At 68.6% G+C, this 56499-nt stretch carries 57 protein-coding genes (1 of these 57 running past the window's edge); 25 read left to right on the forward strand and 32 right to left on the reverse strand.

What is annotated here, in order from left to right; all coding sequences use genetic code 11:
• Positions 1–93: 93 nt before the first annotated feature.
• The 5 genes from BM362_RS33210 to BM362_RS33230 all read right to left on the reverse strand — a co-directional run bounded on the left by BM362_RS33210 (position 94) and on the right by BM362_RS33230 (position 4389).
• Positions 94–891: a VOC family protein gene (locus tag BM362_RS33210; protein ID WP_093575874.1), complete on the reverse strand. Its 798-nt coding sequence runs from the start codon at positions 889–891 to the stop codon at positions 94–96.
• Positions 892–975: 84 nt separating this feature from the next.
• Entirely contained in the window at positions 976–1560 is a 585-nt protein-coding gene (locus BM362_RS33215; RefSeq protein WP_067589741.1) for a class F sortase, read from the reverse strand.
• A 58-nt stretch (positions 1561–1618) separates the two neighbouring features.
• Positions 1619–2257, reverse strand: a complete 639-nt coding sequence (locus BM362_RS33220; protein ID WP_167545547.1) for a hypothetical protein — start codon at positions 2255–2257, stop codon at positions 1619–1621.
• A gap of 198 nt (positions 2258–2455) precedes the next feature.
• Positions 2456–2908: a hypothetical protein gene (locus BM362_RS33225; protein ID WP_093575875.1), complete on the reverse strand. Its 453-nt coding sequence runs from the start codon at positions 2906–2908 to the stop codon at positions 2456–2458.
• Between the two features lie 77 nt (positions 2909–2985).
• The gene (locus BM362_RS33230; RefSeq protein WP_093575876.1) at positions 2986–4389 is read right to left on the reverse strand and encodes an NAD(P)H-quinone dehydrogenase; all 1404 of its coding nucleotides are present in this window, start codon (positions 4387–4389) and stop codon (positions 2986–2988) included.
• 131 nt (positions 4390–4520) lie between these two features.
• On the opposite strand from BM362_RS33230, the gene BM362_RS33235 reads away from it, so the two are divergent.
• The gene (locus BM362_RS33235; protein WP_198545537.1) at positions 4521–4973 is read left to right on the forward strand and encodes a gamma-glutamylcyclotransferase family protein; all 453 of its coding nucleotides are present in this window, start codon (positions 4521–4523) and stop codon (positions 4971–4973) included.
• A 608-nt stretch (positions 4974–5581) separates the two neighbouring features.
• Here the strand turns inward: BM362_RS33235 and BM362_RS33240 are convergent.
• The 5 genes from BM362_RS33240 to BM362_RS33260 form a co-directional block, all read right to left on the reverse strand.
• Positions 5582–6868, reverse strand: a complete 1287-nt coding sequence (locus BM362_RS33240; protein WP_067589726.1) for an amidohydrolase — start codon at positions 6866–6868, stop codon at positions 5582–5584.
• Between the two features lie 190 nt (positions 6869–7058).
• Positions 7059–7373, reverse strand: coding sequence for a hypothetical protein (locus BM362_RS33245; RefSeq protein ID WP_067589723.1), 315 nt, complete (start codon positions 7371–7373; stop codon positions 7059–7061).
• 174 nt (positions 7374–7547) lie between these two features.
• Positions 7548–8540: a methylmalonyl Co-A mutase-associated GTPase MeaB gene (meaB, locus tag BM362_RS33250; protein ID WP_093575877.1), complete on the reverse strand. Its 993-nt coding sequence runs from the start codon at positions 8538–8540 to the stop codon at positions 7548–7550.
• A gap of 3 nt (positions 8541–8543) precedes the next feature.
• Positions 8544–10712 (reverse strand): methylmalonyl-CoA mutase, encoded by a 2169-nt coding sequence (scpA, locus tag BM362_RS33255; RefSeq protein WP_067589718.1) that lies wholly within the window; start codon positions 10710–10712, stop codon positions 8544–8546.
• Complete coding sequence (locus BM362_RS33260) at positions 10709–12574, reverse strand: methylmalonyl-CoA mutase family protein (RefSeq protein ID WP_208865412.1); 1866 nt, start codon at positions 12572–12574, stop codon at positions 10709–10711. The genes scpA and BM362_RS33260 overlap by 4 nt, the downstream gene beginning before the upstream one ends.
• A gap of 124 nt (positions 12575–12698) precedes the next feature.
• Between BM362_RS33260 and BM362_RS33265 the strand changes: the two genes are divergently transcribed.
• Positions 12699–14537: a serine/threonine-protein kinase gene (locus tag BM362_RS33265; protein ID WP_093575878.1), complete on the forward strand. Its 1839-nt coding sequence runs from the start codon at positions 12699–12701 to the stop codon at positions 14535–14537.
• 55 nt (positions 14538–14592) lie between these two features.
• Here the strand turns inward: BM362_RS33265 and BM362_RS33270 are convergent, their stop codons facing one another.
• On the reverse strand, positions 14593–15213 hold the full coding sequence (locus BM362_RS33270) for a MerR family transcriptional regulator (RefSeq protein WP_093575879.1): 621 nt from the start codon (positions 15211–15213) through the stop codon (positions 14593–14595).
• Between the two features lie 107 nt (positions 15214–15320).
• Here BM362_RS33270 and BM362_RS33275 point away from each other — a divergent pair, with 107 nt between their 5' ends.
• From BM362_RS33275 to BM362_RS33285, 3 genes are read left to right on the forward strand one after another with little or no spacing between them, the layout of a single operon-like run.
• Positions 15321–16301 carry a hypothetical protein gene (locus BM362_RS33275; RefSeq protein WP_093575880.1) on the forward strand — a complete coding sequence of 327 codons (981 nt, stop codon included), beginning with the start codon at positions 15321–15323 and terminating at the stop codon, positions 16299–16301.
• A complete protein-coding gene (locus BM362_RS33280) occupies positions 16298–16726 on the forward strand; it encodes an ABA4-like family protein (protein ID WP_093575881.1) in 429 nt (142 codons plus the stop codon). The genes BM362_RS33275 and BM362_RS33280 overlap by 4 nt, the downstream gene beginning before the upstream one ends.
• Positions 16723–17508, forward strand: a complete 786-nt coding sequence (locus tag BM362_RS33285; RefSeq protein WP_067589712.1) for a purine-nucleoside phosphorylase — start codon at positions 16723–16725, stop codon at positions 17506–17508. The genes BM362_RS33280 and BM362_RS33285 overlap by 4 nt, the downstream gene beginning before the upstream one ends.
• Positions 17509–17556: 48 nt before the next feature.
• Here BM362_RS33285 and BM362_RS33290 read toward each other — a convergent pair whose 3' ends face one another.
• Positions 17557–18708, reverse strand: a complete 1152-nt coding sequence (locus BM362_RS33290; RefSeq protein ID WP_093575882.1) for a glycosyltransferase — start codon at positions 18706–18708, stop codon at positions 17557–17559.
• Between the two features lie 57 nt (positions 18709–18765).
• Between BM362_RS33290 and BM362_RS33295 the strand changes: the two genes are divergently transcribed.
• Together BM362_RS33295 and BM362_RS33300 are read left to right on the forward strand one after the other, a co-directional pair.
• Entirely contained in the window at positions 18766–20394 is a 1629-nt protein-coding gene (locus BM362_RS33295; protein ID WP_093575883.1) for a phospho-sugar mutase, read from the forward strand.
• Positions 20395–20404: 10 nt separating this feature from the next.
• On the forward strand, positions 20405–20854 hold the full coding sequence (locus tag BM362_RS33300; RefSeq protein ID WP_067589703.1) for a flavodoxin family protein: 450 nt from the start codon (positions 20405–20407) through the stop codon (positions 20852–20854).
• A 445-nt stretch (positions 20855–21299) separates the two neighbouring features.
• Here the strand turns inward: BM362_RS33300 and hisS are convergent, their stop codons facing one another.
• Both hisS and BM362_RS33310 read right to left on the reverse strand, forming a co-directional pair.
• Complete coding sequence (gene hisS / locus BM362_RS33305; protein ID WP_093575884.1) at positions 21300–22595, reverse strand: histidine--tRNA ligase; 1296 nt, start codon at positions 22593–22595, stop codon at positions 21300–21302.
• A 36-nt stretch (positions 22596–22631) separates the two neighbouring features.
• On the reverse strand, positions 22632–23015 hold the full coding sequence (locus BM362_RS33310) for a hypothetical protein (RefSeq protein WP_067589984.1): 384 nt from the start codon (positions 23013–23015) through the stop codon (positions 22632–22634).
• Between the two features lie 435 nt (positions 23016–23450).
• Here BM362_RS33310 and BM362_RS33315 point away from each other — a divergent pair, with 435 nt between their 5' ends.
• Positions 23451–23813: a hypothetical protein gene (locus tag BM362_RS33315; protein ID WP_067589698.1), complete on the forward strand. Its 363-nt coding sequence runs from the start codon at positions 23451–23453 to the stop codon at positions 23811–23813.
• A 175-nt stretch (positions 23814–23988) separates the two neighbouring features.
• On the opposite strand, the gene BM362_RS33320 is transcribed toward BM362_RS33315, so the two are convergent.
• Complete coding sequence (locus tag BM362_RS33320; RefSeq protein ID WP_093575885.1) at positions 23989–24897, reverse strand: LysR family transcriptional regulator; 909 nt, start codon at positions 24895–24897, stop codon at positions 23989–23991.
• A gap of 51 nt (positions 24898–24948) precedes the next feature.
• Here BM362_RS33320 and BM362_RS33325 point away from each other — a divergent pair, with 51 nt between their 5' ends.
• Together BM362_RS33325 and BM362_RS33330 are read left to right on the forward strand one after the other, a co-directional pair.
• A complete protein-coding gene (locus BM362_RS33325; RefSeq protein ID WP_067589691.1) occupies positions 24949–26772 on the forward strand; it encodes an adenine deaminase C-terminal domain-containing protein in 1824 nt (607 codons plus the stop codon).
• Positions 26773–26795: 23 nt separating this feature from the next.
• Positions 26796–27488: a YczE/YyaS/YitT family protein gene (locus tag BM362_RS33330; protein ID WP_093575886.1), complete on the forward strand. Its 693-nt coding sequence runs from the start codon at positions 26796–26798 to the stop codon at positions 27486–27488.
• On the opposite strand, the gene BM362_RS33335 is transcribed toward BM362_RS33330, so the two are convergent.
• From BM362_RS33335 to BM362_RS33370, 8 genes are all read right to left on the reverse strand, one after another.
• The gene (locus tag BM362_RS33335) at positions 27463–28644 is read right to left on the reverse strand and encodes a sensor histidine kinase (protein WP_093575887.1); all 1182 of its coding nucleotides are present in this window, start codon (positions 28642–28644) and stop codon (positions 27463–27465) included. The two genes, BM362_RS33330 and BM362_RS33335, sit on opposite strands and share 26 nt — an antisense overlap.
• A complete protein-coding gene (locus BM362_RS33340; protein WP_043831817.1) occupies positions 28641–29288 on the reverse strand; it encodes a response regulator transcription factor in 648 nt (215 codons plus the stop codon). Before BM362_RS33340 ends, BM362_RS33335 begins: the two co-directional genes overlap by 4 nt.
• Before the next feature lie 92 nt (positions 29289–29380).
• Positions 29381–30652 (reverse strand): cation:proton antiporter, encoded by a 1272-nt coding sequence (locus BM362_RS33345; protein WP_067589683.1) that lies wholly within the window; start codon positions 30650–30652, stop codon positions 29381–29383.
• Complete coding sequence (locus BM362_RS33350) at positions 30649–31971, reverse strand: cytochrome P450 (RefSeq protein ID WP_093575951.1); 1323 nt, start codon at positions 31969–31971, stop codon at positions 30649–30651. Before BM362_RS33350 ends, BM362_RS33345 begins: the two co-directional genes overlap by 4 nt.
• Entirely contained in the window at positions 31968–32993 is a 1026-nt protein-coding gene (locus tag BM362_RS33355; RefSeq protein ID WP_093575888.1) for an alpha-hydroxy acid oxidase, read from the reverse strand. Before BM362_RS33355 ends, BM362_RS33350 begins: the two co-directional genes overlap by 4 nt.
• Before the next feature lies 1 nt (position 32994).
• A complete protein-coding gene (locus BM362_RS33360) occupies positions 32995–34539 on the reverse strand; it encodes an NAD(P)-binding domain-containing protein (RefSeq protein ID WP_093575889.1) in 1545 nt (514 codons plus the stop codon).
• A 240-nt stretch (positions 34540–34779) separates the two neighbouring features.
• Positions 34780–35760 (reverse strand): aldo/keto reductase, encoded by a 981-nt coding sequence (locus tag BM362_RS33365; RefSeq protein WP_208865413.1) that lies wholly within the window; start codon positions 35758–35760, stop codon positions 34780–34782.
• Complete coding sequence (locus BM362_RS33370; RefSeq protein WP_067589671.1) at positions 35757–36158, reverse strand: MerR family transcriptional regulator; 402 nt, start codon at positions 36156–36158, stop codon at positions 35757–35759. Before BM362_RS33370 ends, BM362_RS33365 begins: the two co-directional genes overlap by 4 nt.
• A 95-nt stretch (positions 36159–36253) precedes the next feature.
• On the opposite strand from BM362_RS33370, the gene BM362_RS33375 reads away from it, so the two are divergent.
• Positions 36254–36844 (forward strand): TetR/AcrR family transcriptional regulator, encoded by a 591-nt coding sequence (locus tag BM362_RS33375; RefSeq protein ID WP_093575890.1) that lies wholly within the window; start codon positions 36254–36256, stop codon positions 36842–36844.
• On the opposite strand, the gene upp is transcribed toward BM362_RS33375, so the two are convergent.
• Complete coding sequence (gene upp / locus BM362_RS33380; protein ID WP_067589665.1) at positions 36837–37460, reverse strand: uracil phosphoribosyltransferase; 624 nt, start codon at positions 37458–37460, stop codon at positions 36837–36839. The genes BM362_RS33375 and upp overlap by 8 nt on opposite strands.
• A 517-nt stretch (positions 37461–37977) precedes the next feature.
• Positions 37978–38421, reverse strand: a complete 444-nt coding sequence (locus BM362_RS49480; RefSeq protein WP_067589662.1) for a protein-tyrosine phosphatase family protein — start codon at positions 38419–38421, stop codon at positions 37978–37980.
• A 104-nt stretch (positions 38422–38525) separates the two neighbouring features.
• Here BM362_RS49480 and BM362_RS33390 point away from each other — a divergent pair, with 104 nt between their 5' ends.
• The 10 genes from BM362_RS33390 to BM362_RS33435 all read left to right on the forward strand — a co-directional run bounded on the left by BM362_RS33390 (position 38526) and on the right by BM362_RS33435 (position 47451).
• The gene (locus BM362_RS33390) at positions 38526–39158 is read left to right on the forward strand and encodes a DUF1707 SHOCT-like domain-containing protein (RefSeq protein WP_093575891.1); all 633 of its coding nucleotides are present in this window, start codon (positions 38526–38528) and stop codon (positions 39156–39158) included.
• A 136-nt stretch (positions 39159–39294) separates the two neighbouring features.
• Positions 39295–40269, forward strand: a complete 975-nt coding sequence (gene deoC, locus BM362_RS33395; protein WP_067589656.1) for a deoxyribose-phosphate aldolase — start codon at positions 39295–39297, stop codon at positions 40267–40269.
• A 1-nt stretch (position 40270) separates the two neighbouring features.
• A complete protein-coding gene (locus BM362_RS33400; protein ID WP_067589653.1) occupies positions 40271–41704 on the forward strand; it encodes an aldehyde dehydrogenase family protein in 1434 nt (477 codons plus the stop codon).
• On the forward strand, positions 41697–42563 hold the full coding sequence (locus BM362_RS33405) for an aldehyde dehydrogenase family protein (protein ID WP_093575892.1): 867 nt from the start codon (positions 41697–41699) through the stop codon (positions 42561–42563). The genes BM362_RS33400 and BM362_RS33405 overlap by 8 nt, the downstream gene beginning before the upstream one ends.
• 367 nt (positions 42564–42930) lie before the next feature.
• Positions 42931–43362: a hypothetical protein gene (locus BM362_RS33410; RefSeq protein ID WP_067589647.1), complete on the forward strand. Its 432-nt coding sequence runs from the start codon at positions 42931–42933 to the stop codon at positions 43360–43362.
• On the forward strand, positions 43359–43985 hold the full coding sequence (locus BM362_RS33415) for a DUF3558 domain-containing protein (RefSeq protein WP_067589644.1): 627 nt from the start codon (positions 43359–43361) through the stop codon (positions 43983–43985). Before BM362_RS33410 ends, BM362_RS33415 begins: the two co-directional genes overlap by 4 nt.
• Complete coding sequence (locus BM362_RS33420; RefSeq protein ID WP_143132575.1) at positions 43982–45319, forward strand: hypothetical protein; 1338 nt, start codon at positions 43982–43984, stop codon at positions 45317–45319. Before BM362_RS33415 ends, BM362_RS33420 begins: the two co-directional genes overlap by 4 nt.
• A gap of 12 nt (positions 45320–45331) precedes the next feature.
• Positions 45332–46084, forward strand: coding sequence for an ESX secretion-associated protein EspG (locus tag BM362_RS33425; RefSeq protein WP_067589638.1), 753 nt, complete (start codon positions 45332–45334; stop codon positions 46082–46084).
• A gap of 138 nt (positions 46085–46222) precedes the next feature.
• Positions 46223–46462, forward strand: coding sequence for a hypothetical protein (locus tag BM362_RS33430; protein WP_067589635.1), 240 nt, complete (start codon positions 46223–46225; stop codon positions 46460–46462).
• A 140-nt stretch (positions 46463–46602) separates the two neighbouring features.
• Positions 46603–47451: a helix-turn-helix domain-containing protein gene (locus tag BM362_RS33435; protein ID WP_067589632.1), complete on the forward strand. Its 849-nt coding sequence runs from the start codon at positions 46603–46605 to the stop codon at positions 47449–47451.
• 11 nt (positions 47452–47462) lie between these two features.
• On the opposite strand, the gene BM362_RS33440 is transcribed toward BM362_RS33435, so the two are convergent.
• Positions 47463–47999 carry a DUF4232 domain-containing protein gene (locus BM362_RS33440; protein WP_067589629.1) on the reverse strand — a complete coding sequence of 179 codons (537 nt, stop codon included), beginning with the start codon at positions 47997–47999 and terminating at the stop codon, positions 47463–47465.
• 141 nt (positions 48000–48140) lie between these two features.
• Positions 48141–48773, reverse strand: a complete 633-nt coding sequence (locus BM362_RS33445; RefSeq protein ID WP_067589628.1) for a TetR/AcrR family transcriptional regulator — start codon at positions 48771–48773, stop codon at positions 48141–48143.
• Between the two features lie 205 nt (positions 48774–48978).
• Between BM362_RS33445 and BM362_RS33450 the strand changes: the two genes are divergently transcribed.
• Genes BM362_RS33450 through BM362_RS33460 form a run of 3 tightly spaced genes read left to right on the forward strand, consistent with a single transcriptional unit; the run spans position 48979 to position 51656 of the window.
• The gene (locus BM362_RS33450; protein WP_093575894.1) at positions 48979–50205 is read left to right on the forward strand and encodes a cytochrome P450; all 1227 of its coding nucleotides are present in this window, start codon (positions 48979–48981) and stop codon (positions 50203–50205) included.
• 10 nt (positions 50206–50215) lie between these two features.
• Positions 50216–51421, forward strand: a complete 1206-nt coding sequence (locus tag BM362_RS33455; RefSeq protein ID WP_093575895.1) for a cytochrome P450 — start codon at positions 50216–50218, stop codon at positions 51419–51421.
• A 40-nt stretch (positions 51422–51461) separates the two neighbouring features.
• Positions 51462–51656 carry a ferredoxin gene (locus tag BM362_RS33460; RefSeq protein WP_037356317.1) on the forward strand — a complete coding sequence of 65 codons (195 nt, stop codon included), beginning with the start codon at positions 51462–51464 and terminating at the stop codon, positions 51654–51656.
• A gap of 7 nt (positions 51657–51663) precedes the next feature.
• On the opposite strand, the gene BM362_RS33465 is transcribed toward BM362_RS33460, so the two are convergent.
• Entirely contained in the window at positions 51664–52425 is a 762-nt protein-coding gene (locus BM362_RS33465) for a class I SAM-dependent methyltransferase (protein ID WP_198545542.1), read from the reverse strand.
• A 93-nt stretch (positions 52426–52518) separates the two neighbouring features.
• Here BM362_RS33465 and BM362_RS33470 point away from each other — a divergent pair, with 93 nt between their 5' ends.
• Positions 52519–53109: a TetR/AcrR family transcriptional regulator gene (locus BM362_RS33470; protein ID WP_067589622.1), complete on the forward strand. Its 591-nt coding sequence runs from the start codon at positions 52519–52521 to the stop codon at positions 53107–53109.
• A 4-nt stretch (positions 53110–53113) separates the two neighbouring features.
• Here BM362_RS33470 and BM362_RS49485 read toward each other — a convergent pair whose 3' ends face one another.
• The 4 genes from BM362_RS49485 to BM362_RS33490 form a co-directional block, all read right to left on the reverse strand.
• The gene (locus BM362_RS49485) at positions 53114–53275 is read right to left on the reverse strand and encodes a hypothetical protein (protein WP_244287366.1); all 162 of its coding nucleotides are present in this window, start codon (positions 53273–53275) and stop codon (positions 53114–53116) included.
• 561 nt (positions 53276–53836) lie between these two features.
• Positions 53837–54919, reverse strand: coding sequence for an ABC transporter ATP-binding protein (locus BM362_RS33480; protein WP_067589619.1), 1083 nt, complete (start codon positions 54917–54919; stop codon positions 53837–53839).
• Positions 54920–54931: 12 nt separating this feature from the next.
• Positions 54932–55720, reverse strand: a complete 789-nt coding sequence (locus BM362_RS33485; protein WP_037716491.1) for a carbohydrate ABC transporter permease — start codon at positions 55718–55720, stop codon at positions 54932–54934.
• Positions 55721–55809: 89 nt separating this feature from the next.
• Positions 55810–56499: the 3' portion of a carbohydrate ABC transporter permease gene (locus BM362_RS33490; protein WP_067589616.1), read on the reverse strand. It continues 243 nt past the right edge of the window; only the last 690 of its 933 coding nucleotides appear in the window; the start codon falls outside the window, past its right edge; the stop codon is at positions 55810–55812.

Consider the following 56499-nt stretch of genomic DNA (forward strand, 5'->3'; position numbering starts at 1 on the left):
GCCAGGTGGCCCCGCTCAGTCCGATGGCGTGCGCCGCCTACCTCGCCTCTCAGCCAGCTCGTCCGAGCCGGTTGCGCGAGGTCCGGACGAACCTCACCCCCACCCGTCCTGAGTTCCGGACTGGGTGTTGGGTGCCATCAGCGAAAACCCCGCCCCCTGGTCGTCCACCGCGATCGCCATCCGGCCGTGCGGCGTGTCCGTCGGCGGGCTCACCACCGTGCCGCCCAGTTCCGGGATCCGCGCTGCCGACTGGTCCGCGTCGGCGGTCCAGAAGTACGTCACCCACCCAGGCGACGCCGGGCTGTCCGCGGACAACTCGCCGAGGCCGCCAACCGGCCTGCCGTCGACGTCCAGTGTCGCGTACGTGAAGCCCGGCCCGGACATGTCGCCGAAGCCATACCCGAACACATCGCCATAGAACTGCTTGGCCGCGGCGAAATCCCGGGTCATGCATTCGTTCCACGCGGGAGCCCCGGGCGTCAGCGTCGCCTGCGTGCCGGAGTGCCGGCCCGGCTGCCACAGGCCGAACGTCGCCCCGGCCGGGTCGGTCGCGATGGCCATCCGGCCTTCGGTCAGGACGTCCGTCGGCGGTGCGATGACCTGTCCGCCCGCCTCGGCGATCGCGGCTGCCGTTTTGTCCGCGTCGGACACTGCCAGGTACGTCGTCCACCTCGGCGGCATGCCTGCCTGCTCCGGCGGGATCTGCCCGATGCCCGCGACCGGCCTGCCCCCGATCCGCGCCATTCCGTAATAACCGGTCTCCGGGCCGCCGGATTCGACTGTCCAGCCGAGCAGCGACTCGTAGAACGTGACCGCCTTGCCGCGGTCAGGCACCATCAAGTCGCCCCAGCACGGTGTGCCCGCGGGCCACGGTTGCGTCCTGGTGATCATGCGTGCCTCCCAGAATTGTGCCAACCGCCACAGTGTCGCACCGGGGACCGGCAAAATCGGGGGCGTCTTGTTCAATGCGCGAGGTCATTGCCCGCCGTTCACCAGGTGGGCGTACACGATGATGTTGTCCACATAACTGTGCTCGGCCCGGTCGAACGCGCCGCCGCAGGTGATCAACCGCAGTTCCGGGTCCGAAGTGTCCCCGTAGACCGCGTCGGTCGGGAAGACGTCCTTGGGCACCTGGTCCACTTTGGTCACCTCGAAGTGCGCGGTGGAGCCGTCGCGGCGGGCGATGTCGACGTCGTCTCCCGGTTTCATTTCCTTGAGCCGGTAGAAGATCCCTTTGTGCTTGTTTCCGTCGACGTGGCCAAGGACGACCGCGGGGCCGATCTCGCCGGGGGTCGGGCCGTTTTCGTACCAACCGGCCTGCAAGGGTGTGCTGACCGGCGGGACCTGGACCGAATTGTCGGGATTGAGGCCGAGCGGCACCAGGCTGGAATGCGCGTCGATGCGCGGGATGTCCAGCGAGACCGGCTCCGATTTCGGCAGGGCGGCCGACGAAACCGGCGGAACGCTGGAAGCGGGCGCCGCGGTCGTCGAGCCGACCGAGCATCCGGCCAGCAGCGCGGCGAGCGCGACGGAAGCCGCGGCAAGTGTCTTCCTGATCATCTTTCCCCCGATCCGCCCCGGCCTGGCCGCGCGAAAGCAGCCAGGCCCAGGAGACTAGTCAGCCACGCTGGCGACGACGCGCCGCGACGAGCCCGGTGCCGCCGAGGGCGAGCACGCCCATCGCGCCGGCCGCGATCGGCAGGCCGAGATTCGACTGGTTGTCCGCGACCGGACCGTCCGTGCCGCCGGTCTGCGGCGCGCCGGACGGGACCTTGCTGACCTGCTTCGGCGCGGGCGTCGGCTTCGGGGCGGGCTTCGCGCCCAGCACGGTGAACTTCGTGGTGAGGTCGCCGCTTCCGCAGGAGAACGAAACCCTGTACGTGCCGGGCTTCACGTCGTTGCGAACGGTCGCGGTGCCCTGCGAGACAGGTGCCTTCGACGGGTCGTTCTGCGGACCGACCGGGTGCAGCTTGCCGAACTGCAGCGCCGCCGAACTCAGGTTCTGGATCTCCGAGGCCTCGCAGCCGACCCGCACCGTGACACGGTCCCCGGCGTGGCCGGAGGACGGCAGCACCCGGATGAACGCCTTGGGCACGCCGGCGTTGCCATCCGTCGGTTCCTCGGTAGCGGGCGAGGAAGACGGTGCGCCGGCAGTGCTCGTCGCGGGCGGCGTGGTGGGCGCTTCGGCGGCGAAAGCCGGTGCGGCCGAAAGCATTCCGGCGGCGACGAGGGTGGAGAAAACAACGGTACGCTTCATGACTCTCCCCTTGATGAAAATGCGATTCCCGCCGCGAAACAACGGCGGCGAATCCGCGCCCGGCCGACAGTTCCCCCTGCGGCCCGGGCGTTTTCGTTCCGACAACAATCAAGACGTCTCCGCCCGCCGCGGGGTTGCCCCGGGAACGAAAAAACCGCCGGAAACAGTTTTCCGGCGGTTTTGGGCAAGCATGGACGATCAGCCGGCGAGGCTCCCGTCGCCCGCTTTCGCCGCGCCCTGGGGCACCCGGGACACCTGCGCGGCGGGCACGGTGAACGTCGCGTTGTACTGCTTCCCGGCGCACGTGACGGTGAGCGGATAACTGCCGGGTTTGGTGCCAGGCACCAGGTTCGCGTGCGCGTTCATCGTGGCCTTCACCCCGACCATCTCGCCGTAGAAGTACTGCGAGAACTTCAGCACGGGCGAACTGAACGCCGCCGTGCCCGCCTTGGCTCCCGGGCAGTAGGCGAGCGCGAGGTTCGGGTCAGCGCCGCGCTGGTAGGCGTTCACCCGGCCGTGCAGCACCGCGGTGTCCTGGTTCAGCTGCACCGTCACCGGATCGGGGGCCGGACCGTCCGCCGCCACCGCCGGGACCGCTGTCCCGGCCGATCCGATCGCCGCCGCCACCGCGAAAATCGCGCTCTTGCGCACCCTCGTTCCTTCCCGTGCCACCCGTGTTCACCCCGCAAGACGCGGTGTGCGGCACGGGGTTGCCCGGACGCGAAAAATTAGTCCAGATCGTCGTGCCGCATGAGCTGGCGGCCCGCTTCGGTGATCGATCCGGACAGCGACGGGTACACCGAGAAGGTCAGCGCCAGGTGGTCCACCGTCAGCTGGTTCTGCACGGCCAGTGCGATCGGCAGGATCAGCTCGCTCGCCGAAGGCGCGACCACGACGCCGCCGACCACCACACCGGTGGCGGGACGGCAGAACAGCTTCACGAAACCTCGGCGCAGGCCTTCCATCTTCGCGCGCGCGTTGGTCGCCAACGGGAGCATGATCGTGCGCGCGGGCACCTCGCCCGAGTCGATCGCCTGCTGGCTGATGCCGACGGTCGCGATTTCCGGGTGGGTGAACACGTTCGCCGCGACAGTCTTGAGCTTGATCGGCGCGACGCCCTCGCCCAGCGCGTGCCACATCGCGATGCGGCCCTGCATGCTCGCCACGGACGCCAGCATCAGCACGCCGGTGCAGTCGCCCGCCGCGTACACGCCGGGGACGCTCGTGCGCGACACCCGGTCCACCGCGATGAAGCCGCCGGGGCCGGGTTCGATGCCGACGCGGTCGAGACCGATGTCCGCGGTGTTCGGGATGGACCCGACGGTCATCAGCGCGTGGCTTGCCTCGATCACGCGACCGTCGGCCAGGTGAACTTCGACGCCCTTCTCGGTGCGCTCGACGCGTTCCGCACGGGCCTGCTTGGCCACCGTGGTGCCGCGCTGGGTGAAGACCTCTTCGAGCACCGCGGCGGCATCGGCGTCCTCGTGCGGCAGCACGCGGTCCCGGCTGGACACGACGGTGACCTTCACGCCCATCTCGGTGTACGCGGACGCGAACTCGGCACCCGTGACGCCGGATCCGATCACCGCGAGGTGTTCGGGCAGCTCAGTGAGGTCGTACAGCTGCCGCCAGTCCAGGATCCGCTCGCCGTCCGGCACCGCGCCGGGCAGCACGCGCGGGGTGGCCCCGGTGGCGATCAGCACGACGTCGGCGGACAGCGATTCGACCGTCCCGTCGGCGTGCGTGATCTCCACCGTGTGCGTGGCCAGACCGGGCTCGTCGTCGGCGAACCGGGCTTCGGCGGTGATCACGCGAACGCCCTCGCGCTGCACGCGGGCGCGAATGTCGGCCGACTGCGCGAGCGCCAGGCCTTTCACGCGACCGTGGACAGTCGGCAGATCGACGGTGGTGTCCGCGAGATCGGTGTTGATGCCGAGTTCGCCGAGGTCGTGCATCTTCGCGAGCGCACCGGACGACGCGATGAACGTCTTCGAGGGCACGCAGTCGTAGAGGACACAGGCACCGCCCAGGCCGTCCCGCTCGACGATCGTCACGTCGGCGCCGTGCTGCGCCGCGACCAAGGCGGCTTCGTAGCCCGCCGGGCCGCCACCCATGATCACGATCCTGGTCACCGGGGTCCTCCTAGGTACGCGTGCTTGGCGGTGGTCCTGACCCTACGCGGCGAACCTGACCGGCAAGCGAAGTGCCCGGACACGGCATGTGCATCCCATCGTGCGAAGGACGGGTCGCTAGGCTGTGCCGCGTGCCGTTGTATGCCGCTTACGGATCCAACATGGAGCCCGCCCAGATGCTGGAGCGCGCCCCGCACTCGCCCATGGCGGGCACCGGCTGGCTGGAAGGCTGGCGGCTGACCTTCGGCGGCGAGGACATCGGGTGGGAAGGCGCGCTGGCCACCATCGTCGAGGACCCGTCTTCGCGGGTGTTCGTGGTGCTCTACGACGTGACCGGGCTCGACGAGGAACGGCTCGACCGCTGGGAAGGCGGCGAGCTGGGGATGCACACGAAGATCCGGCTGCGGGTCCAGACGATGGACGGGTCGACGGTGGCCTGGCTCTACGTCCTGGACGCCTACGAGGGCGGGCTGCCCTCGGCGAGGTATCTCGGGGTGCTGGCGGACGCCGCGGAGGCGGCTGGGGCCCCGGTGGATTACGTGGACGATCTGCGCACCCGGCCGTGCACCGGGATCAGCGGCTGACGCTCGCTCCGGCTTACTGCCGGTGAAGGGCACCTTGAGGGAGCCTGATCCCCTCAAGGTGCCCTTCATCGGCTTTCAGCCGTTCGAGAGGCGAAGCAAACCGGTGGCCTCGACCTCGCCCGAGACGGCCCAGAACGCTCGCTTCCGGAGTCATCCACACTCGCCGCGGCCGGGGGCCGAAAGTTGTCCCCAACGGCACCACCCTGTGGATAACTCCATGCGACGAGGTGCTCCACCCGCTGACCGGACCGCCACCCAATACCACACGGCAGAGGCTCACCCACATGGGCATCCAGCACCGCAAAGCGCAGGAAAAACAGCAGTGCGTCACCGGAAATGACAGCAGAAATCAGGTCGGCGGAGCGCCGCGGACAGCCCCCGGTTCCGCCAAAGCCGTTGCCGCGCAACACGAAATCCACTATCGGCGGCCAACGACCCACCGCCGCACCGGGGTAGCACAAAAGTCCGGAATTACTCTCGGTAAACAGGCCGCGGCAGAGGTACGACCGGTCTAGACCACGTCGGGTAACTCCACGCTGACACCCCCGCATGAGGGGTGCTTCTCACCCGCCTGAGTTATCCACATCGACGCGGTGCCTGTGGATAACTCAGGCCAGCGAGGCCAGTGCGGTGTGCACCAAAGTGCGCACTCCGACGAGCAGCGCGCGCTCGTCGAGAACGAACGTCGGGCGGTGGATGTCGGCCTGCGGAGCGGGCGGACCGGACCACACGCCGAGCCGGGCGAAGGCCCCGCTGACGTGCTCCAGGTACCAGCCGAAGTCCTCGCCGCCGGACGACTGTTCCGTCCCCGCGAGCCCCGTCTCGCCGACCGCCGCCTCGACACCAGCGCGCATCAGCGCGGTCGACTCCTCGTCGGAAACGACGGGCGGCACGCCGCGCCGGTAGTCGAGCGAGAACCCGACCCCGGTCGGGGCCAGCAGCGATTCCACCGATGACGCGACGAGCGGCTCCAGCGCCTTCCACACCTCGTGGTCGGCGGTCCGCAGCGTGCCGCGCAGGACGCCGTCCTGCGGGACCGCGTTCGCGGCCTGTCCGGCGTGCACCGCGCCCCACACCAGCACCGTGCCCGACCGCGGGTCGACGCGCCGGGACAGCACCGAGGGCAGCGACGTGATGACCGTGCCGAGCGCGTACACCAGGTCAGCGGTCAGATGCGGCCGCGAGGTGTGCCCGCCGGGCGAGGTCAGGCGCAGTTCGATCAGGTCGGCGGCGGAGGTCAGCGCGCCGACCCGGGTGCCGACCTTGCCCGCTTCGAGCCGCGGATCGCAGTGCAGGCCGTAGATCCGCTCGACGCCCTCCAGCGCTCCCGCGGCGACCATGTCCAGCGCACCGCCGGGCATGACCTCCTCCGCGGGCTGGAAGATCAGCCGCACGCGGCCGGGCAGCTCGGGCGCACCGGCGAGGGCGCGACCGGCGCCGAGCAGGATCGCGGTGTGCGCGTCGTGGCCGCACATGTGCGCCGCGCCCTCGGTGGTGGAGGAATACGGCAGGCCGGTGTCCTCGGTCAGCGGCAACGCGTCGATGTCCGCGCGCAGCGCGACGCAGCGTTCGCCCTTGCCGATGTCGCACACCACACCGGTGCCGCCGGGCAGCACCCACGGCTTGAGTCCGACCCGGCTCAGCAGCGAGACGATCAGCTCGGTCGTCGCGAACTCGTTGCGCGACAGCTCGGGGTGGGCATGGATGTGCCGCCGCCACGCGAGCACGTCGGTCGCGTTCGCGCGCAGCCAGTCGTCCAGCCAAAACGGGCCGCGGCCCGCGCCAAGGTCTTCCACCGGAGCCATGCTGACGCCGGCTTCGGTCAGCAGCGCGCCGGGCGCCGCGATCGGGTTGTGGTCACCTGGAACGTCCGGCCGTGAGTCCAGCACCGTCACGCCGCACCTCCTCCCGCAACACGAGCGCAGGGGAACACGCACCGTGCCGATCGATCTGTCTTACGCATTGCAGTCGATCGTGCACCATGCAGGTGGCAAGCGGCGGTGCGCCGCCGTTCGACCAAGACGGCCGGTAGCGGATCTGCGGCGAACGGCTGACGAAGTTCGGCGTGGGTGAACGCCGGAAAGCTCAGCCGCCTTGGGCCTTGCGGCGCTTGATGCGGTGGCGGCGGCCGAAGAACACGATGGCGAGCAGCACCACCGCGGCCCCGCCGGCGATGAGGTTCTTCTTCGTCTTGTCGGCGTTGGCCTTGTCGGTCTGGGACGGGTCCAGCACCGGTCCGGGCGGGGCCTGGCGGAGGACGTTCACCTGCGTGATCGCCGTCTCAGCCGCCACGGTGACCGAGGCCGGAGCCGGGGTCGCCGCGAACGCCGCCGCCGGCAGCACTCCGGTGAGCAGCACGCCGAGCAGACCGGCCAGCAGCAGTCCCCGCACCTTCGCCATGACTTCCCTTCTACGCCGTCACCGTGCATTGTGCCCGTCGAGGCGAGGACGCGTCAGCCGCCACGCGGTGGAGGCGGGCCGCTCGCCCCGTGCTGACGACCGTCGAGCGCAACGAGCCCCGGAGACGGTCGAAAGGCACTTGTGCGCACAGCGGTTTTTCTTCTTGGACGACGTTCAAGAAGACGGCTCGGTAAACGCGGCCAAGATCCGCTGCGCGGCCAGCGTGGCGGTGAGTTCTCCGTCGCGCACCGCGCGTTCCACGTCAGCGACCTGCGCGCGGACGACCGGATGCGCGGTGAGCCGGTCGAGCAGCTGTTCGCGGACCATCGACCACGTCCAGTCGACCTGCTGCCTCTTACGCCGCTCGTCAAGATCACCCGATTCGGTGAGCACCTCGCGGTGCTTCCCGATCGCCGCCCACACCTCGTCGAGGCCGCTGCCTTCGAGCCCGCTGCACGTGAGCACCGGCGGGGTCCAGAGCGCGTCCTTGCCGTAGATCATCCGCAGCGCGCCTTGCAGCTCGCGCGCGGCGCGTTTGGCGTCGCGTTCGTGCGGGCCGTCGGCCTTGTTCACGGCGATGACGTCGGCGAGTTCCAGGACGCCCTTCTTGATGCCCTGTAACTGGTCTCCGGTGCGCGCCAGGGTCAGGAAGAGGAAGCAGTCGACCATGTTCGCCACGGTCACCTCGGACTGCCCGACCCCGACCGTCTCCACCAGCACGACGTCGAAGCCGGCCGCCTCCATCAGCACGATCGTCTCGCGGGTCGCGCGGGCGACGCCGCCGAGCGTGCCGGACGTGGGCGACGGCCGGATGAACGCGTTCGGGTCGACCGCCAGCCGCGCCATCCGGGTCTTGTCGCCGAGGATCGACCCGCCGGTGCGGGTCGAGGACGGGTCGACCGCCAGCACCGCGACGCGATGCCCCTCCGAGGTGAGGTCGGTGCCGAGCTGGTCGATAAATGTCGACTTGCCGACTCCGGGCACGCCGGTGATGCCGACGCGTTTCGCGCCGCCCGCGTGCGGGAGCAGCTCGACGAGCAGCTCCTGCGCCTGCCGCCGGTGGTCCTCGCGCTGCGATTCGACCAGCGTGATGGCCTTGGACAGGGTCCCCCGGTCGCCCGCGAGCACGCCCTTGGCGTATTCGCCGACGTCGATCCGCCGCGGCAAGGTTCAGGACTCCTGCGCGGCCAGCTGCTGGAGCAGGTCGATCGCGGCGTCCGCGAGCACCGTGCCCGGGCCGAAGATCGCCGCCGCTCCCGCTTCGCGCAGCTCGGGGTAGTCCTGCGGCGGGATCACGCCGCCCACCACGACCATGATGTCCTCGCGGCCCAGCTCGGCCAGCTCGTGGCGCAGCGCGGGCACCAGCGAGAGGTGCCCGGCGGCCAGCGACGACACGCCGATCACGTGCACGTCTGCTTCCGAAGCCTGGCGCGCGACCTCGGCGGGAGTGGAGAACAGCGGGCCGACGTCGACGTCGAAGCCGAGGTCGGCGAAACCGGTGGCGATCACCTTCTGGCCGCGGTCGTGGCCGTCCTGGCCCATCTTCGCGACGAGGATGCGCGGTCGGCGGCCTTCCTCTTCAGCGAATTTGTCGACCAGTTCACGGGCCTTCTCGACATTGTCCGACTTCCCCACCTCTTCCCGGTACACGCCGGAGATCGTGCGGATCTGGCCGGAGTGACGGCCCCAGTTCTTCTCCAGGGCGTCGGAGATCTCGCCGACGGTGGCCTTGGCGCGCGCGGCGTTGATGGCCAGTTCGAGCAGGTTGCCGTTGTTCTGCGCGCCTTCGGTAAGCCGGCGCAGCGCGTCTTCGGTGGCCTGCGGGTCGCGCTCTTCGCGCAGCCGACGCAGCTTCTCCAGCTGCTGTGCGCGTACGCCCTCGTTGTCGACCTTCAGGACGTCGATCTGCTCGTCGTCGGTGACCTGGTACTTGTTCACGCCGATGACGGGCTGTCGTCCCGAGTCGATGCGCGCCTGCGTACGCGCCGCTGCCTCTTCGATGCGCAGCTTCGGGATTCCTTCGTCGATCGCGCGCGCCATGCCGCCCGCGCCTTCGACTTCGGTGATGTGGCCCCACGCCTTGCGCGCGAGGTCGTAGGTGAGCTTCTCGACGAACGCGCTGCCGCCCCACGGGTCGATGACGCGCGTGGTGCCGGATTCCTGCTGCAGCAACAGCTGTGTGTTGCGCGCGATCCGTGCGGAGAAGTCGGTGGGCAGCGCCAGCGCTTCGTCGAGAGCGTTGGTGTGCAGCGACTGTGTGTGTCCTTGGGTGGCGGCCATCGCCTCGACGCACGTACGCGTGACGTTGTTGAAGACGTCCTGCGCGGTGAGCGACCAGCCTGACGTCTGAGAGTGCGTACGCAGCGACAGCGACTTCTGCGACTTCGGGTCGAACTGCTTAACCAGCTTCGCCCACAGCAAGCGCGCGGCGCGCAGCTTCGCGACCTCCATGAAGAAGTTCATGCCAATGGCCCAGAAGAACGACAGCCGCGGCGCGAACTTGTCGACGTCCAGCCCGGCCTCGACGCCCGCGCGGATGTACTCGACGCCGTCCGCGAGCGTGTACGCCAGCTCCAGGTCGGCGGTCGCTCCGGCCTCCTGCATGTGGTAACCGGAGATGGAGATCGAGTTGTACTTCGGCATGTGACGGGAGGTGTAGCCGAAGATGTCGGAGATGATCCGCATCGAGGGCCGCGGCGGGTAGATGTAGGTGTTGCGGACCATGAACTCCTTGAGGATGTCGTTCTGGATCGTCCCCGCGAGCTGCTCCGGCTTCACCCCCTGTTCCTCGGCCGCGACCACGTACAGCGCGAGCACCGGCAGCACCGCGCCGTTCATCGTCATCGAGACGGACATCTTGTCCAGCGGGATGCCGTCGAACAGCTGGCGCATGTCGTAGATCGAGTCGATCGCCACGCCTGCCATGCCGACGTCGCCGGACACCCGCGGGTGGTCGGAGTCGTAGCCGCGGTGGGTCGCGAGGTCGAACGCGACCGACAGGCCCTTCTGCCCGGCCGCGAGGTTGCGGCGGTAAAAGGCGTTCGACTCCTGCGCGGTGGAGAACCCGGCGTACTGGCGGATCGTCCACGGCTGGTTGACGTACATCGTCGGGTACGGCCCGCGCAGGTAGGGCGCGATGCCGGGGTACGTGCCCAGGAAGTCCACATCGGACAGATCGGCGGCGGTGTAGACCGGCTTCACGCCGATGCCCTCGGGGGTTTCCCAGGCCAGCGCGTCCGGGCCCTTGCCGGTGGCGTCCTGCACGGCCTGTGCCCACGCGGCACGGTCGCCCGGTTCCGGCGTGCCGAGCGGGATGTCGGCGAAATTCGGGATGCTCATGCGGAGACTCCCAGCTGTGCGTGGAGGCTGGTCAGGATTTCGAGCGCGTCGCACCCGGCGTACAGATTGCCGCTGATTCCGTCGTAGGTTCCCTTGCCCGCCAGCAGCACGCTGTCCGCGCCGAGCGACGCCGCGACGGTCGCGGCCTGCTCTTCGTACGCCGCGTCCGTGCCGCACACGCAGGCGACCTTCGCGCCGCTCTCGCGGAACGCGCCGGGCAGGTCGTCGGTCGCGCCGGGGTTCACCGCTTCGATGCCGCCCGCTTGCAGCAGGTTCGTCGCGAAGGACGCGCGCGCGGTGTGCGCGGCGACCGGGCCCAGCGTGGCCAGGAAAACCTTCGGCCGCTCACCGTGCTTGGCGAGGTAGGCGTCAGACAAGTCGCGCAGCTTCTCGTACTCCTCGGCGTACCGGTGTCGCGGCAGCCCGCCGTCCACAGTGGATCGAACCGGGTCGCGGGTGACCGGCTTTTCCTCCAAATTCGGGAACTCGCTGACACCGGTGAGCGGGTCGCGCCGGGTGGCGAGGCGGCTCGCGCGCTTCTCCCAGGTCCCGGCAAGCCGTCCGGCCAACGCTCCGGAGGCCAGTTCGGCCTCGACGCCGCCCGCCGCTTCGATCGCGGTGAACTCGCGCCACGCGGTTTCGGCGAGTTCGCCGGTGAGCTTCTCGACATACCAGGAGCCGCCCGCCGGGTCGATCACGCTGCCCAGCTTCGATTCTTCGATGAGGATCGCGTTGGTGTTGCGGGCGATCCGCGAGGAAAACGCGTCCGGCAGGCCGATCGCCGCATCAAAGGGCAGCACGGTGACCGCGTCCGCGCCGCCGACCCCGGCCGCGAAACAAGCGACGGTGGTACGCAGCATGTTCACCCACGGGTCGCGCTGGGTGAACATCGACGGCGACGTGACCGCGTGCTGATGCATCCCGCGTGCTTCCGCAGCCGCACCGGAGACTTCGAGAACCCGGTCCCACAGCCGGCGCGCGGCACGGAACTTGGCGATGGTGAGGAACTGGTCCGCAGTCGCGGCGAGCCGGAACTCGATCTGCGCGGCCGCCGCCGCGACGTCCAGGCCCGCCTCGGTGAGCGCACGCAGATAAGCGACGCCAGCCGCGATGGTCGCGCCGAGTTCCTGCGCGTCGGAGCCGCCTGCCTCGTGAAACGGCAGTCCGTCGGCGACGATCGTGCGGACCTTGGGGTACTTAGGGGCAACCTTCGCGGCCAATTCGGCGGCCGGGCCGAGCGGCAGCGCCTGCCCGGTTCGCGCCGAGGTGCCGAGCGGGTCCGCGCCCAGCGTGCCAACGGCTTCGCTGGCCGGGACCTCGCGCTCAGCGAAGAGGTCGAGAAGCGCCTGAGCAGCGGTTTCGTACTCCGCACCGGCGTCGAGGACGACCGGCGCGAGTCCGACGTACACCTCGTTCAGCGCGTCCGCGAGCGCGGAAATCGGGAGCGAACCCTCGCCGAGCCGCAGCCACACCGAGGACGCGCCGCCTTCGAGATCAGCGAGGATCGCCGCGTTCGCCGCGCGGACGTCTTCGCGCTGGTGACGGACCCGGATGTCCCACCCGGTGTCGACGACGCCCTGCGGCCGGGCCCCGCGCACGAACGGCGGCAGCCCCGGAAAGCCGAGGTCGCCGCCCGCGTCGTCGGCGGTGTACAGCGGCTGGATCTCGATGCCGTCGTAGGTGCGCGAGACGAGCTTGCTCTCCGGCGCACCCGCGAAATCCTCCGGGAGCCTGCCGCTCTTGCGCAGCACTCCCGCCACCAGCTCCTGCCACTGGGCGCAGTCCGCGGTCGGGAACTCCGCCGCGAGCGCGAGCCCGGGCTCGGAAGTCGGCGCCGACTCCGGACCAGCCACGTTCGTCATACCCAGTGATGGTAGAGCCACGCCACCACCCGCACCTGTGACTCTGCTCGCCCCCCGTACGGGTGAACTCAGGGGTAGCGGTGCTGAGTCGAACAGTGTCGGCGGGGTGGGCCACAATCATGGGGTGCCCTCGGAGAACAGCGAGAAGGACCAGCCCGGCAGCACCGACAGCACCGGCTCGGCGAACGCCGAGCCGTCGACCGGCGGCGACCAGCCGCGGGTAGTCGCCGGGCGCTACCGGCTGCGGTCGGTTCTGGGGTCGGGATCGATGGGCACGGTCTGGTCGGCTTACGACGAGTTCCTGCACCGCCCGGTCGCGGTCAAGGAGATGAAGGTGCCACCGGGCATCCCGGCCGAACAGGCGGATGAACTGCGCGAACGCACGCTCCGCGAGGCCCGGGCGATCGCCGTGCTGTCGCATCCGAACGTCATCACGCTGCACGATGTGGCGCGCGAGAACGACGCTCCGTTCGTCGTGATGGAGCTGCTGCCCTCACGCAGCCTCGCGCACCTGTTGCGCGACCACGGTCCCCTGACGGTCGAACAGGCCGCAGCAGTCGGCATCGCGGTGGCGGCGGCCCTCGAAGCGGCCCACGACGCAGGCATCACGCACCGCGACGTGAAGCCGGGCAACGTGCTGGTGGCCAGCGACGGCCGGATCAAACTCACCGACTTCGGCATCGCCCGCAACGTCTCCGAAGCCACCATGACCAGGACCGGCATCATGCTCGGTTCGCCCGCCTACATCTCGCCGGAGGTCGCGTCCGGCGGCGCGGTCACCCCGAACGCCGATCTGTGGGGCCTCGGCGCGACGCTGTTCGCCGCCGTCGAAGGCGCTCCCCCGTACGACGCGGACGGCGACCCGCTGGAAACCGTAGGCAAGGTCGTGAACGGCAAGGTCCCGCGCCCGAAGCCGGGCCCGCTGGCCGACGTCATCGCCGCGTTGATGAAGAAGGAGCCGGAGAAGCGGATCTCCCTGCGCGAGGTGCGCCACCGGCTGTACCCGAAGCAAACCAAGGCCACCGTGGACCTGTTCGGCCCCGAGCTGTTCCACACGCCAGACGGCAAGAAAACCGCCGCCCACCTGGACGCCACCGACACCCAGGTCATCAAGACGGTCGCCCCGAAGCCGGACTCGCCCGAGCAGCCCGCCGCACTCGCCGCGGACCCGGGCCCGCTGCCGTTCATGCGCTCGGGAAACACCGGATCCGCGCCCGCCTTCACCCCCGCTCCCCCGCTGCCCGCTCCCCCGCCGCTGCCCGCCCCGCTGCCGCCGCCACCCCCGCGCCGCGGCGGCAGGGCAACGGCGATGCTGACGGTCGCCTCACTAGTCCTGTTCGCCCTGGCCTGCGGCGGCGGTTTCGCGCTGGCCCGCGTGGTGAGCGGACAGAACCTGCTGCCGCCGCAAGGCCCGGCGGTGGGCGGGCTGGCCGCTCCGGGCACCGTCGCGGAATCCTCGCAGCCGCTGAACCTGATCCCCCAGCAGGCCAACGCGAGCTCAACAGCGAACGTAACGCGCGACAGCGAATACACCCTCTCCGTGCCCGAGGGATGGAAACGCTTCATCGCGTCCCGGAAATCAGTCTTCGGCACCTCGACGGTAGTCCAGTACATTTCCCCGGACGGCCGCCAATCCCTGCGCCTGGAACGAATCCCGAACTTCTACGAAAAGTATTCCCTCGGCGACGCGATGGCAGCACTGCGCTCCTCGGGTTCGCAGGATTCCTTCAACTTCACCCGCGACCCAGCGCAAACGGCCAACGGCACCGAGGTCATGTTCCGCGCAGTAGAACGAGCGCAAAGCAACGCCACCGCGATCACCCGGGCCACCTTCGCGCTCGTCAAGCAATCCGACAACACCCTGTGGCTTCTGTCGCTGACCGTCCCGGCAGAACAAGAAGACACCGCCGCCAACACCTTCAGCCAAATAGCGCCGACCCTGTCTTTCCCGGCAACCTCCTAAAACCGCGGCAGCGCGCCAAAGCCGCGCAATATCGCCGCCCGGCGACGAGCCGGATTCACCACTCCGAATACCTCCGCGCAGTCTCCGCAGCCTGTGCCAACCTCCGCAACCCCGCAAACAACCGATCCCCCAAAACAGTCCCCACCACCGCCGCCTCGACAATCCGGTCCATCGACCCAACGGCGTCAATAGTGTCCAGATCAGCCAACGCGATCCGATCGGCGACATCCGCATACCGGCCGAGTTGATCCAGCAACGCCTGATGCCCCAGCGCCCGGATAGCGCACACCGTCCCCACCAACATCCCGGCCACCGGATTGTCGTCCTCGAACTTCCACCCATGCTCGCGAGCGAGCGCCCCCAGCAACCCCGTCGCCCACTCGCGATCCTCGTCCGAAACATCGACCGCGGAACCGGTCAACGCCCCCTGCATCACCCCGAGCACCTTGTACGCGGCCCGATCTGACTCAACCGCCGCCACGACCTCCCGCACGGTCGCCACCGACAACCCGCCGACCTCGACCAGCGCGCGGATCAGCTTCAGCCGCCGTACGTGCTCCTCGCCGTAGCGAGCCTGGTTGGGACTGGTCCGCTCCCCGGCCGGAAGCAGCCCCTCCCGCAGGTAGTACTTGATCGTCGCCACCGGAATCCCGGACTCGGCGCTCAGCTCTGCCATCCGCACCCGCTCGACCCTACTTCCGGGAAAAACCCTGAGGACCTCTCAGGATGGATAGCTTAACTTCCTATAACGGAGAGTGTTACTATCCATTCTGGGAGGACCTCATGACCACCACCGTCGACCCGCCCACGACGACGTTGCCCACCGCCCGGATGCGCACCTGGCACCGCCCGTCGCTGTGGTTCGCCGCGGCGATGGGCGTCGCGACCGTGCTGACCGTCGCGGCGATGCTGATCGACCACCGGACCCTGCTCGGCTCGCCGGTGTGGGCGAAGCTGTTCAAGTTCGCCGTGTCCGCCGGGCTCTACTACTTCACCTGGAGCTGGCTCGTCTCGCTGCTGAACGGGCGGTTGCGCAAGATCGCGAGCGTCGCCACGAACGTCTCCGTCGTGCTGTTCGCCGGCGAGTACGTGGCGATGGCCTTTCAAGCGGCCCGCGCCCGGCCGAGCCATTTCGCGAACACCTCACCCTTCGACGCCACGCTCTTCCGGATCATGGGCATGATGGTGGCGGGGCTCTGGCTCGCCACACTCGTCGGCACCGTGCTGCTCATGTTCACCCGGATCGGAGACCGCGCCGTGTACTGGGCGGTGCGCACCGGTGCGGTCGTCGCGCTGATCGGAGCCGGGCTGGGCGTGCTGATGACCGGGGCCACACCGGAGCAGGTGGCCACGATCAAAGCCACCGGCCGTTCCGACCTCATCGGCGCGCACAGCGTCGGCGTCGCGGACGGCGGCCCCGGACTTCCGCTGCTGGGCTGGAGCACCACCGGCGGCGACCTGCGCATCGCGCACTTCGTCGGCCTGCACGCGCTGCAAGCGTTGCCGCTCTTGGCCTTCGGGCTCGCGGTGCTCGCGACGCGGCTGCCCCGGCTGCGCGCGAGCGCGGTGCGCGTGCGGCTGGTGTGGACGGGTTCGGCCGGCTACGCGGGGCTCGTCGGCCTGATCCTGTGGCAGGCCGAACGCGGCGAGCCGCTCATCCACCCGAGCAGTACGACGCTGGCCGCCGCCGGGTTGCTCGTCGGCGTCATCGCGGTGGCTACCGCGGCGTCGGTGCTGGCACCGGCCAGGAAGGTGCTCCGGTGAGCGACCTGACCGTCTTCGCCTGGACGTTCCCGGTCGCGGTTCCGTTCTGGGCACTGATGATCTTCCTGCCCGGCTGGCGCGGCACTCGCCGGATCCTGACCTCGCCGTGGGTGCCGCTGCTGCCGCTGGTCTGGTACTTCGTGCTCGCGATCCCGCACTTCGGCGAACTGTGGCACGCGATGCAACGGCCGGATCTCGGCGTCCTGCAAGGGTTCCTGAGCACGCCGTACGGTGCCGCGCTGGTCTGGGCGCACCTCGTCGCGTTCGACCTGTTCATCGCCCGCTGGATGTTCTTCGAGGCACGCACGCAGCGGATCCCGTGGTGGATCGTCAGCCCGCTGCTCCTGCTGACGATCTTCCTGTCGCCGTTCGGCCTGGTCGCGTTCCTCGCCGTGCGCAGCGCCCGGATACGCTCGGCGGCATGAGCAACCTGGAGGAGGCGGCCGCGGCCGTCATCGCCGAGCGCACCGGCGTCGAGAAGCACGACATCGCCGTGGTGCTGGGTTCGGGCTGGCGTCCGGCCGCGGACGTGATCGGAACCGCCGACGCGGAGATCCCGTTCGGCGAGCTGCCGGGCTTCACCCCGCCCGGAGCCGTCGGCCACGGCGGCACGGTGCGGTCACTGCGGGTCGGCGACAAGCGCGCGCTGGTCCTGCTCGGCCGTACGCATTTCTATGAGGGCAAGGGCATCGACCCGGTCGTGCAGAACGTGCGCACGGCCGCGGCGGCGGGCGCACGGACAGTGCTGCTCACCAACGCGGCGGGCGGGCTGCGGGAGGGCATGAGCGTCGGGCAGCCAGTGCTGATCTCCGACCACCTCAACCTGACCGCGCGCTCCCCGATCGTCGGCGCGAACTTCGTCGACCTGACCGATCTCTACGCCAAGCGGCTGCGCGAGCTGGCGCGGGAGATCGACGGTTCGCTGGAGGAGGGCGTGTACGCGGGCCTGCCCGGGCCGCATTTCGAGACGCCCGCCGAGATCCGGATGCTGCGCACCATGGGCGCGGACCTGGTCGGCATGTCGACCGTGCTGGAGGCGATCGCCGCCCGCGCGGCCGGGCTTGAGGTGTTCGGGCTGTCGCTGGTCACGAACCTGGCCGCGGGCATGACCGGCGAACCGCTCAACCACGAAGAAGTCCTCGAAGCCGGACGGCAGTCGGCGACGCGGATGGGTTCGCTGCTGAAGGAACTCGTCGCGCGCGCGTGATGCTCGTGAGTGTTGATCCCGGTTCTAACCGGGATCAACACTCACGGCTCACCCGTACTGCGGCAGCTGCGCCGCCACCTCCTCCGGCGAAGGCATCCCCGCGACCTCCTCCGCCAGCCCGCGCACGACGTCCGCCACCGCTCTGTCGGCGAGCAACCGGCCAGCTGTCTCGCGAACTGCTTCCGTCGTCAGTTCGTCGCCGATCAGCTTCGCGCCCGCACCCGCACCGACCACGGCGTCCGCGTTGGTGAACTGGTCCGCGCCCTGGGGCATCAGCAGCTGCGGCGCCCCCGCGGCGAACGCGCCCAGCGTGGTCCCGCTGCCGCCGTGATGCACCACCAGATCGACGTGCGGCAGCAGTTCCGACTGCGGCACCCACGCCTCCAGCCGCACGTTCGACGGCACCTCGCCGAGCGCCGCGACGTCGACGGCCGGGCCGGTGGCCACCAGCACGTCCGCGTCGAGCGAGGCCAGTCCCCGCAACGCCGAGGTCAGCAGGTGCGCCTGGCTGGCTCCGGTGGTGCCGAGCGTCAGGTACACGAGCGGGCGGCCGCGGTCACGGCCTTCGACGCCGGGCGGCAGATCCCCCGGTTCGCTCCAGCCGACCGGGCGCAGCGGCACCCGCCGGGCCCCGGCGGCGAACTCCGGCGCCTGCACCGACGGAGGGCAGATGTCCACGAACGGCTGGCCCCAGAAAAACCTGGTGTCGCCGTCGAGGCCGAGTTCGGCGGCGAACACGCCGAGCTGTTCGCTGATGTGGTCCATCGGGCCGCCGGAGGACACCCGGCCGAAGCCGTGCGCGATCGCGGGGATCCCCGCCTGGTGTGCGGCGAACGCGCCGCCCGGATTGCCCATTTCGTACACGACCAGGTCCGGTTCCCGCTCGGCGAGCAGCGGGGCGAGATCGGTCATGAACCGGGTGGGCAGCAGCCGGCCGAACGCCTTGCCGATCGCCTCGTTCAGCTCGGCTTCCGGGACCTCGTAGCGGCTGCGGGTGTCTCCGGCGAAGAGGAGACCGAACGCCTCGTGCAGCGTCAACCCGGCGGTGACGGGTTCAAGCCCTGCCTTCTCCAAAGTCGGGTGAAAGCCGGGTCCGGTCGCATAAACCACGTCGTGGCCCGCGTCGCGCGCGGCGGAGGCGAGCGGCAGCAACGGGTAAAGGTGTCCGTAGGACGCGAGGGAAGTGAAGAGAATGCGCACCAGGCGAGCGTATCGTCAGTCACCACCCAGTTTCTGGATCCGCGTAAGCTGGCCCGGGTGTCCGACAGCCTCGATTCCCGCCTCCGCGATTCCGTTTACCGCTGGATCACCGACGACCCGGACCCGGCCTCGCGCGAGGAACTGACCGCCGCCCTCGCCCGCGCGATGGGCAAGGAGCCCGGCGCGATCGAGGAGATCGCCGACCGGATGGCCGGGCCGCTGGAGTTCGGGACCGCGGGTCTGCGCGGGCCGGTGCGCGCGGGGCCGAACGGGATGAACGTCGCGGTCGTCACGCGGACCACCGCGGGTGTCGCGGCCTGGCTCGCCGCGCAGGGGCACGCGGGCGGCGTGGTCGTGGTCGGCCGCGACGCACGGCACGGTTCGGAAGCGTTCGCCACCGCCGCCGCCGAAGTGCTGACCGCCGCCGGGTTCGTGGCGAAGGTGCTGCCGCAGCCGTTGCCGACGCCGTTGCTGGCGTTCTCGGTGCCGCACTACGGCGCGGTCGCCGGAATCCAGATCACCGCGTCGCACAACCCGCCCGCGGACAACGGCTACAAGCTGTACGACGCCACCGGCGGACAGATCGTGCCGCCGTCCGACGGCGAAATCGAGCGCGCGATCCAGACCGCCCCAGCTACCCGGAGCATTCCGCGCACGCCCGGTGCCGAGGTCGTCGACCCGCGCGAGGCGTACCTTTCCGCGGTCGGCGCGCTGCCGCGGGGCACGACACGCGAGCTGCGGATCGCCGCGACGGCGCTGCACGGGGTTGGCGCGGAGACTCTCCAAGCCGCACTGTCCCGGGCCGGATTCACTGACGTGCACCTGGTTTCCGAACAGTCCGCACCGGACGCGGACTTCCCCACCGTCTCGTTCCCGAACCCCGAGGAACCCGGCGCGACCGACCTCCTGCTGACTCTGGCGTCCGAAGTGGACGCTGATCTGGCAGTGGCGCTCGACCCGGACGCCGACCGGTGCGCGCTCGGCGTCCGCGGCCCCGACGGCTGGCGGATGCTGCGCGGCGACGAGACCGGCGTCCTGCTCGGGTCGCATATTCTGTCCACAACGGACAACCCGGATCCGTTGGTGGCCACCACGATCGTGTCCTCATCGCTGCTCGGCGAAGTCGCGAAGGAAACGGGCGCGCGCTACGCGGAAACGCTCACCGGGTTCAAGTGGCTGGTCCGCGCGGGCGAGGGCTTGGTGTTCGCGTACGAGGAAGCGCTCGGCCTGTGCGTGAACCCGAGCTTCGTTCGCGACAAGGACGGCATCGCCGCCGCGGTCGCGGGCGCGGACCTGGCCGCGACGCTCAAGGCCGAGGGCCGGACGCTGCTGGAGGTCCTCGACGACATCGCGACCCGGCACGGCGTGCACCTGACTGACCAGGTGTCGTTGCGGGTCACCGATCTTTCCGTGCGCGGACGCCTCATGGCCGCGTTGCGCTCGAACCCGCCCGCCGCGCTCGGCGGGGTGCCGGTGACGCTCGAAGACCTCCTGCCGGACGCCGACGTGCTCCGGCTGAGCGGCGACGGCGTGCGGGTCGTAGTGCGGCCCTCCGGCACGGAACCGAAACTGAAGGCGTACCTGCAAGTGGTGGCTCCGGTGACCGGCGAGCTCGCCGACGCGCGGCGCAGCGCGACGGAAGTGCTCGACTCGGTCCGGCAGGAGATCACCGCGCTGCTGCGCTGACGGGAGAACCATGCCAACGTTGCTGATCGTGCACCACACGCCGTCGCCGTCGATGCAGGCGATGTTCGAAGCCGCGCTCGCCGGTGCGAAGCATCCGGACATCGAGGGCGTCGACGTCGTCCGCCGTCCCGCGCTCGGCGCGACCGTGGCCGATGTGCTCGCCGCCGACGGCTACCTCCTCGGCACGCCGGCGAATCTCGGCAGCATGAGCGGCGCGTTGAAGCATTTCTTCGACACCGTGTACTACCCGTGCCTGGACGCGACGAGGGGCCGTCCGTTCGGGGCGTACGTGCACGGCAACAACGACACGTCCGGGACCGTGCGGCAACTCGACGCGATCACGACCGGGCTCGGCTGGACCCGGGTGGCCGAGCCCGTGCTCGTGACGGGCGAACCGGGCAAAGCCGCACTGGACGCGGTGACCGAACTCGGCGGAACCCTTGCCGCGACGCTCATGTGAGCAGTCTTGCTGTCCGGAACAGGGCCACCAGCCTTCCAGGGAAAAGTAAAGAGGCCTGTCACCGGAAGCCCTGGGGGTCGACCTCCGGCAACAGGCCAGGTCAAGGGTTCGCAACGAAGGCGATCAACCTCGACTACGCAAGGGTACTACAAAGAACCGATCATGACGACCCTGCACTGGCAACCAAGCGTGCTCGATTCAACTCCGAGGGCGCCGACCAGGCCCGCGAAGCCCGGGAAACATGGATCCGGCACGCTCCGTGTCCCAGTCAGCGGACCACCGGCACCCCGACCGGCCCAACGGACCGTCCATTGTGGATAGCCGGAGCCGGCGGCTGGTTCACCGGCAGCCGACTGCGGTGAGTGACGAAAACGCACCGAATCCGCCACTCGGCGGATAAGAAAGGCGGGCGCCAGTCCGGAGACCGCCGCCCGCCTCGAGAAAATCAGGCCGGCGAGACCATCGCCCGCACCGCGGCCGGGACATCGGCCACCGCGACCTGCTGCTGCTCGCGCGTGGCCAGGCTCCGGACCGTCACCCGGCCTGCCGCCCAGTCCTCCTCGCCCACGATGACGACCGCGACCGCGCCCGCCTTGTCCGCACGGGTGAGCTCCTTGCCCAGTTTGCGCAGTTCCAGCGGGGTCGACGTGCGCAGGCCCGCCTTGCGCAGCACCGTCGCGACGTCGCGAGCCGGGTCCGCCAGATCCTCGGTGACCGGGATGACCGCGACGTCGACCTCGCTGCGCGGCTGCGGCGCAAGGCCGTGCGTGTCGAGGAAGTCCATCAACGTCACGTCGCCCATGCCGAACCCGATGCCGGAGATCTGCTCCTTGGTGAACATCGAGGCGAGGTTGCTGTACCGGCCGCCGCCGAACAGCGCCCGGCGGTTCTGCGGCGAGGTGTCGAAGACCTCGAACACCGTCGAGGTGTAGTACGCCAGCCCGCGCACGATCAGCGGCTCGTACCGGACCAGGCTCGCCGCGCTGCTGGAGAGCACCTTGACCAGGTTCGACCCGGCCTTGACCTCCGCGGGCAGCTCGTCGAGCAGCGCCGGGCCCGCGCTGAGGGTCTCGGCGAGCTTCTCGTACTGCTTGTCCGACAGCCCGATCTCGGCGGCGCTCGCCGCGTGCTCCTCGGCCGAGGTCTTCTCCCACCGGTCGACGAGCGCGAACACCTGCGCCAAGTGATCCGGCGAGATCCCGACGACATCGGTCAGCGCCGACGAAAGCAGGTTCCGGTCGTTGACCCGCACCGCGAACATGTCCGGCGTCGCGCCGAGGCTGCCCATCAGGTCGTGGATCAGCTCGAACATCTCGATCTCGCAGTTCGCGCTTTCCGAACCGAAGATGTCGGCGTTGATCTGCCAGTGCTCGCGCACGCGGCCGCGCTGCGGGCGTTCGTAGCGGTGGCAGTTCGGGTGGCTGTACCAGCGCACCGGGAACGACAGCGATTTCGCGTGACCGGCGATCATCCGGGCCACTGACGGCGTCATCTCCGGGCGCAGCGCGAGCCGTTCGCCGCCGCGCGTGGTGAGCGTGTACAGCTGCTGGTCGGCGATCTCCTGGCCGGACTTCCGCTCGTAGACCTCCGCCTGCTCCAGGATCGGGCCGTCGTAGCGGAGGTAGCCGTAGCGCTCCAGCACGTCGTAGAGATGGCCGAACACCTGCGTGCGGACGGACATTTCGGCGGGGAGGAAGTCTCGGGTCCCCTTGACAGGCGCAGTTGACAGGTATTCAGGCACGTCATCCAGCTTAACGACCCGGCGCCAGCGATTTCGTCAGGGGAACGCGATGCCGTAGGCGGTGAGCAGCATGGCCGCGCCGAGCAGCACCGCGCCGCCGGTCGTGACGCTCATGCCGACGCGGGTGCGCAGCATCGCGAGGAAGAACCCGCCGGACTGCGCGAGCACGCCGAACAGCAGCAGGAAGCAGACGATCCAGCGCGCGGTGTCGGTGAGCCCGCCGTGCTCGACCAGCTGCAACGCGGCGAGCGTGAGGACGAGCAGCACACCGGCGTGTGCGTGGCCAGCGCGGAAGAACCCGCGCTGCTTCTCGGTGAGGTCACCGCGGCGCAGCACGCCACTCAGCGCGTAGCCGCCGTACATGACGGTGGGCAGCGATACGAGCGCGATGACGGTGAACAACTGGACTGGGCCGTGCATGGACGCCTCCTTGAGTGCGACCATGACCATAACACCGTTTTAAAACACTGTCACGAAACTTCGGAGACGGTGCCGCTGTCCCCGCCTGCAGGCGGTGCGGCACGGCGCACGGCACAGAAGTCCATGGGCTAGGACCTCCGACGCCGCGCCAGCGGGCCGGTCTCGCCTTGTCCGTCGCCTTCGGTGTCTCGCCCTGCTCACTCAGGCCGCGCACCAGACGGCGAAGAAGAAACCGGTCCATCTCAAGGCCGGATCTGGGCGAAACTCGCCTCCGTCTCGTCCGCGCCACCCTGCTCTGAATGCGTCCGGGACCGTGCCCCTGCGGGTCTTCCGCACCGAATCCACCCTGTTCACCGTCGCTGTCTCCGCTGTTTTCACGGGCATCGCGTTCCAGGAAACCGATCCAGTAGGTGTCCGCGGCGGAGAACGGGCATCATGTCGGGCGTGAGCCAGCCAGGGGATGCCGCTTCGCCGCAGGACGTCGCGTTGGCTTATGCCGACCAGCTTCGCCAGCAATCGGCGACCTGCCGGTTGCTGGCGGAAAAGCAGCGCGAGAACACCGCCGCGTTCGAGGGGTTCGCCGAACGCGGCCTCCCCGGTTCCGCCGAGATGGCGGTCCGTTCCGAACGTTCGGCCCGGTTTCTGGTGCTGCTCGCTTCGGTGATCGCGGAGCAGGCGATCGCGCACGACGAGCTGATGGCCGCTGGCGGGCCGGAGAATTCGCGCGCGTATGTCGAGTACGAGGCGACGACCCGGCGGTTGCGGGCGTTGTTGCCGACAGACACCCTCACCGACTGAGCCGGCTGGCGCTGCCCCAGTGGGTTTCTCGGTAGCGCGCTGCCCGGCGTGGGCGTGCGTGAGAGGAGAGCGCCGCAGCGAGGCCGCACACCACAGCTACCGAGAAAGCCCAACGTGGCATTGGGCGCTTCGGTCGAGACACTGGACCCGCGCCGGAACCAGGGCAGGCTCAGCGTTACGGCCGCGGTGTCTGTGCGTGGGTCAGCGCGCCCACGATGTCCTCGGCCAGCAAAAGACTCGCCAAGCCGTGGCCGTGCTTTTCCCGGCGTACCAACGAAACCACATTGTTGCTGAACGCGTCGCGCACCGGCCGGAAGACGAGCCGTCCGTCCCGGATTTCTTCGGCGATGTCGAATTCGCTGAGGAACGCGATCGCGTCACCGGAGGCAGCGAGCCGTTTCATGGTCTCGATCGAGTTCGTGTGGAAAGCCGGTTCGATGTCGAGACCGGCTTTGGCGAAGGCCTCCGCGACGATGCCGTGGATGACCATCGATCGGTCGGCGAAGATCAGCGGATAGGGCGGGCACTGCGCGAGCGGGATCGGGTCCGCGCCGGCGAGCGGATGGTGCGGGGCCACGACAACGCCGAGCCGGGTGTTCATCTGCCAGCAGACCTCGAGGTGCGCGGACGGCGGGACGTTGAAGCCGAGACCGAGGTCGGCCTCGCTGGCCTCGACGGCGCGCAGGATGTCCCGCGTTGTCATCGTCCGGATCGAGATCCGGACTCGCGGGTGCCGAGCCCGGAACGCCGCTGCGGCGGTGGCGACGACGCTGCTGGCCAGGCCGGTCATCGTGGCGATCACGACCTCGCCGCTGCCGAGCGCGTGCAGGTCGCGGATGTCCGCGACGGTTTCGCGGTACTGCTGCAGGGTGCGCCGGACGTGCGCGAGAAGCGCCTCCCCGGCCGGCGTCGGACGCATGCCGCGCGGCAGGCGGTCGAACAGCGGCTGGCCGAGTTCCGCTTCCAGCAGCAGGATCTGCCGGTTGATCGCCGACGGCGCGACATGCAGCCGGGCGCCGGCCGCGCGGATGGACCCGAGGCGCGCCACTTCGTCGATGTACTGCAGCAACCGGGAGTGGAGCACGGGCGGACCTCCTAAGCGTACGAAAAAAGAGTACACGTCGTACGAAAATGAATGCTTGTCAGCAACGGTGTCCGCCGGGTTCTATCAGTGCACCAACGACATCGAAGTGAGGACACCGTGCCGGAATCGCCGACCTATCCCCCGCTCGCGACGGAAGACGTTGCCGCGCAAGAAGATCACCTGCGGACGATCTTCGACATTCTCGCCGGCGAGCAGGAAGCGGACCTGCTGCTGCGCAATCTTCACATCGTCGACGTGCACACGGAAAGTGTCTATCCCGGCACGCTTCTCGTTTACCGGCAGCGGATCATCGCGCTGAACCCCGACGAGTCGATCGTGCGGGTGCGTGAGGTTTTCGACGGCGAGGGACTTTACGCGATTCCCGGGTTGATCGACGCGCATCTGCATTTCGAGTCTCAGCTCGCGCATCCGGCGGCGTTCGGGGAGGCGATCGTCCCGAGCGGAACGACCACGGTCTTCGGGGAAACCCTGGATTTCGCCAGCGCGGCCGGGGACGAGGCGGTGGAAGCGGTCCAGACGCTGTTCGCTGACCACGAAAAGCTGCCGTATCGGCTTTACGCGTTCGCGCCGGGGAAGAAGACCTCGACGGACGTCACCGAGGCCATGTTGAAGATGGACCCGGTGATCGGGCTGGGCGAACTGGCTCACCTGTCCTACATGACCGGGGACGCCGACGACTTCCGCAAATCCGCGCTGGGCCGGGCGAATTCCGGGTTCGTGAACTGCCATTGGGGCGTCACGGCGCTGTCGGACATGCTGCTGAACTACATGCCCGCGATCGGCGTCGACAACAACCACGACGTCTGGAACGAGGACGACATCGAAAAGAGCGTCCGCTACGGCCTGAACACGCAGATCAAGTTCGGCGTCGGAAGTCCCGAGGTCATCCGGACCATGTTGCGTGCCATCGTGAAACGGCGCTGGCCCGCGGAGAACTTCCAGCTCTGCGCCGACAATATCTCGGTGGACCGCGTCCTGCGGCAGGGCCATATCGACTGGGTGATCTCGCTGGCGATCGAAATGGGCATGCCGCCGATCAAGGCGATCAAAATGGGCACCCTTTACGCCGCCCGCTCGTTCCGCAAGGACCGGGACCTCGGTTCGCTCAGCCCGGGCCGCTTCGCGGACATCGTCCTCACCGACAGTCTCGCGAAGATCAACCCGCGGTATGTGTTCAAGGGCGGCGAGCTGGTGGCCCGCGACCGCGAGCTGCTCAACCGCGTCGGCATCGATTACTCCAGTCTGGCCAAGGAACCGAAACCGGGGCTCACCGATCTTACGCCCGAACAGCTCGATCTGAAGCCGATCGAAATCTCGGCAGCGGGCGATCAGGCGAAGGTGCTGCTTTTCGACGTTTACGGACGCGGTCACCGCAAGTTCGCCCAAGAGATCTGGGTACCGTTCCGCGACGGCGCGGTCGTGCCCGAGCACGAAGGCGAGCGGCTCAACCGGATCTCGGTCGTGCAGCGCTATGCCGATGGGAAACGGCACATCGTCACCGGGTTGTTCAAGGGCGTGAAGATCGACCGCGGTGCGGTGTCGACGTTCTGGCCCGCACCGTCGGCGTACTTCGTGAGCGTCGGCAGCGAGAGCGCGGAGATGTGCGCCAACCTCAAGCAGTTGGACACGCTGGTCGGCGGCTGCCTCGTGACCGAGGACGGGGAGACGAAAGCGTGTCTGCCGCTGGAGTTCTACGGCGTGATGGCCGACATGAACCTCGCCGAACTCATCGACGCGACCCACACGGTCGACACCGCGCTCGAAAAACTGGGCAACCGCAACGAAGGCGAGCCCGTCGTCAACAAGCTCCTGACCCTGTTCATCTCGCTCGACCGTTTCGGATTCATGAAGTAACCCTCAACGAGGAGGTCGCGGTCGTGCCTTACGACAAAGACGCGGGCGTAGTCGACAACGGAAACGCAGTACGGCGCTGGATCACTTACATCGTCGGCATCTATCTGCTGACACTCGGTCTCGGCCTGGCCATCCGGGCCGGGATCGGCATCTCCCCGCAAAGCAGCCTGACCCGCACGATGACGCTCGTGCTCCCGCCGCTCAGCCAGGGCACGTTCAATCTCATGCTCGAAGTGCTCATGCTCATCCTGACTTTCCTGGTGCTGCCAAGGGCATTCACGCTCCAAAATCTGTTCTCGCTGGTACCGGCACTGATCCTGGCCGCGTTGCTCGACTTCAACCTGATGGCGACGAAGTGGATCTCCCTGGCGCCGTACGCGGCTAATCTCGCGTTGCTGTTCCTCGCCGACGCGATGCTGGCGTTCGGGCTTTTCCTGATGATCCGCGCCAATCTGGTGCTGATGCCGATCGACCTGTTCGTCAACACCCTGCAGAAGAAGACCGGCCGCAAATGGGGAAACATCAAGACCGTCTTCGACTGCACGCTGCTGGCCATCTCGGCGGGCATCGGATTGATCTTCCTCGGCGGACCGCATTTCATCCGCGAGGGCACGATCATCAACGCCGTACTGGTCGGTCAGTACATCAAGCTCTACTTCTTCCTGTACCGGAAGTTCCAAGCCCGCAAGCTCAAGCCCGTTGAAAGCGCAACGTGAACGTCGCGCCGGCCCCGGGCTTTCCGAACGCGGCGATCGTCCCGCCGTGTCCCGCGACCACTTCCTGCACCAGCGCCAGCCCCAGTCCGAACCGCCGCCCCTCGCCGTGCGCCCCGTGGGCGAACCGCTCGAAAAGCCGTTCCGCTTCGTGCTGCGGGAAGCCCGTCCCGGTGTCGCACACGCGCAGTTCCACGTGCCGGGCGTCCGGGTTGGCGAGAATCACCTCGATCGACCCGCCCGGCGGCGTGTGCCCGATCGCGTTGTCCAGCAAGGCGGACAGCACTCGCCGCAACGCGGTCGGCACACCCGGCACCACGTCCTCCAGCCCCGGCGAACGGCTCAGCCGGAGGTCCACCTGCCGGTCGCTCGCGCGGACCGATTCCGCCGCCACGGCCTGTTCCGCCAGCACCGCAAGCTGTACCGGTTCCAGGTGCGGCCGCTCGGAACAGGCCTGCGCGGACAACAGCAGATCGTCGACCACCGCGCCCAGTTCCCGGGTGCCGGAGACCAGGGTTTCCAGCTCGGCCGGTCCCGCGCCGCCGCGCCGGGCCAGCAGCTGCGTGCGGGTGTGCAACCGGGTCAGCGGTGCCCGCAGCTCGTGGGACGCGTCGGCGACGAACGTCCGTTGCCTGCGCAACGCCTCGCCCAACGGCCGGATCGCCCGCCCGGCCAGCAGATACCCGCTGATCACCGAGACGATCAGCACCACCAGCTCGGCCACCCCGAGCCCTAGCAGCAGCTGTTCCCGGTCCGAGATCAGGTAATGCTCGTTGAAGAACGCCTGCCAGACTTCGCCGCCGCGGTTGACCGTGCGGATGGTGTACGTGGCACCGTCCAGCACGCGTTCTTCGGTCACCACATCGCCGTCATTCGGTACTCGCGGCACCGGCGGGAGCGGGAACGGCAGCCGCCCGGCAGGCGCGTGCCCCTGCGGCGTCACCAGGTAGGTGCATCCGGGCGGGGTCGCGGAAAGCCCGTGGCCCAGCGCGAATTCCAGCTGCCGTTCGGTCTCCGCGGCCTGCCCGCGCAGCAGCACCCAGTACGCGATCACGCCCGCGGCGAGCACGACCATCGTGATCACCACGGCGATCTGACTCGCGATGGTCCGCCGCGCGCGCCGCAGCGCCCGCGCCTCCGGGGCGACGACGGTGGTCACACCGCCCCGATCTGGTAGCCGAGGCCGTGCACGGTCTTCACTACGCCCCGGCCCAGCTTCCGCCGCAGGTAGTAAACATAGGTGTCCACAATGGACTCCGCGGCGGATTCGGTGAACACTCCCGCGCGCAGCGACGCGCGCGGGTGGATCGCTTTGGGCCGCTGGGCGAGCGTGCGCAACAGCTCGAACTCGCGACCGGACAGCGTCACCCGCTCGCCACGCGGCAGTACGACCTCGTGCCGCTGGAGGTCGAGCGCCGCCGCGCCGAGCGGGAGGGATTCGGCGTGTTCCTCGTCGCGGCGGCACAACGCACGCACCCGGGCGAGCAGTTCGTCGGTCTCGAACGGTTTCACCAGGTAGTCGTCGGCCCCGGTGTCGAGGCCGTGCACCCGGTCGGCCAGCTCGCCCAGCGCGGACAGCACCAGCACCCGTGCGGGCACCGCCCGGCGGCGCAGCTGGGCCAGCACCGACAGGCCGTCGACCACCGGCAGCCGCCGGTCGAGAATCACCACCGCGTGCCTTCCGGTGAGCCCGAGGTGCAGGCCGCGCTGTCCGTCGTGGGCCACTTCGGTCTCGTAACCTTCTCCGGCGAGCAATTCGACGAGCATCCCGGCGAGGTCGCGATCGTCCTCGACCAGGAGCACCCGGGAAGCCGCCGGGGTCTCTGCCTCATCGTGCACAGGTCCATACTCGCAGTGATCCGGCCATCCGACCCTCGACTTTCGTAGGCAATCGCTCAGCTTCGCCCGCTCAGGAGAAATTCGGGCATTTCCCCGTCCGCGTACCGGCGGGCGTCGCGTTTGTCCAGCCAGCCGAGCAGCGGCGAGGTCATGATCGTGGTGACGAGCGCGACGAGCACCAGCACGGTGAACAGCGCGGGCGAGACGATTCCGGCGGACAGCCCGACGTTCAATGCCACCAATTGCATCAGCCCGCGCGCGTTCACCAGCACGCCGATCCGCAGCGCGACCGGTTGCGGTTCGCCGGTCATCCGTGCCGCGCCCCACGAGGCGCCGAGTTTGCCGGCCACCGCGACCGCGATGCAGACCAGCGCGAACAGCAGCAGTTTCGGGTCGGCGAGCAGCGCGAATCGCGTGTTGAGGCCGGAATAGGTGAAGAACAGCGGCAGGAACACGACCCGGCCGACCGGCATGATCCGCGCGAGCACCGCGTCGGCCGCCTCGCCGCGCGGGAACACCAGCCCGAGCATGAACGCGCCGAACACCGCGTACAGGCCGATGACGTCGGTGAACCACGCGGCGCCGAACAGGAACATGACGGTCACGAGCATCCGCTGGTCCACCGACCCGCGCGGGTTGTCCATCACCTTCGCCACGATCCGGCGGACCACCAGCCACACCAGGAGCACGAACAGCACTCCGCCGCCGATGGCCGTCGCTATCGGACCGGCCGTGCCGGCGTGCATGCCGAGCACGACGGCCAGCAGGATCCAGGCGAGGACGTCGTCGAGAGCGCCGCAGGCCAGCGCGAGGGAACCGAACCTCGTGCTGCCCAGGCCGCGCTCGGTGATGATCCGGGCCATCATCGGGAACGCCGTGATCGCGAGCGCCACCGCGACGAACGCCGCCGAAACCACCGGCGACACCCCGGGTTTCAGGATTCCGGCCCAGTTCGCGCCGAGCACGCTCACCCCCACGCCGAGCGCGAGCGGCACGGCGGTGCCCGCGGCGGACACCGCCGCGACGGTTTTCCGCCCTTCCTTCAGCGCGCTCAGCCGGAACTCGTAGCCCGCGCCGAACATGTAGATGACCAGCCCGATCTGGCCGCCGAGGTACAGCAGCGTCCGCACCGAATCCGGGAACAGCCATTCCTGCACGCCCGGTGCCACGAGCCCGAGCAACGACGGGCCCAGCAGCACGCCGGTGATCATTTCGCCGACCACCGGCGGCTGCCCGAGGCGCACGGCGAGCGCGTTCACCGCCCGGCAGGCCGCCAGGATCACCACGGCCGCCAGGAAAAACGCGGGTGCGGCTGCTACGGCGCTCATCGGGTTCCTCCTTGGAAGTGTGTGGTACACAACCGGAGCCGGCGCGCGTCGAGCACCATGTAGGTGCCGAACACCAACTGCGCGAGGCTGCGCCACACGTCTTCCCAGCGATCGCGCACCGCCAAATAGGCCAGCACCGTCCGCGGGTTTCTCCGCGATCCGCGCGAGGCGAGAAAAACCGGCCCGCGATTGGGAATCGACCGGGTGTGCGCGGCGCTCGTGGCAAGGGTGAACCGGCGCAGGAACTCCCTGGTGACCACCCGCATGGTCACCGGGGCGAGGCCGCGCGCGGGGCACGACCGGTTCTGCGCGACGCCGAAGGGCAGGAAATTTCTCTGCTGGTGCGCGGGGCAGCCGACCCAGCGCTCCGGGTCGAACTCGTCGGCACGGTCGACCCCGGCGTGGTGGAATTCCGGGTAGCTGAACAGCAGCACGGTGCCGGCGTCGATGGTCCGGCCGGCCAGTTCGATGTCGCCGGTGGTGATGCGGTGCGCGATGCCGAACAGCGGGTACGTACGGAGGCATTCGTCCAGCACGCGGTCGAAATACTCGTCGTCGTCCGGGTTTTCCGCGAGCCGCTGCTGCACCTGCGGATGTTCGGCGAGCACCATCAGCAGGTGCGCCATCGCCTCGGACATCTGCACGACCGCGGTGTTGAAGAACGTCCCTTGCAGGTAGAACGCCTGCTCCTCGCGGGTGAGCCGGGACGGCAGCGGATGCGGTACGTCGTCGAGCCTGCGCCGCAGGTACGCGGTGAGCCGGGCGCGACGGCGCATGTTGCGCGGGCGCACGCACTTCAGCGCGGACACGACGTCGTCGGCATGCCCGACGATCAGGTCCCGCGCTTCCGGCGGACACGGTTCGCCGAAGACCAGCTCGTAGTACAGCTCGGCCCAGACCGGCATCATCTCGTCGCGCAACCGGATCAACCGTCCCGGCCCGGTCTCGATCCGGTCGAGCACGCGCGCGGCGACCCGTTCGGTCAGCGCCTGCGACTCCGCCTTGGACTTGACCAGGATGTTGCGGGTGGTCTTGGCGACCTCGTCGTAGCGCGGACCCGGCTCCAGATGTTCCTGGTGCACCTGCGGTCCGGGCGCGAGCCAGTACCAGAACAGGTCGGACAGCGCGGCGCCCTCGCTGCGTCCGTCGGCCGCCGGATCGGCGTACACCCGGCGGAAGTCCTCGACCGGGACCGGGTAGCCCTCGTCCCCGTTGACCAGCGCGAAAATCCGGTTCCGCAGCGCGACCACCCGGCCGGGCAGCCATTTCGGCGAGGTCGCGATCAGCCCGGCCGCCCCGGCGAGCACGAGCCGCTTCATCGGACCAGGTCCGCGGTCAGCTCGCCGGGCGTGCGCGCCCCGCACAGCCCGAGTGCGGTGTCCGTTTCCTCGCGCAGCCGTTCCAGCACTTCGGCGACTCCTTCCTGTCCCGCCGCGGCGAGCCCCCACAGCACCGGCCTGCCGACGCCGACCGCGTCCGCGCCGAGAGCGAGGGCCTTGACCACGTCCGCGCCGCTCCGCACGCCGCCATCGAGAATCAGCGGCACCTGACCATCCACAACGGACACTATTTCGGGAAGCGCGGCCAGGCTCGAAATCGCGCCGTCGAGTTGCCGGCCGCCGTGGTTGGACACCACGAGCCCGTCGATTCCGGCCGCCACCGCGCGCCGAGCGTCCTCCGGATGCACCACACCCTTGAGCAGCATCGGCATTTTCGTGGTTTTGCGCAGCCAGTCCAGGTCTTCCCAGGTCAGGTCGACGGGCATCTCGATGTCGCGTACCCGGCCGGTGGCGTCACGCATGTTCTCCGCGGCCAGCCCGGGAGGGAGATCGTGAAAGGCATTGCGGTGGTCGCGTTCCCGCCGCCCGTGCACCGCGGAGTCGACCGTCACCACCAGCGCTCGCGCACCCGCGTTCGCCGCCCGGCTGATGACCGATTCGGTGAACTCCCGGTCTGACTGCACATACAGCTGGAACCAGAACACGTCGGCGACCTTGGCGACGTCCTCGACCGCCGTCGTCGAGGCCATGCTGCACACGAAGACGGTTCCCGCCTCGGCGCTCGCTCGCGCGGTCGCGAGTTCTCCGTCCGAATGCGCGAGCCGGTGGAATGCCGTCGGGCACACCAGAACCGGCATCGACATCGACACCCCGGCGATTTCCGCCGTCAGGTCGCGTTTGCCGACTCCGCGCAGTGCGCGTGGCACGAGCACCCGGCGGCGGAATTCTTCTTCGTTGGCGCGCAAGGTGGCTTCCTCGCCCGCTCCGCCCGCGTAATAGTCGTAGTGCGCTGGTTCCATCCGTTCCCGCGCGATGGCTTCCAGCTCGGCGATCGTGCGCATGTCAGAGCTGCTTGGTGAAGAAGGCGGTCAACGCGTCCACGTGCACCGGACGGTTCCACTCGTTTTCGAGATTCTCCGTCACGTGGTGCGTCGCGACCAATTCCCCGCCCTGGTAATGCCGGACAATCGGGTGCAGGTAATGCCCCTCGCCGGAATCGTTCGCGACGTCCTGGCTCGCTCGGGTGACGGTGAAGTCGAACGGGTCGATCTTGTCGTGGTCCGGCCCGTAGTCGAGGGTGATCACGAACGCGTTGGCACTCTCGCCCAGCGGGGTGTCCTTGAACCGGCCGACCGGGACTTCCTGGTAGTAGCGGGCCTGGTCGCCGTCGACCACGAGGACGTCGGCGAGGAAGCCGAATTGCTGGTACAGCGCGGAAGTACGGTTGATCCGGCGGATGACGGCGTCGACCATTTCGCTGGTTTTGCTGGCCACCACCGTGTTCGGCCATTCGGTGTCGTGGTAACGCTCGTCGAGCACCTTGGACAGCGCGCGCACGCCGTAGCGATAGCCGTGGATGAACGCACTGGTGGACTTCTTGAAATCACGGACCTGAGTGATCGTCCCGGCGAAGTAGAGTCCAGCCACGTTCACCGATTCCCACGAGGACGTTTGCGCCGGGAACCGGTTGTTGATCGTCATCTCCGGACGGCAGTCCTCGTCGAACATCGAGGCGTCGAACCGGAATCCGGTGGCCGCGATGACCCGGTCGTAGCGGATCTCCTTGAGGAGTTCGTTGGCGCGGGCGAAGGCGAACTTGACGTGGTATCCGTCGTCAGCCTTGGTGATCTCGCGGACGTCACCGTCGAGAACCGCGTGCTGCAGTTTCAGCTGGTACATGTCGAGCACGCCAGCGTTGTACGCGCGGAGATGTCCGACGAAGTGCGTCCGCCAGGCGAGCTTTACCGGCCGCGGACCCGCGACGTGCAGCACCGCGGCGTAGGCGTTGATGCTGTCCGCGGTCTCGAATGCGGAGTTCCCCTTTCCCAGCACGAGAACGCGCTGGTTGATGAACTGCTCCGGCTCGGTGTCGTAATCGGCGTACTGGTCGACCAGTTCCATGCCCGGCACGTCCGGGACATACGGTTTGGTCACGCCGGTCGCCATGATCAGCCGGCGCGCACTGAACGTTTCCCCGTCCGCGGCGGTGACCGTGAAGACATCGTCCACGCGCGAAATTCGCGTAACCTCGGTGTCGTACCGGATTTTGAGTTCGTGTTTCGCCGCGTAATCGGCGGCGTAGCGCAGGAACGCTTCCGCAGGCGGAAACATCTCGGCGCTGTAGTCGGTGAAGACGAGCGGGTCGGGCCCGTCGTCGAGCAGCGAGTTCCAGTCGACCCGGAGGTTCAGCTCGGGGTCGGTCCATCCGGTGTACTTCTTGTTGACCGAGATGAGCGTGCGGTGCCGGGGAAAACGCGTGAAGAACGCCGCGGGCACGGACCCGCGCTCCAGGACCAGGTAGCTGCGCCCGGCCCCGCCCAGCTGCCGCCCGAGCTGCAATCCCGCCGGCCCGGCTCCGACCACCAGGTAGTCCAGCACGTCCGCCATGACACCGACCTCCCGCGTCGCCTTGATCTGACGGCGATCAGAGTGGTCGGAAGATCTCAGAAATCCCTCAGAACGTACCCGGTCTTCGGGACAGCCGGGCCGCGTGGCTCTCCCCGCTCCCGCCGGCGTACGTGAGGGGAACCGTGAGGGAATCTGATTCCCTCACGGTTCCCCTCACGTACGTGCACCCGGCCGGGCCGCGCCCATCGGGCAGGGGCAGCTTCGCCACTGATGCGGCCGCTACTTGCCGGTGACGCGCGCGAGCGCCTCCGGGTACCGCTCGCCGGCGACCGCCTCGGCCGGAGCGGCCTTCTCGATCGCCGCGAGGTCGTCTTCGGACAGTTCGAGTTCGGCCGCGCCGACATTCTCTTCCAGGTACTTCCGCCGCTTCGTGCCCGGGATCGGCACGACGTCGGGCCCCTTGGCCTGCACCCAGGCGAGCGCCAGCTGCCCCGCCGTGACGCCCTTGTCCGCGGCCAGCGCGCGCAGCGCCTCGACAATCGCCATGTTGCGTGCGAAGTTGTCCTCGGCGAACCGCGGCAGGCCGCGCCGCATGTCGCCCTCGGGCAGCTCCCGCACCGAGGTGACCGCACCGGTCAGGAACCCGCGCCCCAGCGGCGAGAACGGCACGATTCCGATTCCCAGCTCTCGGCAGGTGCCGAGAATTCCGTCCTCGATGCCACGCGTCCACAGCGACCATTCGCTCTGCAGCGCGGTGACCGGATGCACCGCGTGCGCCCGCCGGATGGTCTCCGCGCCTGCCTCGGAGATCCCGGCGAAACGGATCTTCCCGGCCTGGACCAGCTCGGCGAGCGCGCCCCAGGTCTCCTCGACCGGGACGTTCGGGTCGACCCGGTGCTGGTAGTAGAGGTCGATGTGGTCGACCCCGAGCCGCTGCAGCGATTCGTCGCAGCACTGCTTCACGTATGCGGCGTCACCGCGCGCGGTCATGCCCTCGCCGGTGTGCACGATGCCGAACTTCGTCGCGAGAACCACCTGGTCGCGACGGTCCGCGATCGCCTTTCCGACAAGCTTCTCGTTCTCCCCCGCGCCGTACACGTTGGCCGTGTCGAGCAGGGTCACCCCCAGTTCCAGCGCCCGGTGCACGGTGGCGACGGACTCGCCGTCGTTGTCGCGCACGCCGTAGGCCGAGCTCATCCCCATGCAGCCGAGCCCCTGCGCCCCGACCTCCAGTGCGCCGAGCTTCCTCGTACCGATCACGCGGAAATTCCCTCCATTTCGGGCGCGACGCCGAAGGCATTGCGCTCGATCTGCTCGTAGTTGGCGATCTTGTAGTCCAAAATGTCGAGACAACCCCGCAGCTCGGCGATCCGGTCGGCGACCGACTGCCGCTGCTCCACGAGGATCGCCTTGCGCCGTCCCGCGCTGGCCACCCCGTGCCTGCGCAGCGAGGCGTACTCGCGCATACTCTTGATCGGCATCCCGGTGAGCCGCAGCTTCGTGAGGAAGCCGAGCCAGTTCAGGTCCTCGTCGGAGTAGGCGCGCCGCCCGGCCGAATCGCGCGCGGGCGGTTCGAGAAGCTTGATCCGTTCGTAGTACCGGAGGGTGTCGATCGACAGGCCGCTACGTCGTGCGGCTTCCGCTATCGAGTAGCTCATGCGCTCGACAGTACGACCTGGAGTGCGCTCCAGGTCAAATCTTGAACCGGCGGCTATGGTCGCGTTTTATAACGTTGTTGCGTTACGCTGGGTACATGCCTCGTCCCCGTACGCACGACGAAACCCTCCGGCTGAAGCTCCTGGACCGGGCAGGCGAACTGATCTCCGCGGACGGCCCCAAAGCCCTGTCGCTGCGCAAACTGGCCGCCGACTCCGGTACCTCGACCACCGCGGTGTACTCGCTGTTCGGCAGCAAACCGAACCTGGTGAACGCACTGTACGTGGAAGGCTTCCGCCGCTTCGGCACCCGCCTGGCGAGGGTCCCCCGGTCCGGCGACGCAGTAGCCGACCTCGTGCGGCTAGGCATCGCGTACCGCGAAAGCGCCCTCGCCGACCCGCACCTGTACGCGATCATGTTCAGCCGCTCCGTGCCGGGTTTCGAACCCAACGCCGAGGCCGACGAGGTCGCCCAAGCCACCCTCGCCCCGTTGATGGGGGTAGTCCGCGCCGCCGTGTCGTCCGGCCGCTTTCAGGACGTCGCGCCCGAGCTGATCACCGTCAGCCTGTGGGGTTTCGTGCACGGCCTGGTGTCGCTGGAACTGTCCGGCCGCCTGCCCGACGGCTTCAGCGTTTCCGACGCGTACGAGAAAGCCTTGCACGCCAACGCTTCCGGCTGGCTTACCTAGCGCCGTACTGTCGATCCCCCGCGTCGCCGAGGCCCGGCACGATGAAGCCGGAGTCGTTGAGCCGCTCGTCAATGCTCGACGTGACCACCCGGACCGGCAGCCCGGTCTGCTCCAGATGCGCCAGCCCCTCCGGCGCGGCGAGCGCACAGATGGCGGTGACGTCAGTAGCGCCACGGCCGGTCAGCAGGCGGATCGTGTACTCCATCGAGCCACCGGTCGCGAGCATCGGATCCAGCACCAGCACCGGCCGGTCCGCGAGCGACTCGGGCAGCGACTCCAGGTACGGGGTCGGCTTGAGCGTCTCCTCGTCGCGAGCGAGCCCCACGAACCCCATCTGCGCGTCCGGGATCAGCTTGTGCGCCTGGTCAGCCATGCCAAGTCCGGCCCGCAACACAGGCACCAGCAACGGCGGACTGGCGAGCCGATACGCGTCAGTGCGCGCGACCGGAGTATGGATGCGCTCGGTACGCACCGGCGCGTCCCGCGTGGCTTCGTAAACGAGCATGACAGTCAACTCATGCAGCGCGGCCCGGAACGCAGCACTGTCCGTCCGAGCGTCCCGCATGGTCGAGAGACGAGCCTTGGCCAGCGGGTGATCGACTACATGCACATCCATGCCGCACAACTTAGCTGCCCGTTTCGGGGACGCCACCCGTTCCCCGCGCGTTCGTGGGCCCGCTTACTTCGTGAGGGCCACCCTCATTGACTCTGATTCCCGCAAAGTTCCCCTCACGACCCGCCGCCGGTCCGCGAGACGCCCCTTCGCGAACGCGGGTTCCCTCAAGGAGCCCTTCGCAGCCCCGCCCGCAAACCGCCCCCGGCGCACCCACCATCGAGACACCCGGCCCCTCCCCGCAGCCGACGCACCCACGACCGAGACACCCAGCCCCTCCCCCGCAGCCGATGCACCCACGACCGAGACACCCGACCCCTCCCCGCAGCCGACGCACCCGACCATCGAGGCACCCAGCCCCTCCCCCGCACCCCGATCCGAAGCCCCCCTGCGGGCGGCGGGTGCTTGTCAAGGCATCTTTCCCGCCTTGACAAGCACCCGCCGCCCGTCAGCACACTCAACCTTCGGGGTGCCCCACACCAGCAACCGGGCCAATGTCGCCCCCAGGCGACGAGCCCCCCTACCGAGACTCAGCAAACCACCGAACCCACCGCCGCTGCCAAGGCGTCTCCACCGCCCGAGCGTGGTGGTTCTCCCGAACCCAAGCCACAGCTTCCTCAGCCCCCATCCCACCCATCGTCACCAAACAAGCCAGCACAGTCCCAGTCCGCCCGACCCCGCCGAGACAAGCCACCTCCACGGCCTCCCCCGCGACAGCCCGAGCGTGCAACTCCAGAATCTCCCGCCGGGCCCCCTCCCGATCACGCGGCAGCAGGAAGTCCGGCCACAACACCCACCGACGCTCCCAGCGCAACGAAGCGTCGTACTTGGCCCGCATCCGCCGCGACCCCAGATACAACCCGAACTCCGGCTCCGGCCCCGCCGGCTTCGGCTTCCCCAGCCCGCGCGCCCGCAACCGGGCCCCATCCGGAAGCACGAGAGTCCCCATCAACGCAGAATCCATCTCGCCATCGTCCCCTATCCACCGTTCGATGGACCCGAGGCAAACCCGACAGGGCTAGGCTGCCCCAGGTGAGTGAAGACCCAGCCACGCCGGGCCCGGACCAGATGCGCGTGTCGGACGCCGATCGGGAGCAGGTCGCGCAGGTGCTGCACCAGGCGCTGTCCGAAGGCCGCATCACGATCGACGAATTGGAAGAGCGGCTCTCCAGCGTCTACTCCGCGAAAACGTTCGCGGACCTCAAACCGGTGACCGCCGACCTGCCCGGCAGCGCGGCGGTCGCCACCACCGCGTCGGCTTCGCTGCAGCCCGCCCCTTCGCGCGTGCTCGGGCTGCCGGACAACCGCGTCGGCGGGCATCCCGGTTCCGCCGCGTCGATCGGCGTGATGTCCGGGGCCGTACGCAAGGGCAGCTGGGTCCTGCCGCAGCAGCACACGACTTTCGCGTTCTGGGGCGGTGCCGAAATCGACCTGCGCAGCGCCCGGTTCGCCGAAAAATCCTGCACGATCACCGCGGTCGCGATCATGGGCGGGATCGAGATCACCGTCCCCGACGACATCAACGTGAACGTCACCGGCATCGGTTTCATGGGCGCGTTCATGCTGGAGGACAAGTCCGGCGCGCCGCCGGCACCGCCGACCGCCCCGACCGTGACGATCAACGGCCTCGGCTTCTGGGGCGGCGTCGTCGTGTACCGCAAGCCGGCCAAGGATCTGAACGCACCGCAGATCGAGTCCTGAACCCGACTGCACACACCACCGACAAAAACCGCCGCCCGCACCGCGGCGCTGTGGACAACCGCGAGCCTGTGACCAGCTGTCCACAGATTCCGGTGAGCGCTCCGGCACCTGCTGTCGCGCACCTACACTCAGCGGTATGACAGCTACCACCAGCCCGTCATCGGTGCCGGAAACCCCGTCGCCGCTGACGGACGTCACTCGCGACGAAGCGAGCCTGCGGCGGTTCCTGCACGGGCTGCCCGGTGTCGACCAGGTCGGCGTCGAGCAGCGCGCGGCAGGGCTCGCGACCCGGAGCATCAAAAAGGAAGCCAAGCGGTGGGCGATCGACACCGCGGTGTCGATGGTCGACCTGACCACGCTCGAAGGAGCCGACACACGCGGCAAGGTCCGCGGCCTCGCCGCCAAGGCGATGCGGCCGGACCCCGAGCGGCAGGACTGCCCGCGCGTCGCGGCCGTGTGCGTGTACCCGGACCTGGTGGGGACAGCCGTCGAAGCGCTCGCGGGCAGCGGGGTGCGGGTGGCGAGCGTCGCCACCGGCTTCCCGGCGGGCCGCACGAGCCGCGAGGTGAAGCTGGCCGACACCCGGCTCGCGGTCGAGGCGGGCGCGGACGAGGTCGACATGGTGATCGACCGCGGCGCCTTCCTCGAAGGCCGCTACCTGGAAGTGTTCGACGAGATCCGCGCCGTGAAAGCGGCCTGCGGCTCGGCGCACCTCAAGGTGATCCTCGAAACGGGCGAGCTGGCGACGTACGACAACGTCCGCCGCGCGTCCTGGCTCGCGCTGCTGGCGGGCGGGGACTTCATCAAGACGTCCACCGGCAAGGTGTCGCCCGCCGCGACGCTGCCGGTCACGCACGTGATGCTGCAGGCGGTGCACGACTGGCACGAGCGCACCGGCGAACTGCGCGGCGTCAAGCCCGCGGGCGGGATCCGGACGACCAAGGACGCGATCAAGTACCTCGTCGCCGTGCACGAGGTCGCGGGCGAGCAGTGGCTCACGCCGGAACTGTTCCGGTTCGGCGCGTCGAGCCTGCTCAACGACCTGCTGCTGCAGCGGCGCACCCAGGTGGACGGCCACTACAGCGGCCCTGACTACGTGACGGTGGACTGACATGGGCATCTTCGAATACGCGCCCGCGCCGGAATCGCGCGCACTGGCCAATCTGAAAGAGCAGTACAAGCCGTTCGTCAACGGCGAGTTCGTCGACGGTTCCGGCGAGCCGCTCAAGACGGTCAACCCGGCCACCGAGGAGATCCTCGCCGAGGTCGGCACCGCGTCGGTGTCCGATGTGGACACCGCGGTGAAGGCCGCACGCAAGGCGTACACGTCGGTCTGGTCGAAAATGCCGGGAGCCGAGCGGGCGAAGTACCTGTTCCGCATCGCGCGACTGATCCAGGAACGCTCGCGCGAACTGGCGGTGCTGGAGACGCTGGACAACGGGAAACCGATCAAGGAGTCGCGCGACTCCGACGTGCCCACCGCGGCCGCGCATTTCTTCTACCACGCGGGCTGGGCGGACAAGCTCGGCTACGCCGGCTACGGCCCGGATCCGAAGCCGCTCGGCGTCGCGGGCCAGGTGATCCCGTGGAACTTCCCGCTGCTGATGCTGGCGTGGAAGATCGCGCCGGCGCTGGCCACCGGCAACACCGTTGTGCTGAAGCCCGCCGAGACCACGCCGCTGACCGCGCTGGTGTTCGCCGAGATCTGCCAGCAGGCCGAGCTGCCGCCGGGCGTGGTGAACATCCTGCCCGGAGCCGGTGACATCGGAGCGTCCATTGTGGAGCATCCGGACGTCGACAAGATCGCGTTCACCGGCTCCACCGAGGTCGGCAAGCTGATCCAGCGCACCGTCGCGGGCACCCGCAAAAAGCTGACCCTGGAACTCGGCGGCAAGGCGGCGAACGTCGTGTTCGACGACGCCCCGCTGGACCAGGCGGTGGAGGGGATCGTCAACGGGATCTTCTTCAACCAGGGCCACGTCTGCTGCGCGGGCTCGCGGCTGCTGGTGCAGGAATCGGTGGCCGAGGAAGTGCTGGAGAAGCTCCGGTACCGGGTGTCGACGCTGCGCCTGGGCGACCCGCTGGACAAGAACACCGACCTCGGCGCGATCAACTCGGCCGAGCAACTGGCGAAGATCCGCGGCCTGGTCGAATCCGGCGACGCGGAAGGCGCACAACGCTGGACCAGCCCCTGCCCGGTGCCCGACCGCGGTTTCTTCTTCGCACCGACGGTGTTCTCCGAGGTTCACCAGTCGATGCGGATCGCCCGCGAGGAGATCTTCGGACCGGTGCTGTCGGTCCTCACCTTCCGTACCCCGGAAGAGGCTGTGGCGAAGGCGAACAACACGCCGTACGGGTTGTCCGCGGGCATCTGGACCGAGAAGGGTTCGCGCATTCTGTGGATGGCGAACCAGCTCCGGGCAGGCGTCGTCTGGGCCAACACGTTCAACCGCTTCGACCCCGCCGCCCCGTTCGGCGGCTACCAGGAGTCCGGTTTCGGCCGCGAAGGCGGACGCACCGGTTTGGAGGCCTACCTCAATGTCTGACCGGATTTCCGTCGCCAAAACCTACAAGCTTTACCTGGGCGGCAAATTCCCGCGCTCGGAATCGGGCCGGGTCTACCCGGTCACCGATTCCCAGGGCGCTTTCCTGGCCAACGCGGCCCACGCGTCCCGCAAAGACCTGCGCGACGCGGTGTCCGCCGCGCGCAAGGCGTTCCCCGGCTGGTCGTCGGCAACTGCATACAACCGAGGCCAGGTGCTCTACCGCGTCGCCGAGGTAATGGAGGGCCGCCGCGCCCAGTTCGCCGCCGAGGTAGCCGCCTGCGAGGGCGTCCCCGCGAAAAAGGCCGAGTCCCTTGTGGACGCCGCCATCGACCGCTGGGTCTGGTACGCGGGCTGGACCGACAAGATCGCCTCGGTCCTTGGCGCCGCCAACCCGGTCGCCGGCCCGTACTTCTCCTTCACCACGCCCGAGCCCACCGGCGTCGTGGGCGTCCTGGCCCCGCAAGAGTCCTCCCTGCTGGGCCTGGTGACAGTACTGGCCCCCGTCCTGGCCACCGGCTCGACGGCGGTCCTGGTCTCCAGCGCGGACCGCCCCCTGCCCGCCATCACCCTGTCCGAGGTCCTGGCCACCTCCGACGTCCCCGGCGGCGTCGCCAACATCCTCACCGGCCACGCCGCGGAACTGGGCCCATGGCTTGCCTCCCACGGAGACGTCAACGCCCTCGACCCGACCGGCGCCACCCCCGGAGACCGTGTCACCCTGGCCCGGGAAGCCGCCGGGACAGTGAAACGAGTCCTGTCCGTCCCCGACGCTGAACCGGACTGGACAGCAGAACCCGACCTGTCCCGCCTTCGGCGGTACCTGGAAGCGAAAACGGTCTGGCACCCCATGGGCGTCTGACATTCGAGTTAGCCAAGGCCCGTCCTCCGGTCCATCACCCGGAGGACTGGCCTTGTCTATTTTCTGAGACAAGACGCGCGGTGAACGGGTTCACGTCCTTAAGGTGGGCGACTAGCCCGAAAGGACCACCGTGAACTACTCTGTGCCCAGCAAGCCGCGTACTCCATTTACCAGGATAATATTATCGCAGTTTTTCGCTTATCAAACGGCCGGATTCGCGCAATTTCTCGCCACCTCTAGCGATTTCCCGCAAATACACTCCACTCCCACGACTTACCGTGTTCTGTCGGCTACGGTGAATATCGCCGTGAGGCACCGAACCGACCGTTGTGCGAAGTGTCCGCCGTGTCGTGGGGAGGGCGAGGACATGGACCAGCCTGCCGCTGACGCAGGTACGAACTGGTTGCCGGACTTCACCATCACCGGCACCGGAGCAGCACCGCCCGGCCCGGGCTTCACCATGAGCCGCGACGACGCCCGCAGCATGCTCAGCCTGGCCAAGCGGGCCCGTCAACAGTTCCGGGACATGCAAACGACTGCGACGACCTTGCTGCGGATCGTCGCCCCCGCGGATGACATCGCGAGCACCGCCTACCAGTCGCAATTGATCGGCGACGGATCCTCGAACGGCGCGTTCGGCGCAGGTGTTGCGAACGTTCACCGCCTGTACGCCTACGCCGACGAACTTGTGCAGAAACTGGAAAAGGCACTAGATCTCACTGAGGATTCCGAAGCAGCCGCAGCTAATGCCGTGAAAAACGCTGCCTCCGGCGACAAGGCGACGGGACTCGCAGGATGACCCGCCGCCTTCCCGCCGTGCTTGTCGCTGCCGGTCTTGCCTCGCTCGCCGCGGCTTGTTCCGGCGGACAGACGCCAGCACCGACCAGCGTGCCCGAGACCGGGCCGTCGGCCCCCGCGGCGTTGCCGCACAGCGGCGCACCCAAGGTCGAGCATCCATTGCCCTCGTCAGTCCTGTCCGGAGACCCCTGCCGGACCGCGCTGACCAAAACGCAGGTGGGGCGCATCATCACCACCATGCCGGCAGGCAAAGCACGCACCCTCTCCGGGCTGGGCCCCACCTGCGATTGGAGCAATATCGATTCCGGTGCCGCCGTTCGCGTAGGTTATGTCACCGACGACCATCAGGGACTCAGCGCCGTCTACCAGAACAGCCGGCCGAAAGTTAAGGTCTGGAGGCCGCTCCCGCCGATTCAAGGGTTTCCGGCGGTCGCCTTCTCCGATTTCGACGGCATCGGACTCAACAGCGCGTGTCAGGTCAGCTTCGGAACTTCCGACGACCTGTCCGTCGATGTGTCGATCACCCTCGGGGAAAGCAAGGCCGGAAAGGCCGATCCTTGCGCGGTCGCCGCGCAAGCCGCCGACATCGTCGTCACCAACCTGCGCCAACGGGCGGGCGCGTGATGGGCTTCTTCGAGATCATCGAGGGTGCCGGTCACTGGATCGGCGATCGCATCGACGACCTCGGCAAGTTCGCCTCGTCCCTCTGGCAGGACGGCCCTGGCCGAGAAGCGCTCCCCGCGCCCGAGCTGATCCAGAAAGTCCTGACCGGCGGGGGAACGAATAGCTGGCACGTGGGGGCCGGTCAGGCTCAGACACTCTCCAGCCAGCACAACGAGGCCGGCGACCTGCTCTCCCGGGTGAACTCCGGCCTGGAGTCCGCGTGGACCGGCGCGGGCTCGGAGGCCGCGAAGGCCCGCGTCAGGAATTTGGCGGAGACGGCGGCCTCGTCCGCGGCGATTTATGGTGTCAACGGCTCCAATTTGACCGATATCGCGCACGGGTTCGACGCCATGAAGTCGTCACTGCAGCAGCTGCCGCCAGTCCCTCCGCACCGGAACTTCTTCGACCGGATCTCCCCGTGGGAGACCGACACCGAGAAGGAAATCAGCGAATACAACGCAGTGGCTCAGCAGAACGTCGACCGCTACCAGGCCTACGCTCAGCACGCCAGGACGAACAGCCAGAACTTGCAATCCGACTACGGCGGCATCGACGGATTCGGCGACCAGCACCCCTCGCCCGGTCCTGGCCAGGGCCCGCCCAACAAGGACCGCAGCGCTCGGCTTCCGACGGCGATTTCCCACCGCCCTCCCAGCAGCCCAGAGGAACCGCACGCGCGGGACGGCGCGCCGGCACCGGCGGACAGACCGGCAGGACCGGCCATGCCCGGCTTGGCGCACGGGCCAGGCGGCGTATCCACGCCGGGCGCGGCACCGCACCCAAGAACCAGCGACCAGACGACGACCACCGGATGGACGCCGAACCCAGCGACGACCCGGGATTGGCTCCACCCCATCGGCGCGCCTCGCGCGGACGGATCCGAGAGCAGCAGCACGTGGTCACCGGGACCGGCCGGCGGGCTTCCCGCCCAAAGCGGACGGGGAGACCCGAGCAATGTCGGACGAAACAGCCGAGGGGAAACCGGTCGCACAGGCGGGAATAGCGAAGCCCGCGCGGGCAGCTCGTCAAGACCGGGCGCGGGAAAAGGCGCCGGCGAAGAAGGCCGCCCCGCAACAACCCCAGCACGCACCACCACCGGTGCCCCCGGCTCCCGAGGCGCCCCAGGCGTAAGCGGACCGACCCCCCACCGCGGCAAGGCCGAAGATTCCAAGGACCACCACCGCAAGTACGGCCTGGAAACCGACTCCGCCTTCTCCCTCACCGACGACGACGGCGAACGCGCCGTAGATCCCCGTACCGGCCTGCCTCCGACACCACCGACCATCGGCGGCTAAGGGGACCGCGCGATGCCGATCCTCGAGCGACCGATTCGGATGCCCCGGTTGGCGTTTCTCGCCGTGTGGGGGCACGAGAAACTCGGCGACCCGCCCGTCGTGGTCGAGCACGCGCCGATGTTCATGACCGACGAGTTCGCGGACGAACTCCGGGTCCAGTCGTTCGGGCTGCTGGCCCGGTTCGGGCTCGCGGCGAGCGGTGCGCCCAGTCCGCGGCTGCGCGACACGCTCGGACTCCTCGCCGAGGCACGGCGCGAGGTGTACTCCTGGAGCGATTTCGGTGCCCGTCGCGGGGACAACGGCGCGATTCTCGTCGCGGCGGCCGGGCGGGAGGCCGTGCGGCTCGTGACCGACAGCCGGTCCGTGCAGCTCGAACCTGTTTCCCCGCGCGACATCGGCGGCAGGCTGGTCGATCTGCTGCCTGGCTGCGATCCGGCGAAGCTCCGGCCGCTCAAGGTGCCCAGGGACTACTACGACAGCGCCGCCGCCGATCCGCTCGCCGAATCGTCGGCCAGCGCGGACGAATTGCGGCATCTGATGCGGGCCCGGCGAGACGCGGTGCATCTGATGCACGCCGCTGTCCGCGGGCAGGACGGCAGCCGGACGCACAGCACCCCGCTGTCCGCGATCGACCTCGCCGGACGCGGGCGCGTGCTCAGTTTCCTCAGCCCGGACGGCGCAGGCGGGCTGCAGATCAACGTTTACTCAGGCACCCGCACCCACCTCGTCGACGCGCTCACGCTGACGCTCGCCGAACTTGCCTGAACGAGGATCAGCGGGCCGCAACATTTCGCACCACACCTCTATCCTTTCGCGAAATTCTCTGCCAACATGTGCCATTGGGGAAATTTCGACGACCCCGTGTCCGGTACAGGCGCCGCCAGCACGTCAGGAGGACTCCGCATGACCCCGTATCCCGCCCCGTCCGAAGAAGCACTTGCCCTTGAGTTCCTCGGCACCACCAGCGCGGGCGGCAACTGCCCCAACGCTTATCGCACCAACCGCGGCACGTACGTCGTCCAGGGATACCGGGTCACCGACGAGCAGGCGCTGCGGCAACTGCACGAACGCGGCATGCCGGACACCGAGACGGCCGTCGAAATCCCCGTCGGCCTGCTCAAGTTCTTCCCGCAGGAAGCCTGAGCACGACGGCAGGCGCAGGCGCGGCAAGGGCAGCCCGGCGATTCAGACGCACTAGTCGCCCAGGATTTCTCGAAACTCGACCCCAGGTGTGGGAAGATGCCATCGGGTTCGAGGAATTCCGCATGCGATAGCGAGGGCGAGTGCCTACCAGTTTCGAGAAACGCCGGGCAGAGCTTGGCGACCGCCTGCGCCGGCTCCGGGTCGACGCGGGCTACGAGACCGGAAAGGATTTCGCCACGGCCATCGGGTGGAACGCACCCAAGGTCAGCAAGATCGAAAACGGCAGGCAGACCGTCGGCGACGACGACCTCGACGCCTGGGTCGCCGCCGTCGGCGGGCCGCCGGAGCTGGCCGCGCAACTGCGGGAGCAACTGGTCGAGGTCCGCGACGCGCACGCCAGCTGGAAGGACAAGGTCCGCGACGGACACCGGGCTAGACAAGAGGAATCCATTGCCCGAGAGGCCAGAGCGCTACGAATTCGGGCGGTAGACCTCCGAATTATCTCCGGATTACTGCAAACTCCGGAGTACGCGCGGCATACCCTGCTCGCCCACGCCCGGATCCACGGCGGCGGACAGGACCTCACCGAGGCGGTCCGGGCGCGGATGCAGCGCCAGCAGATCCTCTACGAACCCGGCCGGACCATCGAACTGCTCACCTCCGAGGCCGCGCTGCGCTATCCGAACGCGCCGCGGGAGGTGATGATCGGACAGGTGCACAAGCTGCTCGCGCTGCTCGGCACCCCCAACATCCGCTTCGGCATCATCCCCGCGGACGTCGTCGTGCCCTACCCGGTCACCTCGGACTTCTGGGTCGTCGACGACGTCGCGATGGTCGAAACCCCCGAAGGCGAGCACATCGCGAGCGACGTCGACCCGTACCACGAGGTCGCGGATCTACTGTGGACAGTCGCGGCCGAGGGCGACGCCGCCAGGGCGGTGCTGCTGCGGGTGCTCGATTCGCTCACCCGCGCAGCCCCGCCCGGCTGACCAGGAATTCCCTACGCGGCAGGTGCTTCGCCCGCCGTCAGTGCGCCGACGTCGATGGTGTGGCTGTCGGCTCCGGCGTCCACCGCGCCGAAGGTCCAGTCCACCGTCACGTTCGGGTCGATCGGGTCCCCGTGCGGGTTGGAGCCGGCCGGCGCGGTCATGGTCACCGCGTTCGGCGTCTGCTGCTCGTCGTCGGACCCGATCGCGGTCCAGTGCAGCGGCACGTAGGCCGACGAACCGTTCGCGATCAGCACCGGCGGCGCATCGGCCGGCGCTTCGTTGTTGACCAGGACGTTGTGCGCGCCGACCAGGTTGACCTCGGCCCGGCCGGACAAGACGCACCGCTCGCCCTCGTTCGCGGTGAACTGCATCGCGGCGTTGCGCTGGCCCGCGCCGGCCCCGCCGTAGACGAGCTTGGTGCTGAACTGGTTCGCCGTGCACGGAAGCGCCGACGAGTCCGTGGTCGTGGCACCGGCCGTCCCGGCGAAAACCGCGGCAGCGCCTCCGGCGACTGCGACAGCAACGGCAATTCGGCGGATGTTCTTCATGATTCGTCCCCTCTCGCGTTTTCCGGCACCTCCGCACCGGCTTTCACGAGATAAGACGTCCCCGCCCGGAAGACGATGGCCCGTTGTGAGATCACCCCCGCAGGAGCAACCCCGGACGGCCCGTCGCGTCCGAAGTAACGGTCAGAGCAAGTCTTCTTTGCTGATCGGCCGCCCCGGCAGCGTCGTGGCGGGACCGGCGCGCAGGCCGTCGATCATGATGGCGATGTTGCGGGCCGTCGCCATCTCCGGCGATTTCAACCGGTGCGCGGGCAGCTGGCGGATCAGCCGGGCGAACAGCACCGCGACATCGCCCGCGCCCACGTCCTTGCGCAGCGTTCCCTCGGCCTGCGCCCGGCCGACCAGCCCTTCGACCTCGAGCAGCACCGCTTCGCGCAGGTGAGCCACTTCGGGGTCGTCCTTGAGAATTTCGTGCGCACGCTGCGACAGCATGGACAGTTGCATCGACAACTGCAGTTCCGCGCCGTGGTACAGCAGCTGCACCAACGCTTCCCACGCGGTCGGTGCTTCTACCGCCAACCGCCGGGCGTGGTCCAGCACGCCCGCGAAGTTGTCCACCGCCACCGCGCGGATGAGCGCGTCGCGGTCCGGAAAGCGCCGGTAGAGGGTGCCTACGCCGACGCCTGCCGCGCGCGCGATCTCCTCCATCGGGACCTCGGGACCATGGCTGGCGAAGATGACGCGAGCCGCGGCGATGATCTGGTCGCGGTTGCGTTGCGCGTCCGCCCGCAGCGGCGTCTCGGGGTCTGCACTCATACCCGGCCTTCCCTCTTCCCGGTTGGCGCGCATTCTCGCACGCCGGGCCAGCTGCGCAAACGTGGCGGCGAACGGGACTGGACAGCAATTGTCACCCCGTTGCTAGTGGACGACGATCCTCCACTTCGGTACCTTGGGCAGTGAACCGGAATGTAATCCTCCACATTCATTCCGTAACGGGGCAAACCCACCACAGGGGGTTCAGATGACCGAAGTCGCCCAGCCCAGCCGCACCCAGCCTGAGCAGGCCGCATTCCCGATGAAGCGCACCTGCCCGTTCGCGCCGCCGCCGGGCTACGACCGGTTCCGCGACGCTCGCGCGCACTACGTCGAACTTGAGCACACCGGCCAGCGCGCCTGGGTGCTCAACCGGCACGAGGACCTGCGGGCGATGCTGAACGACCCGCGATTCAGTTCGGACCGCTTCAACCCCGGCTTCCCGGTCCTGTTCAAGGACGGCCAGCAGCGCCGTCCGAGGCTGCGCCCGTCGCTGATCGCGATGGACGCGCCGGAACACGGCCCGGCCCGGCGCAGCGTCGTCGGCGAGTTCACCGTCAAGCGGATGAAGGCGTTGCAGCCGCGCATCCAGGAGATCGTGGACCAGCACATCGACGCGATGCTGGCCGGGGACAAGCCCGCCGACCTGGTGTCCGCGCTTTCGCTTCCGGTGCCGTCGCTGGTGATCTGCGAGCAGCTCGGCGTCCCGTACGCCGACCACGACTTCTTCCAGCAGCACAGCTCGCGGCTCCTCAACCGGGAAACCGGCTTCGAGGAACGCGGCAAGTCGGTCGAAGCTATGCAGAACTACCTGTCCGACCTGGTTTCAACGAAGGAAACCGCCCCGGCGGACGATCTGCTCAGCAGGCAGATCGCGAAGAAGCGCGAGGAGGGCGACTACGACCACGACGACCTCGTGTCGCTGGCCTTCCTGCTGCTCATCGCCGGGCACGAGACCACCGCGAACATGATTTCGCTCGGCACCGTCGCACTGCTGGAGAACCCGGCCGCGCTCGCCGCCATCAAGCAGGATCCGGGCAAAACCCTCGACGCCGTCGAGGAATTGCTGCGCTACTTCACCATCGCGGAATTCGCCACCACCCGCGTCGCCGTCGAAGACGTGGACATCGCGGGCGTCACCATCAAGGCGGGCGAAGGCGTGCTCGGCCTGAGCTACGCGGCCAACTTCGACCCCGACGTCTTCCCCGAGCCCGAGCAGCTCGACATCACCCGCGGCGGCCGCCACCACGTCGCGTTCGGCTTCGGCGCGCACCAGTGCCTCGGCCAGAACCTCGCGCGGATGGAACTGCAGATCGTGTTCGACACGCTGTTCCGCCGTATTCCGACGCTGCGTCTCGCCGCGCCGGTCGACCAGTTGCCGTTCAAACACGACTCCGGCGTCTTCGGGCTGTACTGCCTCCCGGTGACCTGGTGAAGGGGAAACGATGACTGCCACTGAAGAACTCCGCATGCCGGTCGCCCGCACCTGCCCGTTCGCGCAGCCGGAGCAGTACGTCCGGATGCGCGAGGAGAGCGCGCTCACCCGCGTGCAGATCCCCGGCGGCAAACAGGCCTGGGTGGCCGCGCGGCACGAGGAAGCCCGGCAGATCCTCGGCGACCGCCGGTTCTCCTCCGACCGGTTCCTGCCCAATTTCCCGTTCCTGGCCGAGGGCGGGGCCGCGATCCTCACCAACACCAGGCAGAAAGCCATGATCGGGATGGACGCGCCCGAGCACGGCGAGGCCCGCCGGGAGGTGCTCGGCGAGTTCACCGTGAAGCGGGTCGAGGCGATGCGGCCGCGGATCCAGGAGATCGTCGACGGCCTGATCGACGAACTGCTCGCCGGGCCGAAACCGGCGGACCTGGTGGAAAAGCTGTCGCTGCCGGTGCCGTCGCTGGTGATCTGCGAGCTGCTCGGCGTCCCGTACGCCGACCACGACTACTTCCAAGAGCGCACCATGGCGCTCATCCGGCGCAGCACCAGCATCGAGGACCGCAAGAAGGCGTCCGAAGAACTGCGCGAGTACCTCAGCGGCCTGGTCGCGGCGAAGGAGAAGGACCCGGCCGACGACCTGCTCGGCAGGCAGATCGTCAAGCGCCGCGAGGAAGGCAAGTACGACCACGACGCGATGATCGGGCTGGCGTTCCTGCTGCTGGTCGCCGGGCACGAGACCACCGCGAACATGATCTCGCTCGGCACCATCGGGCTGCTGGAGAACCCTGGGCAGCGCGCGACGATCGAGGCCGATCCGGGCAAGACGCTGCTCGCGGTCGAGGAACTGTTGCGCTACTTCACGATTGTCGAAGGCGCGACCGCGCGGGTCGCGACCGAGGACGTGGAGATCGGCGGCGTCACGATCAAGGCGGGCGAGGGCGTGCTCGTGCTGGGCTACGCCGCGAACTGGGACCCGGACGTGTTCGAGAGCCCGGAAAAGCTCGATCTCGAACGCGGTGCGCGCCACCACGTCGCGTTCGGGTTCGGGCCGCACCAGTGCCTCGGCCAGAACCTGGCGCGGATGGAACTGCAGATCGTGTTCGACACGCTGTTCCGCCGCGTCCCGACGCTCACGTGCACGCTCCCGGCCGACGAGCTGCCGGTGAAGAAGGACGCCACGATCTTCGGCCTGTACCAGTTGCCAGTGACCTGGTAGAGATCAGAGTGCTCCCACCACAAGCCAGGAAGAGGCCATCATGAAGATCATCGCGGACACCGGCAAGTGCGTCGGCGCCGGCCAGTGCGTGCTCACCGAGCCCGCGCTGTTCGACCAGAGCGAGGACGACGGCACGGTCATCGTCCTCAACGACACTCCGGACGGCGAGCTGGTCGAGAAGGCGCGCGAGGCCGTGAACATCTGCCCGAGCCAAGCGCTTTCGCTGGAGGAGTGACAACGCCTCAAGAAGACAAGCGAACGGCGGTCACCGCGGCGGTCGAGTACTTCGTCGTCAGGTGGCCGCCGCGCGCGTCGATCGCGGCACCGACCTCGGCCAGCACCTGATCGCGCTGCTCCGGCGTCGCCACGGTGACGCCGCCCTGGGTGGCGAGCAGGTCCAGCCACTCGTCGCGGCTGTACTCCTGGGTCCAGTCGTAGCGCCAGTTCTCCGCTTCGGCGAACGCGCCCGTCCCGGCCAAGCCCGCCGCGGCTTTGTCGAGCATCGGCTGGTAGGCATCGGCGCTGGGGCTTTTCAGGTAGTTGCCGCTGAACGGCGAGTCCGGCATCGCCCGGCGCAGCGCGTCCGCCAGCGCGTGCGAAATTTCTTCCGGCGGCATGAACACGTGCCAGAACGCGACGAACCGGCCGCCAGGGCGGAGCACCTGCGCGGCCTTCGCGGCTCCCGCGGCCGGGTCGACCCAGTGCCACGCCTGCCCGGACACGAGGGCGTCGAACGTCCGCCCGGCCGGGTCCCAATCCTCGAATTTCGCGACCTCGACCGGGAAATCGCGCCGGGCGAACTCCGCCATCCGCGCGTCCGGCTCGACGCCGAGCACGGCGGCGCCGCGGGTGCGGAATTGCCGCCCTTCGATGCCGGTGCCGCAGCCGACGTTGAGAAGTTCGTTGCCCGGGCTGGCCTCCAGGACAGCGGTCACCAGTTCGTCCGGGTAACGCGGGCGGGCCCGGTCGTAGCGCTCGGGATCGACGCCGAACGACTCCGCCATGGTCCGGTGCTGATGCGGTTCGGGACGGGGTAAAGTGGGCATGTGCCCACTATAGTGGGCAAGTGCCCACTATGGCTAGGAAGGACCGTCGAGTTGCCCACCGGGATCCATCTCCGCGACGTCCGCGCTCAGCTTTTCGACGCCGCGGAACGGGTTTTGCTGCGCGAAGGCCCGAGCGGACTCACCAGCCGCGCCGTCACCGCCGAGGCGGATTGCGCGAAAGGCGTGCTGCACCGGCATTTCGAGGATTTCGACGCGTTCCTCGCCGCATTGGTGCTCGACCGGATCCATCGCCTAGAAGCACACGCGGAAGGCTTGCGCGCGGGGACCGGCGACCTGGTCGAAACGGTGGCCGAGATGCTCACCGAGGTCTTCTCGCCGGTCGCGGTGTCGATCGTCGCCCTGATCACCTTCCGCGACGAACTGCGGCACCGGCTTCGCGCGGCGCGGCCGGGTCCGGGGATCCCGCTGGCGACGGACGCGGCACACGTGCTGGCGGGTTACCTTGCCGCGGAACAAAAACTTGGCCGGATCGCGCCGGATGCGGACGTGCAGACGCTGGCTCCGACGCTGATCGGGGCGGGACATCTGCTGTTCGCTGATCGTACGGGGGCAGCGCCTAGCGGGGAAGCGGTGCGGCAGATGGTGGGAGCGGTGCTCGTGAGTGCGCCCACGACGCCGTAGCGCGTCAGCGTGCGCTGCTCATCGCGGTGCCGGAGGTACAGCGATGAGCAGCCCCGGCGAACGCCAAACCACCAGCGATGAACCACGGCCCCCACAAGTAGAGGTACCAGCCGGCCAGGTCGGACAGCGCTGGATCGACGGCCACCACTCCGGTTTTGACCAGCACGCCCTGCACGACGAACAGCCCGCCGTGCCAGGCCAGCAGAATCGCCGCAGAACACCATCGTGCGGCTGAGCCACCGGCCGCGTCAGACTGACGCCGATCACCGCACTGAAAACCTTCAGCAGCCCGGTAATCACCATGACGGCCACAAACCACGGCACCCGGTCTTGCGTGAGCTTCACCAGCGACGGCGAAAACGTCGATCGCGCGCCGAAGATGCTGCCGGTCACCCAGACGAAGTCGATCGCGCGCCGAAAGTGTTGCCGGTCACCCAGACGAAGTCGATCACGCGCCGAAAGTGTTGCCGGTCACCCAGACGAAGTCGATCACGCGCCGAAGATGCTGCCAGTCACCCAGACGAAGCTGGGGATCGCGAACACCACTCCCCAGACGGCGGCGGCGTAACCCGGCCATTTGCGCAACTCGGCTTGCTTCGGCGACATGCGTCAAGCGTCGCCGGGAGCGCGGCGGAAGGGATCCGGCGCGCGGGGGAAGCGGGTCCCCGTGGGAGGTAGTCGTGAGTGTTCATCCCGGTTCTCGCCGGGATGAACACTCACGACGCACTCAGCCCAGCCGCAGCGTCGTCTCAGGATGGAACGCGTGCGTCTCGCCCTCGCCGCGCAACGCCACCCGGACGTTGTCGCCGATCCGCGGCGGCGTCCGACCGTCGACGCGGACCACGAACCGGTCGTCGCCGACCTTGCCGTGCAGGTACGCGTCCGCACCCAGTTCCTCGACGAGCTCCACCACCAGCTCGAAACCGTCGTCCGCCTCGCCGACCAGGCGCAGCGACTCCGGCCGGATCCCGAAGACGATCTCCGGCAGCCCAGCCGCCGCCGTCCGCACCTCGGCGGGCAGCGGCACCACCAGGTCGCCCAGCTGCACGCCGGCCTCGGACAGCGGCAGCGTCGCCAGGTTCATCGCCGGCGACCCGATGAACCCGGCCACGAACGAATTCTCCGGCTTCTCATACAGCGACCGCGGCGACGCGCATTGCTGCAGCACGCCGTCCTTCAGCACGGCCACCCGATCGCCCATCGTCATGGCCTCGACCTGGTCGTGGGTCACGTAGATGGTCGTCGTGCCGAGCCGTTGCTGGAGTTTCGCGATGTTGGCACGGGTTTCCACGCGCAGTTTCGCGTCCAGATTGGACAGTGGCTCGTCCATCAGGAACACGCTCGGCTCGCGCACGATCGCCCGGCCCATCGCGACCCGCTGCCGCTGCCCGCCGGACAACGCCTTCGGCTTGCGATCGAGGAACCGCGACAGGTCCAGCATCTTGGCGGCCTCGTCGACCCGCTTCTTGATGTCAGCCGCCGAGAACCCGCGCAATTTCAACGCGAAACCCATGTTGTCGGCTACCGTCATGTGCGGGTACAGCGCGTAGGACTGGAACACCATCGCGATGTCGCGGTCCTTCGGCGGCAGGTCGGTGACGTCGCGGTCGCCGATCCGGATCGAACCCTCGTTGACGTCCTCCAGCCCGGCGAGCATCCGCAGCGCGGTCGACTTGCCCGATCCGGACGGGCCGACGAGCACGAGAAATTCGCCGTCCGGCACTTCGAGACTCAGCTGGTCGACCGCGCGGACGCCCGGATTGCCGGGGTAGACCCGCGACGCCTGGTCGTAAATCACTTCAGCGGACATCTGCGTTCTCCCTTACTTCACAGCGCCCATGGACAGCCCGCGCACCAGGTGGTTCTGCGCGATCCAGCCCACGATCATCACCGGCAGCGAAGCCAGCAGCGCGGCGGCGGACAACTGGGCCCAGTACAGGCCCTCGCTGGTGATGAAGCCGACCAGGAAGACCGGCACCGTGCCGGCCCTGGCAGCAGTGAGGTTGACCGCGTAGAAGAACTCCGTCCAGGAGAAGATCACGCAGATCAACGCGGTCGCCGCGATGCCGGGCGCGACCACCGGCATGATGATCTTGCGCAGCAACGTCGGCAGGTTCGCCCCGTCGATCCGCGCCGCCTCGATCATTTCGCCGGGGACTTCCAGGAAGAACGACCGCATCATCCAGATCGCGAGCGGCAGGTTCATCGCGGTGTACAGGATGATCAGCGCCCACACGGTGTCCAGCAGGTTGGTGTTCTGCGAGATCACGTACAGCGGGATGATCGCGGCCACGATCGGCAGCATCTTGGTCGACAGGAAGAAGCCCAGCGCGTTCTTCGTGCCCTTGACCGGAGCCAGCGACAGCGCGTACGCGGCCGGGATCCCCAGCAGCAGCACGAGCAGCGTCGAAATCACCGTGACGAACGCCGAATTTCCCAGGTACGGCAGGAAACCGCTGTTGAGGACGTTCGAGATCTGGTCGAACGTCGGGGTGAAGAACAGCTTCGGCGGATCGGTGTAGGCGTCGTTCTCCTGTTTGAACGCGGTGAGAATCATCCACAGCAACGGGAAAACGAACAGGATCGCGATGATCCAGGTCGCGACGGTCAGCGTGCCCGGACCGTAGCGGCGTTTGGCCCGGCGCCGCGGAGGAGGCGCGGAGGCGGTGGCGGCGGGCGAGGCGGTGGCGGTTGCGGTGCTCACTTGACTCCTCCGTCCACGGAGAACGCGCGGAACATCAGCCGCAGCGCGAACGTCGCGACGATCATCGTCAGGATGACCACCACAACGCCCATCGCGGACGACTGTCCGATATCGAAGCCCTCGAACGCGCGCTGGTAGATGTAGAACGGCAGGTTCGTGCTGGCCGTGCCCGGACCGCCTTGCGTCATCAGGAAAATCGCGTCGAAACTGTTCACGATGTAGATCGCGCCGAGCAGCGTGGCCAGCTGCAGGAACCGCGAAAGGTGCGGCAGCGTGATCGACACGAAGGTCCGCCAGCGGCTCGCGCCGTCCACCGACGCCGCCTCCAGCACCTCCTTCGACTGGCTCTGCAGCCCGGCGAGGATCAGCAGAGTCATGAACGGCGTCCACTGCCAGATGATCTGCGCCATCACCGCGGCCAGCGGGAATTGCGAAAGCCAGTCGGTGTCCGTGCCGAACACGAAGTGCAGCAACCCGTACGTCGGGTCGAACACCGTGGTCTTCCACAGCAGCGCACCGGCCGCCGGGAGGATCAGGAACGGCGTGATCAGCAGCGTCCGGACGAAGCCGCGGCCGGCGAACTTCCGGTCCAGCAGCACCGCGAGCCCGAGCCCGAGCAGCAGCGAAAGGAACACGCAGACCACGGTGAGCACCACGGTGTTCAGCAGCGCGCCGAGGAACGTCGT

This window comes from Amycolatopsis rubida (assembly GCF_900115345.1).
Lineage (GTDB): Bacteria > Actinomycetota > Actinomycetes > Mycobacteriales > Pseudonocardiaceae > Amycolatopsis > Amycolatopsis rubida.

Coding starts and splice junctions, on each gene's coding strand:
- BM362_RS33465 (WP_198545542.1), bottom strand. CDS start 52,425: ATGGCGGAGTCGTTCGGCGTCGATCCCGAGCGCTACGACCGGGCCCGC.
- BM362_RS33215 (WP_067589741.1), bottom strand. CDS start 1,560: ATGATCAGGAAGACACTTGCCGCGGCTTCCGTCGCGCTCGCCGCGCTG.
- BM362_RS33315 (WP_067589698.1), top strand. CDS start 23,451: ATGTCGGGCGTGAGCCAGCCAGGGGATGCCGCTTCGCCGCAGGACGTC.
- scpA (WP_067589718.1), bottom strand. CDS start 10,712: ATGAGCATCCCGAATTTCGCCGACATCCCGCTCGGCACGCCGGAACCG.
- BM362_RS33410 (WP_067589647.1), top strand. CDS start 42,931: ATGGACCAGCCTGCCGCTGACGCAGGTACGAACTGGTTGCCGGACTTC.
- BM362_RS33360 (WP_093575889.1), bottom strand. CDS start 34,539: ATGGCGGACGTGCTGGACTACCTGGTGGTCGGAGCCGGGCCGGCGGGA.
- BM362_RS33390 (WP_093575891.1), top strand. CDS start 38,526: ATGCGCGTGTCGGACGCCGATCGGGAGCAGGTCGCGCAGGTGCTGCAC.
- BM362_RS33450 (WP_093575894.1), top strand. CDS start 48,979: ATGACCGAAGTCGCCCAGCCCAGCCGCACCCAGCCTGAGCAGGCCGCA.
- BM362_RS33425 (WP_067589638.1), top strand. CDS start 45,332: ATGCCGATCCTCGAGCGACCGATTCGGATGCCCCGGTTGGCGTTTCTC.
- BM362_RS33310 (WP_067589984.1), bottom strand. CDS start 23,015: ATGCACGGCCCAGTCCAGTTGTTCACCGTCATCGCGCTCGTATCGCTG.
- BM362_RS49480 (WP_067589662.1), bottom strand. CDS start 38,421: ATGGATTCTGCGTTGATGGGGACTCTCGTGCTTCCGGATGGGGCCCGG.
- BM362_RS33400 (WP_067589653.1), top strand. CDS start 40,271: ATGGGCATCTTCGAATACGCGCCCGCGCCGGAATCGCGCGCACTGGCC.
- BM362_RS33430 (WP_067589635.1), top strand. CDS start 46,223: ATGACCCCGTATCCCGCCCCGTCCGAAGAAGCACTTGCCCTTGAGTTC.
- BM362_RS33260 (WP_208865412.1), bottom strand. CDS start 12,574: ATGACGAACGTGGCTGGTCCGGAGTCGGCGCCGACTTCCGAGCCCGGG.
- BM362_RS33480 (WP_067589619.1), bottom strand. CDS start 54,919: ATGTCCGCTGAAGTGATTTACGACCAGGCGTCGCGGGTCTACCCCGGC.
- BM362_RS33445 (WP_067589628.1), bottom strand. CDS start 48,773: ATGAGTGCAGACCCCGAGACGCCGCTGCGGGCGGACGCGCAACGCAAC.
- BM362_RS33270 (WP_093575879.1), bottom strand. CDS start 15,213: ATGGCAGAGCTGAGCGCCGAGTCCGGGATTCCGGTGGCGACGATCAAG.
- BM362_RS33285 (WP_067589712.1), top strand. CDS start 16,723: ATGAGCAACCTGGAGGAGGCGGCCGCGGCCGTCATCGCCGAGCGCACC.
- BM362_RS33245 (WP_067589723.1), bottom strand. CDS start 7,373: ATGGCGAAGGTGCGGGGACTGCTGCTGGCCGGTCTGCTCGGCGTGCTG.
- BM362_RS33375 (WP_093575890.1), top strand. CDS start 36,254: ATGCCTCGTCCCCGTACGCACGACGAAACCCTCCGGCTGAAGCTCCTG.
- BM362_RS33370 (WP_067589671.1), bottom strand. CDS start 36,158: ATGAGCTACTCGATAGCGGAAGCCGCACGACGTAGCGGCCTGTCGATC.
- BM362_RS33275 (WP_093575880.1), top strand. CDS start 15,321: ATGACCACCACCGTCGACCCGCCCACGACGACGTTGCCCACCGCCCGG.
- BM362_RS33440 (WP_067589629.1), bottom strand. CDS start 47,999: ATGAAGAACATCCGCCGAATTGCCGTTGCTGTCGCAGTCGCCGGAGGC.
- BM362_RS33325 (WP_067589691.1), top strand. CDS start 24,949: ATGCTTGTCAGCAACGGTGTCCGCCGGGTTCTATCAGTGCACCAACGA.
- BM362_RS33355 (WP_093575888.1), bottom strand. CDS start 32,993: ATGCGCACGATCGCCGAGCTGGAAGCCATCGCGCGGGAACGGATGGAA.
- BM362_RS33460 (WP_037356317.1), top strand. CDS start 51,462: ATGAAGATCATCGCGGACACCGGCAAGTGCGTCGGCGCCGGCCAGTGC.
- BM362_RS33220 (WP_167545547.1), bottom strand. CDS start 2,257: ATGAAGCGTACCGTTGTTTTCTCCACCCTCGTCGCCGCCGGAATGCTT.
- upp (WP_067589665.1), bottom strand. CDS start 37,460: ATGGATGTGCATGTAGTCGATCACCCGCTGGCCAAGGCTCGTCTCTCG.
- BM362_RS33405 (WP_093575892.1), top strand. CDS start 41,697: ATGTCTGACCGGATTTCCGTCGCCAAAACCTACAAGCTTTACCTGGGC.
- BM362_RS33300 (WP_067589703.1), top strand. CDS start 20,405: ATGCCAACGTTGCTGATCGTGCACCACACGCCGTCGCCGTCGATGCAG.
- BM362_RS33415 (WP_067589644.1), top strand. CDS start 43,359: ATGACCCGCCGCCTTCCCGCCGTGCTTGTCGCTGCCGGTCTTGCCTCG.
- BM362_RS33455 (WP_093575895.1), top strand. CDS start 50,216: ATGACTGCCACTGAAGAACTCCGCATGCCGGTCGCCCGCACCTGCCCG.
- BM362_RS33210 (WP_093575874.1), bottom strand. CDS start 891: ATGATCACCAGGACGCAACCGTGGCCCGCGGGCACACCGTGCTGGGGC.
- BM362_RS33350 (WP_093575951.1), bottom strand. CDS start 31,971: ATGAAGCGGCTCGTGCTCGCCGGGGCGGCCGGGCTGATCGCGACCTCG.
- deoC (WP_067589656.1), top strand. CDS start 39,295: ATGACAGCTACCACCAGCCCGTCATCGGTGCCGGAAACCCCGTCGCCG.
- BM362_RS33345 (WP_067589683.1), bottom strand. CDS start 30,652: ATGAGCGCCGTAGCAGCCGCACCCGCGTTTTTCCTGGCGGCCGTGGTG.